Origin of the sequence: Serratia sp. KG1D (genome assembly GCF_037150675.1) — a bacterium.
Classification (GTDB): domain Bacteria; phylum Pseudomonadota; class Gammaproteobacteria; order Enterobacterales; family Enterobacteriaceae; genus Serratia; species Serratia nematodiphila.
This window is the reverse complement of the sequence record NZ_JBAGIH010000003.1, coordinates 1-57,671: the sequence shown is the minus strand read 5'-3', so window position 1 is coordinate 57,671 and position 57,671 is coordinate 1. Positions and strand designations below refer to the sequence as shown.

The 57,671-nt window shown below is 61.9% G+C and carries 41 protein-coding genes, 1 tRNA gene, 1 rRNA gene and 1 riboswitch (1 of these 44 running past the window's edge); of the genes, 19 read left to right on the top strand and 24 right to left on the bottom strand.

Annotated features, from left to right (window positions below; translation table 11 throughout):
- The 3 genes from dinF to WFM45_RS15340 all read right to left on the bottom strand — a co-directional run.
- Window positions 1-787, bottom strand: partial view of an MATE family efflux transporter DinF gene (gene dinF / locus WFM45_RS15350; protein ID WP_033631971.1) — the 5' portion only. Its footprint begins 551 nt before the window's first position; the window shows 787 of its 1,338 coding nt (coding positions 1-787); the start codon lies at window positions 785-787; its stop codon lies beyond the left edge, outside the window.
- 103 nt (window positions 788-890) lie between these two features.
- Complete coding sequence (lexA, locus tag WFM45_RS15345) at window positions 891-1,499, bottom strand: transcriptional repressor LexA (protein WP_004936736.1); 609 nt, start codon at window positions 1,497-1,499, stop codon at window positions 891-893.
- A 102-nt stretch (window positions 1,500-1,601) separates the two neighbouring features.
- Window positions 1,602-1,970, bottom strand: coding sequence for a diacylglycerol kinase (locus tag WFM45_RS15340; protein WP_015379225.1), 369 nt, complete (start codon window positions 1,968-1,970; stop codon window positions 1,602-1,604).
- A gap of 148 nt (window positions 1,971-2,118) precedes the next feature.
- Between WFM45_RS15340 and plsB the strand changes: the two genes are divergently transcribed.
- Complete coding sequence (gene plsB / locus WFM45_RS15335; protein ID WP_033631970.1) at window positions 2,119-4,584, top strand: glycerol-3-phosphate 1-O-acyltransferase PlsB; 2,466 nt, start codon at window positions 2,119-2,121, stop codon at window positions 4,582-4,584.
- Between the two features lie 66 nt (window positions 4,585-4,650).
- Here the strand turns inward: plsB and ubiA are convergent, their stop codons facing one another.
- A complete protein-coding gene (gene ubiA, locus WFM45_RS15330; RefSeq protein WP_004936728.1) occupies window positions 4,651-5,523 on the bottom strand; it encodes a 4-hydroxybenzoate octaprenyltransferase in 873 nt (290 codons plus the stop codon).
- A gap of 17 nt (window positions 5,524-5,540) precedes the next feature.
- The gene (ubiC, locus tag WFM45_RS15325) at window positions 5,541-6,056 is read right to left on the bottom strand and encodes a chorismate lyase (protein WP_015379228.1); all 516 of its coding nucleotides are present in this window, start codon (window positions 6,054-6,056) and stop codon (window positions 5,541-5,543) included.
- 392 nt (window positions 6,057-6,448) lie between these two features.
- Between ubiC and WFM45_RS15320 the strand changes: the two genes are divergently transcribed.
- Genes WFM45_RS15320 through WFM45_RS15310 form a run of 3 tightly spaced genes read left to right on the top strand, consistent with a single transcriptional unit; the run spans window position 6,449 to window position 9,863 of the window.
- Window positions 6,449-7,831, top strand: a complete 1,383-nt coding sequence (locus tag WFM45_RS15320) for an MFS transporter (RefSeq protein WP_166730393.1) — start codon at window positions 6,449-6,451, stop codon at window positions 7,829-7,831.
- Window positions 7,832-7,855: 24 nt separating this feature from the next.
- On the top strand, window positions 7,856-8,857 hold the full coding sequence (locus WFM45_RS15315) for a LacI family DNA-binding transcriptional regulator (protein ID WP_048325669.1): 1,002 nt from the start codon (window positions 7,856-7,858) through the stop codon (window positions 8,855-8,857).
- A 22-nt stretch (window positions 8,858-8,879) separates the two neighbouring features.
- Window positions 8,880-9,863: a nucleoside hydrolase gene (locus WFM45_RS15310; RefSeq protein ID WP_336956321.1), complete on the top strand. Its 984-nt coding sequence runs from the start codon at window positions 8,880-8,882 to the stop codon at window positions 9,861-9,863.
- A gap of 55 nt (window positions 9,864-9,918) precedes the next feature.
- Here WFM45_RS15310 and malM read toward each other — a convergent pair whose 3' ends face one another.
- The 4 genes from malM to WFM45_RS15290 all read right to left on the bottom strand — a co-directional run bounded on the left by malM (window position 9,919) and on the right by WFM45_RS15290 (window position 14,314).
- Window positions 9,919-10,821, bottom strand: coding sequence for a maltose operon protein MalM (gene malM / locus WFM45_RS15305; RefSeq protein WP_103086073.1), 903 nt, complete (start codon window positions 10,819-10,821; stop codon window positions 9,919-9,921).
- Window positions 10,822-10,918: 97 nt separating this feature from the next.
- Window positions 10,919-12,208 carry a maltoporin gene (locus WFM45_RS15300; RefSeq protein ID WP_015379233.1) on the bottom strand — a complete coding sequence of 430 codons (1,290 nt, stop codon included), beginning with the start codon at window positions 12,206-12,208 and terminating at the stop codon, window positions 10,919-10,921.
- Between the two features lie 32 nt (window positions 12,209-12,240).
- Complete coding sequence (malK, locus tag WFM45_RS15295) at window positions 12,241-13,350, bottom strand: maltose/maltodextrin ABC transporter ATP-binding protein MalK (RefSeq protein WP_016930284.1); 1,110 nt, start codon at window positions 13,348-13,350, stop codon at window positions 12,241-12,243.
- On the bottom strand, window positions 13,343-14,314 hold the full coding sequence (locus tag WFM45_RS15290) for an alpha-amylase family glycosyl hydrolase (protein ID WP_336956318.1): 972 nt from the start codon (window positions 14,312-14,314) through the stop codon (window positions 13,343-13,345). The genes malK and WFM45_RS15290 overlap by 8 nt, the downstream gene beginning before the upstream one ends.
- A gap of 358 nt (window positions 14,315-14,672) precedes the next feature.
- Here WFM45_RS15290 and malE point away from each other — a divergent pair, with 358 nt between their 5' ends.
- Genes malE through malG form a run of 3 tightly spaced genes read left to right on the top strand, consistent with a single transcriptional unit; the run spans window position 14,673 to window position 18,403 of the window.
- Entirely contained in the window at window positions 14,673-15,866 is a 1,194-nt protein-coding gene (gene malE, locus WFM45_RS15285; RefSeq protein ID WP_033631965.1) for a maltose/maltodextrin ABC transporter substrate-binding protein MalE, read from the top strand.
- 57 nt (window positions 15,867-15,923) lie between these two features.
- Window positions 15,924-17,501, top strand: coding sequence for a maltose ABC transporter permease MalF (malF, locus tag WFM45_RS15280; protein ID WP_033631964.1), 1,578 nt, complete (start codon window positions 15,924-15,926; stop codon window positions 17,499-17,501).
- An 11-nt stretch (window positions 17,502-17,512) separates the two neighbouring features.
- Window positions 17,513-18,403: a maltose ABC transporter permease MalG gene (gene malG / locus WFM45_RS15275; RefSeq protein ID WP_015379237.1), complete on the top strand. Its 891-nt coding sequence runs from the start codon at window positions 17,513-17,515 to the stop codon at window positions 18,401-18,403.
- A gap of 211 nt (window positions 18,404-18,614) precedes the next feature.
- Here the strand turns inward: malG and psiE are convergent, their stop codons facing one another.
- A complete protein-coding gene (gene psiE, locus WFM45_RS15270) occupies window positions 18,615-19,022 on the bottom strand; it encodes a phosphate-starvation-inducible protein PsiE (RefSeq protein ID WP_015379238.1) in 408 nt (135 codons plus the stop codon).
- 224 nt (window positions 19,023-19,246) lie between these two features.
- On the opposite strand from psiE, the gene WFM45_RS15265 reads away from it, so the two are divergent.
- Window positions 19,247-20,680, top strand: a complete 1,434-nt coding sequence (locus WFM45_RS15265; RefSeq protein WP_336956314.1) for a capsule assembly Wzi family protein — start codon at window positions 19,247-19,249, stop codon at window positions 20,678-20,680.
- A 61-nt stretch (window positions 20,681-20,741) separates the two neighbouring features.
- Here the strand turns inward: WFM45_RS15265 and pgi are convergent, their stop codons facing one another.
- Window positions 20,742-22,388: a glucose-6-phosphate isomerase gene (pgi, locus tag WFM45_RS15260; protein WP_033631962.1), complete on the bottom strand. Its 1,647-nt coding sequence runs from the start codon at window positions 22,386-22,388 to the stop codon at window positions 20,742-20,744.
- A gap of 229 nt (window positions 22,389-22,617) precedes the next feature.
- Here pgi and WFM45_RS15255 point away from each other — a divergent pair, with 229 nt between their 5' ends.
- From WFM45_RS15255 to WFM45_RS15235, 5 genes are all read left to right on the top strand, one after another.
- Entirely contained in the window at window positions 22,618-24,426 is a 1,809-nt protein-coding gene (locus WFM45_RS15255; RefSeq protein WP_033631961.1) for a cation:proton antiporter, read from the top strand.
- Between the two features lie 52 nt (window positions 24,427-24,478).
- Window positions 24,479-24,673, top strand: a riboswitch (Lysine riboswitch).
- Window positions 24,674-24,780: 107 nt separating this feature from the next.
- Entirely contained in the window at window positions 24,781-26,148 is a 1,368-nt protein-coding gene (lysC, locus tag WFM45_RS15250; protein WP_004936686.1) for a lysine-sensitive aspartokinase 3, read from the top strand.
- 144 nt (window positions 26,149-26,292) lie between these two features.
- Window positions 26,293-27,210 carry a ketopantoate/pantoate/pantothenate transporter PanS gene (gene panS / locus WFM45_RS15245; RefSeq protein WP_033631960.1) on the top strand — a complete coding sequence of 306 codons (918 nt, stop codon included), beginning with the start codon at window positions 26,293-26,295 and terminating at the stop codon, window positions 27,208-27,210.
- Window positions 27,211-27,595: 385 nt separating this feature from the next.
- A complete protein-coding gene (locus WFM45_RS15240; RefSeq protein WP_033631958.1) occupies window positions 27,596-29,275 on the top strand; it encodes a ShlB/FhaC/HecB family hemolysin secretion/activation protein in 1,680 nt (559 codons plus the stop codon).
- Window positions 29,276-29,320: 45 nt separating this feature from the next.
- Entirely contained in the window at window positions 29,321-34,144 is a 4,824-nt protein-coding gene (locus WFM45_RS15235; RefSeq protein WP_336956313.1) for a hemagglutinin repeat-containing protein, read from the top strand.
- A gap of 47 nt (window positions 34,145-34,191) precedes the next feature.
- Here the strand turns inward: WFM45_RS15235 and WFM45_RS15230 are convergent, their stop codons facing one another.
- The 6 genes from WFM45_RS15230 to WFM45_RS15205 form a co-directional block, all read right to left on the bottom strand.
- Window positions 34,192-35,841: a Na/Pi cotransporter family protein gene (locus tag WFM45_RS15230; protein ID WP_004936675.1), complete on the bottom strand. Its 1,650-nt coding sequence runs from the start codon at window positions 35,839-35,841 to the stop codon at window positions 34,192-34,194.
- Between the two features lie 207 nt (window positions 35,842-36,048).
- Complete coding sequence (locus WFM45_RS15225) at window positions 36,049-37,041, bottom strand: ABC transporter ATP-binding protein (RefSeq protein ID WP_033631956.1); 993 nt, start codon at window positions 37,039-37,041, stop codon at window positions 36,049-36,051.
- Between the two features lie 4 nt (window positions 37,042-37,045).
- On the bottom strand, window positions 37,046-37,831 hold the full coding sequence (locus WFM45_RS15220; protein ID WP_336956309.1) for an ABC transporter permease: 786 nt from the start codon (window positions 37,829-37,831) through the stop codon (window positions 37,046-37,048).
- A gap of 17 nt (window positions 37,832-37,848) precedes the next feature.
- The gene (locus WFM45_RS15215) at window positions 37,849-38,694 is read right to left on the bottom strand and encodes an ABC transporter permease (protein ID WP_033631955.1); all 846 of its coding nucleotides are present in this window, start codon (window positions 38,692-38,694) and stop codon (window positions 37,849-37,851) included.
- The gene (locus WFM45_RS15210; protein ID WP_021505156.1) at window positions 38,691-39,500 is read right to left on the bottom strand and encodes an alkaline phosphatase family protein; all 810 of its coding nucleotides are present in this window, start codon (window positions 39,498-39,500) and stop codon (window positions 38,691-38,693) included. Before WFM45_RS15210 ends, WFM45_RS15215 begins: the two co-directional genes overlap by 4 nt.
- A gap of 11 nt (window positions 39,501-39,511) precedes the next feature.
- Window positions 39,512-40,573 (bottom strand): ABC transporter substrate-binding protein, encoded by a 1,062-nt coding sequence (locus WFM45_RS15205; protein WP_033631954.1) that lies wholly within the window; start codon window positions 40,571-40,573, stop codon window positions 39,512-39,514.
- 190 nt (window positions 40,574-40,763) lie between these two features.
- On the opposite strand from WFM45_RS15205, the gene WFM45_RS15200 reads away from it, so the two are divergent.
- Window positions 40,764-41,474 (top strand): UTRA domain-containing protein, encoded by a 711-nt coding sequence (locus tag WFM45_RS15200; protein WP_048325688.1) that lies wholly within the window; start codon window positions 40,764-40,766, stop codon window positions 41,472-41,474.
- Window positions 41,475-41,512: 38 nt separating this feature from the next.
- Here the strand turns inward: WFM45_RS15200 and metH are convergent, their stop codons facing one another.
- On the bottom strand, window positions 41,513-45,208 hold the full coding sequence (metH, locus tag WFM45_RS15195) for a methionine synthase (protein ID WP_206189159.1): 3,696 nt from the start codon (window positions 45,206-45,208) through the stop codon (window positions 41,513-41,515).
- A 196-nt stretch (window positions 45,209-45,404) separates the two neighbouring features.
- Here metH and iclR point away from each other — a divergent pair, with 196 nt between their 5' ends.
- The 5 genes from iclR (at window position 45,405) to WFM45_RS15170 (ending at window position 50,969) form a co-directional block, all read left to right on the top strand.
- On the top strand, window positions 45,405-46,235 hold the full coding sequence (iclR, locus tag WFM45_RS15190; RefSeq protein WP_004936648.1) for a glyoxylate bypass operon transcriptional repressor IclR: 831 nt from the start codon (window positions 45,405-45,407) through the stop codon (window positions 46,233-46,235).
- A 251-nt stretch (window positions 46,236-46,486) separates the two neighbouring features.
- Window positions 46,487-47,026, top strand: coding sequence for a gluconokinase (gene gntK, locus WFM45_RS15185; protein ID WP_004936645.1), 540 nt, complete (start codon window positions 46,487-46,489; stop codon window positions 47,024-47,026).
- Window positions 47,023-48,360 (top strand): gluconate transporter, encoded by a 1,338-nt coding sequence (gntU, locus tag WFM45_RS15180; RefSeq protein WP_015379253.1) that lies wholly within the window; start codon window positions 47,023-47,025, stop codon window positions 48,358-48,360. Before gntK ends, gntU begins: the two co-directional genes overlap by 4 nt.
- A gap of 98 nt (window positions 48,361-48,458) precedes the next feature.
- Entirely contained in the window at window positions 48,459-50,273 is a 1,815-nt protein-coding gene (gene edd, locus WFM45_RS15175; RefSeq protein WP_336956299.1) for a phosphogluconate dehydratase, read from the top strand.
- Between the two features lie 54 nt (window positions 50,274-50,327).
- Window positions 50,328-50,969, top strand: coding sequence for a bifunctional 4-hydroxy-2-oxoglutarate aldolase/2-dehydro-3-deoxy-phosphogluconate aldolase (locus WFM45_RS15170; protein ID WP_004936635.1), 642 nt, complete (start codon window positions 50,328-50,330; stop codon window positions 50,967-50,969).
- A gap of 1 nt (window position 50,970) precedes the next feature.
- On the opposite strand, the gene aceK is transcribed toward WFM45_RS15170, so the two are convergent.
- From aceK to WFM45_RS15140, 6 genes are all read right to left on the bottom strand, one after another.
- Complete coding sequence (gene aceK / locus WFM45_RS15165) at window positions 50,971-52,725, bottom strand: bifunctional isocitrate dehydrogenase kinase/phosphatase (protein ID WP_033631950.1); 1,755 nt, start codon at window positions 52,723-52,725, stop codon at window positions 50,971-50,973.
- A gap of 69 nt (window positions 52,726-52,794) precedes the next feature.
- The gene (gene aceA / locus WFM45_RS15160) at window positions 52,795-54,102 is read right to left on the bottom strand and encodes an isocitrate lyase (RefSeq protein ID WP_004936630.1); all 1,308 of its coding nucleotides are present in this window, start codon (window positions 54,100-54,102) and stop codon (window positions 52,795-52,797) included.
- A 41-nt stretch (window positions 54,103-54,143) separates the two neighbouring features.
- The gene (aceB, locus tag WFM45_RS15155) at window positions 54,144-55,742 is read right to left on the bottom strand and encodes a malate synthase A (RefSeq protein ID WP_336956297.1); all 1,599 of its coding nucleotides are present in this window, start codon (window positions 55,740-55,742) and stop codon (window positions 54,144-54,146) included.
- Window positions 55,743-56,116: 374 nt separating this feature from the next.
- Window positions 56,117-57,046: a homoserine O-acetyltransferase MetA gene (gene metA / locus WFM45_RS15150; protein ID WP_004936623.1), complete on the bottom strand. Its 930-nt coding sequence runs from the start codon at window positions 57,044-57,046 to the stop codon at window positions 56,117-56,119.
- Window positions 57,047-57,426: 380 nt separating this feature from the next.
- Window positions 57,427-57,542 (bottom strand): 5S ribosomal RNA (gene rrf, locus WFM45_RS15145).
- Between the two features lie 45 nt (window positions 57,543-57,587).
- Window positions 57,588-57,663: transfer RNA gene (locus tag WFM45_RS15140), tRNA-Thr, on the bottom strand.
- Between the last annotated feature and the right edge of the window lie 8 nt (window positions 57,664-57,671).

The window sequence follows — 57,671 nt, the reverse complement described above, 5'->3', positions numbered from 1 at the left end:
CGAAAATGGTCAACGACGCAAAGCACAGTTGCAGCAACAGTGAGCGCAGCATGATGTCGCGGTTGAGCGCCAGCAGGCGACGCAGATCGCCACGCCAGGCCTGGCGCAGCATCTGCAGGGTAATACCGCGCAGGCGCATCACCCGCCACGCCAACCACAGGCCGAGCAGCAGCGTAGCGTATTCGGCGATGGCGGTTGCCGCCGCCGCCCCCCGCACGTTCCAGCCCAGGCCCATCACCAGCCAGATATCCAGCACGATGTTCAGCAGGTTGCCGACGATCAGCAGGATCACCGGCGCCCGCACGTACTGTACGCCAAGCAGCCAGCCCAGCAGCACCAGGTTGGCCAGCGCCGCCGGAGCGCTTAACCAGCGGATCTCAAGAAAACGCCGCGCCTGTTCCAGCACCTCGCCATCGCCACCGACGATCCGCAGCGCCAGTTCGATCAGCGGATAACGCAGCAGGACGATCGCCGCGCCGCCCAACAGCGCCAGCAGCAACGGTTGCATAAAGGCGCGCGCCAGCGCCTGCGGGTTCTGTGCCCCCAGCGCTTGCGCCGCCAGGCCGGTGGTGCTCATGCGCAGGAATAACAGCAGCATGAACAGGAAGCTGGTCGCCACCGCGCCGATCGCGACGCCCCCCAGGTAGATCGGGCTGTCGAGGTGGCCGATCACCGCGGTGTCCACCAGCCCGAGCAGCGGCACGGTAATATTGGAGAAGATCATCGGCAGGGCGAGGCGCCACAGGGCTTTATCGGTGTCGCTGGTGAAAGCGGAAATCAGGCGCATGATGGGATGTTCCTGTGACTGAGTGACAAAGGGCGAAGTCAGAAACAAAAACGCCCCAAAACAGGGGCGATTGATACAGGGAGCGGCGGTGATGGCGCGGCGATTAAATCCAGTCGCCGTTGCGGATCACGCCGACCGCCAGCCCTTCGATAGTGAAATTCTGCTGACGCAGATCGACCACGATCGGTTGGAATTCGTTGTTCTCCGGCAGCAGTTCAACCACGTTGCCGTGCTTTTTCAAGCGCTTGACCGTCACTTCGTCTTCGATCCGCGCGACCACGACCTGGCCGTTGCGCACGTCTTGCGTTTTGTGTACCGCCAGCAGATCGCCGTCCAGAATGCCGATGTCGCGCATCGACATGCCGTTCACCCGCAGCAGGAAATCGGCGCTCGGTTTAAACAGGGAAGGATCCACCTGGTAGTGCCCTTCGATGTGCTGCTGCGCCAGCAGCGGCTCGCCGGCGGCGACGCGGCCGATCAGCGGCAGCCCTTCTTCTTCTTCCATCAGCAGACGGATACCGCGCGAGGCACCGGAGACGATTTCGATCACGCCTTTGCGTGCCAGCGCCTTCAGGTGCTCTTCGGCGGCGTTAGGCGAACGGAACCCCAGACGCATCGCGATCTCGGCACGCGTTGGCGGCATGCCCGTTTGCGAAATGTGCTCGCGAATCAGATCGTAGACCTCTTGCTGTCTGGTAGTTAGTGCTTTCATTCCGCCCCCTGTTTGTTTATACAGTCTTGCTGTGAGTATATACAGGTAAGCGCGGATTGGGAACCGAAGAATAAATAAAAATCAGTCAGTAGGCGCTTTTCGTCAGCCGAAATGCTGCCATAAGACCGTGCCCCAAACGAACAGCGCCAGCACGATCGCCAGCGACACCGCCGCCGATCCCATGTCCTTGGCCCGCCCGGACAGCTCGTGATGTTCGCTGCCGATGCGATCCACCACCGCCTCGATCGCGCTGTTCAGGATCTCGACGATCATCACCAGCGCTACCGATCCGATCAATAAAATGCGCGCTATCGCACCCACATCCAGCCAGACAGCCAGTATGATAGCCAGAAGGGTGACCACCAGTTCCTGGCGGAAAGCCGCTTCGTGCTGCCAGGCGGCGGATAGCCCTTTATAGGAATAGCCGGCGGCCTTGATGATGCGGGTCAGCCCGGTTGCTTGGTTTGCCATGTTTTCGTGCCTTTCTCAGAGGTCGGTCATAATAAAAAGAGTCTAGAACAGTCCGCGCTGACGGCTCTCGGTTTTCGAACACCACAGATCTGCTACCCGGTTTCTGGTATGCTTGCGGCGCATTGCTAACAAGAGGCTTCACGTTGTTATGTCAGGTTGGCGTAAAATTTATTATAAAATATTGAATTTACCACTTAAATTGTTGGTAAGAAGTAAGGTCATCCCTTCAGATCCGGTTACCGAGCTAGGGTTGGATCCCTCACGGCCGATTTTGTATGTTTTACCTTACAATTCCAAGGCGGATTTGCTGACGCTGCGCACCCAGTGCCTGGCGCAGGATCTGCCCGATCCGCTCAACGCGCTGGAGATCGACGGCACCGTGCTGCCGAGCTACGTGTTCATTCACGACGGCCCGCGCGTATTCCGCTATTACACCCCGAAAGAAGAGTCGGTAAAGCTGTTCCACGACTATCTGGATCTGCACCGCAGCAACCCGGATCTCGACATTCAGATGCTGCCGGTTTCGGTGATGTTCGGCCGTTCGCCGGGCCGCGAAGGCCACGGCACGCCGCACCTGCGTCTGTTGAACGGCGTGCAGAAATTCTTCGCGGTGCTGTGGCTCGGCCGCGACAGCTTCGTGCGTTTCTCCAACACCGTGTCGCTGCGCCGCATGGCTACCGAACACGGCACGGATAAAACCATCGCGCAGAAACTGGCGCGCGTGGCGCGCATGCACTTCTCGCGTCAGCGCCTGGCCGCGGTGGGCCCGAGTCTGCCGGCCCGTCAGGATCTGTTCAACAAGCTGTTGGCGTCCAAAGCGATCGAAAAAGCGGTCGAGGACGAAGCGCGCAGCAAGAAGATCTCGCACGAGAAGGCCCAGCAGAACGCCATCGCGCTGATGGAAGAGATCGCCGCCGACTTCTCCTACGAAACCGTGCGCCTGTCCGACCGCGTGCTGAGCTGGACCTGGAACCGGCTGTATCAGGGCATCAACGTCACCAACGCCGAGCGCGTGCGCCAGCTGGCGCAGGACGGCCACGAGATCGTCTACGTGCCCTGCCACCGCAGCCACATGGACTATCTGCTGCTGTCGTACGTGCTGTATCACCAGGGCCTGGTGCCGCCGCACATCGCTGCGGGCATCAACCTCAACTTCTGGCCGGCGGGCCCGATCTTCCGTCGCCTGGGCGCGTTCTTCATCCGCCGCACCTTTAAAGGCAACAAGCTGTACTCGACGGTGTTCCGCGAATACCTCGGCGAGCTGTTCACCCGCGGTTACTCGGTGGAATATTTCGTGGAAGGCGGCCGTTCCCGCACCGGGCGCTTGCTGGAGCCGAAGACCGGCACCCTGTCGATGACCATCCAGGCGATGCTGCGCGGCGGCACCCGTCCGATCACGCTGGTGCCGATTTACATCGGTTACGAACACGTGATGGAAGTGGGTACCTACGCCAAAGAGCTGCGCGGCGCCACCAAGGAAAAAGAGAGCCTGCCGCAGATGCTGCGCGGCCTGCGCAAGCTGCGCAACCTGGGCCAGGGATACGTCAACTTCGGCGAGCCGCTGCCATTGACGGCTTACCTCAACCAGAACGTGCCGCAGTGGCGCGAGTCGATCGATCCGATCGAAGCTCAGCGTCCAAGCTGGCTGACGCCGACGGTCAACGATCTGGCCGGCCAGATCATGGTGCGCATCAACAATGCCGCCGCAGCCAACGCCATGAACCTGTGTTCCACCGCGCTGCTGGCCTCGCGTCAGCGTTCGCTGACCCGCGAGCAGCTGGTCGAGCAGCTCGAGTGCTACCTGCAGCTGATGCGCAACGCGCCTTACGCGCGTGACGTCACCGTGCCGACGCAAACGCCGGATGAGCTGCTGGATCACGCGCTGAACATGAACAAGTTCGAGGTGGAGAAGGACAGCATCGGCGACATCATCATCCTGCCGCGCGAGCAGGCGGTGCTGATGACCTATTACCGCAACAACATCCACCATCTGCTGGTGTTGCCGTCGCTGATCGCCAGCATCGTGATGCATCATCGCCGGGTGTCGCGCGCCGAGCTGCTGCGCCAGATCGGCATGATCTACCCGATGCTGAAAGCCGAGCTGTTCCTGCATAACGACAAGGAACAGCTGCCGGAGGTGCTGCGGCCGATGATCGACGAGCTGATCCGTCAACAGCTGATCTGCGACAAAGGCGACGATCTGGTGCTCAACCCGGCGCGCATTCGCCCGCTGCAGCTACTGGCCGCCGGGGTGCGCGAAACCCTGCAACGCTACGCCATCACCATGTCGATCCTCAGCGCCAACCCGAGCATCAACCGCGGCGCGCTGGAGAAAGAGAGCCGCATCATGGCGCAGCGTCTGTCGGTGCTGCACGGCATCAATGCGCCGGAGTTCTTCGACAAGGCGGTGTTCTCCACCCTGGTGGCGACGCTGCGTGAAGAAGGCTACATCAACGACAGCGGCGATGCGATCCGCGAGCACACCCTCGAGGTGTACAGCATGCTGAGCGATCTGATCACGCCGGAAATCAAGCTGACCATCGAAAGCGTCAACATGCCGGAAGAGACCAACGCTCTGCCGCAAACCGACGCGGAAGAAGAGAAAGACGAGTGATTTCGCCCGGCGCGGAAACACAAAAGGCACCCCAAGGGGTGCCTTTTTTCTTGCTGCAGGGAACCGTTACGCCGGCAGATAGCTGAGCGCGATGCCGATAAACACCACCAGCCCGACATAGTTGTTCTGCAGAAAGGCCTTGAAGCAGGCGTCGCGCTCGCGCCCGGCGATCTGCTTCTGCTGGTGAATGAACAGCGCGCCCGCCAGCAGCAGCGACCAGTAAAACGCGCCGCCGAGCTGCGCCAGATAACCGACCCACACCAGCAGCAGCAACGTCGCGAACTGCAACAGCCCGACGATCAGCTTGTCATAACGCCCGAACAGGATAGCGGTGGACTTGATGCCGATTTTCAGATCATCGTCGCGATCGACCATCGCATACAGCGTGTCATAGGCCACCGTCCAGCAGATGTTCGCCAGCAGCAGCAGCCAGCAGCTGAGCGGCAGCGATTCGCTGACCGCCGCATAGCCCATCGGAATGCCCCAGCCGAACGCGGCGCCCAGCACGAACTGCGGCAGGTTGGTCACCCGCTTCATAAACGGATACACCCAGGCCAGCGCCAGCGCCGCCAGCGACAGCCAGATGGTCATCGCATTCAGCGTCAACACCAGGCAGAACGAGATCAGCACCAGCACCACGAACAGCACCTTGGCCTCTTTCGCGCTCACCCGGCCGCTCGGCATCGGCCGCCCGGCGGTGCGTTTCACGTAGCCGTCCACCGCGCGATCGGCATAGTCATTCACCACGCAGCCGGCGGCGCGCATCAGGAACACGCCGAGCACGAACACCAGCAAAATCGACAGCGGCGGCACGCCTTTTCCGGCCAGCCACAGTGCCCACAGCGTCGGCCACAACAGCAACAGCGTGCCAATCGGTTTATCAATGCGCATCAAATGGCTGTAAGCCCGCCATTTACTTTGAGTCACGCTTCCCTCCAACGTCTTGCTCTCCTCTCTTATGCGGGGACCGCTGAATACAGCGGCGAAGCCGGTAAAAACAGTTCGGTCAGCAGCAGCGGCTTGCCCGCCAGCCGCAACCGTGAACGACGCGCCCACAGCGCATCCTGTCGGCCGATATGGATATAGTCGCGGGTCAGATCGCCGCTGCTGAACAAATAGCGCCCCAGCGGCAGCGTCCCCAGATCCACCAGCGCCTGGTCGGGGCCGGTCAGCGTATGTTCCGGGATCACCGTGCGCCCCAGCAGCCAGGGCTGGCCGTCGCCCAGCAGCACCACTTCGCGCAGCCAGTAGCGCGGGCTATCGGGCAGGTGGTTCGCCTCGTCGCCCAGCGCCTCGCGCGTGACGAAGCATTCGCGCTGCGGTTCAACGCGCACCTGGGCGCAATGGCGTTCAAATCGTCGGGTCATGGAGCCTAACTCCATCAGCCAGTCGCTGACGGCGGCGGGCGCCGGAGGATCCTGTTCGGATAACCACTCCAGCGGCGGCAGGATGGAATCCCTGATGCCAGACATTGCTTTACTCCTCGCCTGAACCGCAGCCGGTACGGCGCGCCAGACGATACAAACTGTTAACAGGCCCCCATTGTAGCGCAGAAATGCGAAAGCGGCAGGCTGATTCGTGGCGAAAACGGCAGGTCTGTCGGCCGGAAAAACCGGGGTTCTGTCATCTTTTTGCCATCCGCATTCTCTATCTTCATTTCCCGGCGCGCTGACGATTCTGTGATCGCCCGCAAAGTTTCAGCTTCCTCGCGTTGTGTTATCTACGCGCGTAGATACCCTGATACGGCAGCGTTGAATCGCCATGCGTCCGACATGATTTGTCGGCACACCTTTGTTGCCGGCACCAGGGAAACCATCTTTAACCGCGCCCCTCCAGGCGCAGAATAAAAGAGGATAGCACTGCCATGAGCGAAACAACGCTTGCCCCTTCACAGACCGCCGACGCCGCGCTGGCGGCCGATGAACGCCTGGCAACCAAAGAGGGGCGCAGCCAATTTTGGCGCGCCACCTTCTCCTGCTGGCTCGGCACCGCCATGGAATACGTCGACTTCGCGCTGTACGGCCTGGCGGCCGGCATGGTGTTCGGCGACGTGTTCTTCCCCGAAGCCACGCCGCTGGTGGCGTTGCTGGCCAGCTTCGCCACCTACTCCGTCGGCTTCGTCGCGCGGCCGATCGGCGCGCTGGTGTTCGGCTGGATCGGCGATCGCAAAGGCCGCCGCGTGGTGCTGATCACCACCGTGGCGCTGATGGGCCTCTCCACCACATTGATCGGCCTGATCCCGCCCTATGCGCAAATCGGCGTCTGGGCGCCCGCCTGCCTGGTGATCCTGCGCTTCGCGCAGGGGTTCGGCGCCGGTGCGGAGCTGTCCGGCGGGGCGGTGATGCTGGCGGAATACGCGCCGGCCAAGCGGCGCGGGCTGGTGGCGTCGATCATCGCCATAGGCTCCAACAGTGGCACCCTGCTGGCGTCGCTGGTGTGGCTGCTGGTATTGCAGCTCGACAAGGAAGACCTGATGAGCTGGGGCTGGCGCATTCCGTTCCTCGCCAGCATTCTGATCGCCGGCGCGGCGCTGTACCTGCGCCGCCACGTGCGGGAAACGCCAGTGTTCGAACGCGAGCTGCAGCAAAACCACCAGCGCATGCTCGACGCCGCCCAGGCCGCGCCGGACTCACGCAGCTACCTGCAACGCACCAAGGCGTTCTGGGTGATGCTCGGCCTGCGCATCGGCGAAAACGGCCCCTCCTACCTGTGCCAGGGCTTTATCGTCGGCTATGTCGCCAAAGTGCTGATGGTCGATAAATCAGTGCCAGCGCTGGCGGTGCTGATCGCCTCACTGTGCGGTTTTCTGGTGATCCCGCTGGCCGGCTGGCTCTCCGATCGCTTCGGCCGCCGCATCACCTACCGGTGGTTCTGCCTGCTGCTGGTGCTGTACGCTTTCCCGGCGTTCTGGCTGCTCGACAGCCGTGAGCCGGCGATCGTCATCTCGGTGATCGTGGTCGGCATGTGCATCGCATCGCTGGGGATCTTCGGCGTGCAGGCGGCCTATGGCGTCGAACTGTTCGGCGTGAAGAACCGCTACTCCAAAATGGCGTTCGCCAAGGAGCTTGGGTCGATCCTCTCCGGCGGCACCGCGCCGCTGATCGCCACCGCGCTGCTGTCCGGTTTCGGTCACTGGTGGCCTGTCGCCTGCTATTTTGTTGTAATGGCGGCCATCGGCTTAATCACCACCTTCTTTGCTCCCGAAACCCGCGGCCGCGATCTCAACCTGCCGCAGGATGCCGCGTAGCGGGAAGGCGAACAGGACCTCAATTTGGATAATCACTCCGCGCGCCGCGTTACCCGCGCCGACGTGGCTCGCATAGCGGGCACCTCCGTCGCCGTGGTCAGCTACGTGATCAACAACGGCCCGCGCCCGGTGGCGGAAGCCACCCGGCTGCGCGTGCTGGCGGCGATCGAGCAGACCGGCTACCGGCCGAACGACATCGCGCGAGCGCTGGCCTCCGGCAGCACGCAAACCTACGGGCTGGTGGTGCCGGATATTTCCAACCCGTTCTTCGCCACGCTGGCGCGGGCGCTGCAGCAGGAAGCCTTCAGCCGTGGCCGCGTGCTGCTGCTGGGCGACGCCGGCGACGACCGGCAGCGCGAATATGAGCTGATCAACAACCTGCTGCGCCGCCAGGTCGACGGCCTGCTGTACACCAGCGTCGATCGCCATCCGTGGTTCGATCTGATCCGCGCCTCCGGCACGCCCTGCGTGATGATAGATACCATCGACAGCCAGGCCGGCGTCTGCGCCATTCGCGTCGACGAGCGCGACGCCGCCTGCCAGGCGACCCGCCATCTGCTGCAGCACGGCTATCGCGACATCGGCATTTTTATCGGCCCGCTGACCATGCTCAACGCGCAGGATCGCCTGAACGGCTGGCGCGATGCGCTGCTGGAAGCGGGCATCGCGCCGCGCGACGAATGGATTTTCGAGGTGCCCTACACCCGCCAGGGCGGTTACCAGGCCACCCAGCGCCTGGTGCAAGGCCCGCGCCCACGCGCCGTTTTCACCTCCAACGAGCAGCAGGCGCTCGGCTGCCTGTCGGCGCTGGCGGAACATGGGCTGCGCGCGCCGGACGATCTGGCGCTGATCTGTTTTAACGGCACGCAGCAATCCGAATTCAGCGTGCCGCCGCTCAGCGCGGTCGAGCAGCCGATCGACGCCATGGCCAAGCGGGCCATCGCCATGCTGGCCGCCGGCGCCGCGCCCGCCGAGCTGCATGAATTCGCTTTTCAACTGCGCATCCGCCACTCGTGCGGCTGTTAGCGGTTTTTCAGGACATCTTACTATGCGTTTAATCATTGATTGCGATCCCGGCAACGGCGTTCCCGGCGCCAACGTCGATGACGGTCTGGCGCTGGCTCTGGCGCTGGCGGCCAAACCGCAGCTGCAACTGGAGCTGATCAGCATCGTGGCCGGCAATACCCCGCGTGAAGTGGGCTTCGCCGTCGCCTCCGCTCTGCTGGCGCAGAGCGGCTACCGGGTACCGGTCGCCCTCGGCGCGGCGCGCGCCCTGAGCGAGCCGCCAGAGCCATGGCGCGCGCATCTGGACCGCCCAATCGCCGATCCCAAGCTGGCAGCGCTGTGGCGCGACTTGCCCGCCCCCTCGCTGGCCAACGCGCCCGCACCGGACGCCGCCATCGCCATCGGCGAACTGATCTGCCGGCATCCCGGCGAGATCACGCTGGCGGCGATCGGCCCACTGACCAACGTTGCGCACGCCATGCAGCTGTACCCGCAGATGGCGCAGGCGGTGAAAGAGATCGTGATCATGGGCGGCGTGTTCAACGTCGAAGGATACATCAAGGACACCAATTTTGGTTTGGATCCGGAAGCGGCGCGGCTGGTGTTAAACAGCGGCTCCAATATCACGCTGGCGCCGCTGGACGTCACCACCCAGACCATGCTGACCCAGGCGGATCTGGCCGCGCTGACCCAGCCGGATACCCCGCTGTGCCGTTATTTGCGCGCCACCACGCAGCCGTGGATCGACTATTCGCGCCATACGCGGCGCCTGCCGGGCTGCTGGATCCATGATGCGCTGGTGATCGCCTGGCTGCTGGAACCGCAGTTGGTCACGACCGAAATGTTCCATGTGGATGTGGCGCTGGAAGGGGCGTTGACGCGCGGCAGCTCACGCCGTTGGCGGCCGGGCGGCCTGCGCCTGACGGTCGGTATGCCGCCGCCGCAGGGCAAGCCGGTGCGCATCATGCAGCAGGTGGACAACGCCCGTCTGCTGGCGTTGATCGGCGCAACGCTGGCGCGCGGATGAAAAAAGGTGCGCCAAGGCGCACCAATCATCGAGCCAGCATCGGCAGCGCCGGGTGTTACCCCTTGCCTTTAACGCTGCTGATAAACGTTTTACGCGCAGTGGTAGAGCCCAACTTCTCGGCCTCATTCATCAGCTTCAGCGCCTTGTCGATATCGCCCGCCTTCACCGCCTGCTTGATGCCGTTATTGAAGTAGCTTTCGGTGTCGTTGAGCATCGGCTCCGCCGGTTTCTCCGGCGTCGGCATCGGCGCCGCCGCGGCCGGTGCGCTTGATCCCACCACCACCGGCGCCACGGTCGGCGCAGGCTGCAGCATGCCGATCATCACGTTGCCGGTGCCCTGTTCCGCGGTCACCTTGAGCTTCAGCGTGCCGGTCGTCGCGTGGCCGGCGATCGGATCCGGGATATCCGGCACCGCATTACCCACGCCCTGCGCGTAGGCCTTGGCCGGGTTAGTCAGCTGCGTGGTTTTCGCCAAATCCTGACGGGTGGTGTACACCAGCAGGTAAATCTGTTTTTGACCGAGCGCCGGCGTCAGTTTCAGCGTGCCTTCGAGGCGATCGGAGGACATCGCTCCCGGCGGCTGGTAAGGGAAATAGCTGCTCGGGTAATACGCCGCCGGGCGCAGATGCTCGTCCAGCACCAACACGCTCGGCGCGTACAGCGAATTGTGTTTGGCGAGGCTGCTCAGCGTCACTTCCAGCGAACCGCGATCGGCCGGCAGCGTATAGGCGGCGATCGCCCCCTGGATCTCGCCCTGATTGAGCTGCGGGCTGACGGCGTCGAGCTTCACCTCTTGCGACACCGGCGGCTGCAACGGCTGCCACGGCAGGCTTTGCAGCGTGGCGGCGCTGATGGCCGGCGCGACGGAAACGTTGGCCGGCGTATCGGCATTGGCCGCCAAAGGCGCGCCAACGGTCAGCGCCAGCGACAGGCAGAGTGACAGCAGATTCTTTTTCATCGTTATATCCTCTTTCAGCGCCGCGATGGATCAGGCAAGAGATCCGGCCGCGGCGAATGCGATTGGGGGAGAGCCTGCGGCCCTCCCCGTCCTGTCGTTACCACCAAATTTCCATCTGGGCGCCGAAGGTGACTTCGTCATCCTTGCCGCGGCTGAAGGTATGCATGCTGGTGTCGTTGTATGCGGTGCCGGCGTTATACCCGGTATCATCGCCGGTGGCGTAGCCCCACTTCTCATCCCACTTGGCGTAGGTGGCGAACAGGCGGATGGCCGGACGCGACCAGATGCTGTTGCCCGCCTGCCATTGCTGCGCCAGGGTCACTTTATACTGGCCGTTGCGATCGCCGGTGCGCTGGGATTTGACGTTGTCATAGCCGGCTTCCAGCAAGGTGCTCATGATCGGCGTCCATTTGTACATCGGCCGTACGCCCACGGTGTACCAGGTGGTGCCGTTGTTGTTGTCGCGGTCGATGTCCTGGAACATGGCGACGTACATCAGCGCCCATTGATCGTTGAAGTCGATGGCGCCGTGATCCAGCACGCGGATCATCTTGCCGTTGTTATCGATGGTGGCGCCTTCGTTGCGGCCGTTGTTCTGCGAGGTCATCGAGTCGGTGGCGTACTGCAGCACGAACTTGTTGTAACCGTTCAGGATGCTCTGCGTGTGTTCCGCGGTGAACATCCAGCCGTCTTTGCTGGCGCCGTCCGCCAGGCGGTAGTTATCCTGCGCATTGGCGCGGCCGTAGTCCACGCCCAGCTCCAGGGTGCCGCCCGGGTTCAGCTCCAGGCCGGCCAGACGCAGGTCGAAAGTGTCGTTGACGGTCGGACGCTGTTTCCATTCGTTATCCAGATAGCCGTAAGAGCCGCCGGATTCGGAGTTGCGGGTCACGGCGGCGGACAGCTTGCCGAAGCCCAGATCGATGTTTTCCAGACCGGCGCCCGGGCCGGAGATATCCCAGTAGTAGAAGTCGATCATGTGAACGTCATGACGCTGATAGAAACGCTTACCGGCCCACAGCGTGGAGCCCGGCAGCCAGTCGATCAGGTTTTTACCCTGCACGTTCACTTCGCGGAAGCCCGGCGTCACGTCTTCCCAGTCGGAACGCTGCGAGACCGAATAGGCCAGGTTGGTGTCGAAATAGAAGCTCTTGTCGCCTTCTTTCCACACTTCCTGCCCCAGTTTCAGTTCGGCGTAGGTTTCGCATTCGTTGCCGAGACGGTATTTGCTCGCGGCGCCGGTGGCCTTGAAGCACTGTTGCTCACCGCCGCTGCCGGTCCAGCCGATGCCGGAACGGGCGTAACCGTGGAAATCCACGGCCAGCGCCTGAGTAGAGAGAACACCGGCGGCGACAGCCAGTGCCAGAGGAAGTTTGCGCAGAGTAGTCATCATTATTCTCCTGTTATACCGACTTTGATGCTTTAAACGCCCGGCTCCTGGTGCAGCCGTTTACATGCCGTACCGTCTTCACGGAACAGATGGCAGCGGTGAGGCGGCAGGCCGATGGCGAATGTGGCACCTTCTTCTACCAGCACCACGTCGTTCTGGCGGTACACCAGGTTTTGACGGATGGCCGGGATTTGGATGTGGATTTGCGTCTCGTTGCCGAGCTGCTCCACCACCTGTACGTCGCCGGTAAGCCGCACTTCAGAGGCTTCGCCGGGCAGCAGATGTTCGGGGCGAATGCCCAGTGACAGGTTGGCGCCGGGCTGAACGCCCGCGCCTTCCACCGGCAGCCAGACCAGTTGGCGGTTGGGCAGTTCGACCTGCACCTGTCGCGGCTCCGCCGCGGTGACCTTGACCGGCAGGAAGTTCATCTTCGGCGAACCGATGAACCCGGCGACGAAGCGGTTGGCCGGGTAGTGGTACAGTTCCAGCGGCTTGCCGACCTGCGCCACGCGACCGGCGTCGAGCACCACGATCTTGTCGGCCAGCGTCATCGCTTCGACCTGATCGTGAGTGACGTAAATCATGGTGCGCTGCAGGCGCTTGTGCAGACGGGAGATCTCGATGCGCATCTGCACCCGCAGCGCGGCATCGAGGTTGGACAGCGGTTCGTCGAGCAGGAATACGTCCGGCTCGGCCACCAGCGTGCGGCCGATCGCCACACGCTGACGCTGCCCGCCGGACAGCGCCTTCGGCCGCCGATCGAGCAGGTGCGCCAGCTGCAGCACCTCGGAGACCTGGTTCACCCGTTGATTGATTTCCGCTTTCTTGGCGCCGGCCAGCTTCAGGCCGAACGACATGTTGTCCGCCACCGACAGGTGCGGATACAGCGCGTAGGACTGGAACACCATGCCGATGCCGCGCTCGGAAGGCGGCACCTCATTCATACGTTTCTCGCCGATCAGCAGGTCGCCGGAGGTGATGTCCTCAAGCCCGGCGATCATGCGCAGCAGCGTCGATTTGCCGCAGCCCGACGGCCCGACAAACACCACAAACTCGCCGTCTTCGATGGTCAGATTGACGTCTTTGGAAATCACGGCCTCACCGAAGGCCTTATAAACGCTGCGCAGTGTCACGCTAGCCATGCGTTACTCCCCTGCTTTCGCAGTTAACATGTCGTGTGAAAATGGCGGAGGCAAAGCCCGCCAAAACCCATTGATGACCCTCTTGCTGCGCGCCGTGCTGCCATGCCAACGGCAAGGTCGCCTCAGACGGCGCGGCCGCCTGAGTATAAGGCTGCAGGTTTATCAGCGCTTCAAGGCATTGATCCTGATGGGTAATAAGTAAGCGCACCACGCCGTCCCGCTGGCTGACCGCGTTCAGCTCGCCGCGCTGGATGAGCGGCGAACGGCGCAGGGCCAACAGCGCCTGGCAGTAACGTAAGGTGGAGTGGCTGTCGTGCTGTTGGCGGCTGATGGCCAATGCGCGGTGTTCGATCGCCACCTGCTGATACCAGCTGATCTCCCCGGCGGTGACCTGTTCGGGGGCTTCATGCCACGGCATCGGCGTTCGCGCGCCGCGCGGATCCTGCAGGCCGGCGGCATGCGGCAGCCCCAGCTCTTCGCCCTGATACAGGCAGATCGGCGCCGGCAACGTCGCCAACAGCGTCAAAAAGGCGGCGGCGGAACGCAAATCGCCTTGCCCCCAGCGGCTGACCACTCTTGGCTGCTCGGCGTCCCCGGTGCTCCACAGGCTGTCCGCCAACGTGGCGCGGCGGGCGTGCAACACCGCCGCCAGCTTCTCCGCGCTGAACGGCATCACGTCCAGCGCCAGCGCGCCGTGGGCGAACCGCTGCGGCGCGACGGCATTGCGAACGCGGTTGGCTTCATCGCCGTACCACAGCGTCAGCCCTTCGCCCGTCACCGTCGCCTCGGCCTCCGGCGCCAGCGTCTGCGGCAGCAGCAGGCCGTCGATCGACAGCGCTTTCAGGTACGGCAGCGCCGCCAGCATGCCGTGTGCGTCGCCCACGCCGTCCCCGTTTCCGTCACGGAAACTGGCCGGATGGATCCGGTACAGGGTGGGCTGAGTGGCGATAGGCATTGACGACATAAATCCGGTATCCCTGCTGCGCGTGGCGTTAAAAATCGATGTGCCGATAGTGCGGGAGTCACCGGAAAGGGTAATCATCCGTAACAGGATTTTTCATGGGGGAGGAGGCGGGAGGATGAGAGAACGACCGCGGCGATGAGAAGTTCCGCGCTTAAGGCAAATCTGTGATCCGGCTGGCAAAAATCGCCCCCCTATTGTGTGCCTGACGCCACAGAATAGAGCACAACGTTAACTGGATCACACTCCTCATCTTAGGGGCGTAGAGGGGGGGAGGATGAGAATATGTCGCGTTGTGACCCACTATTACCGCGAAACGTCTCTCCTTGATTTATGTGCCCACAAAAAGAAGGACTGGATTATGACTCGCAGCATTACCCTCGCCCGCACGCTGGCGCTCTCGGCACTGGCCACCCTGGTGCTCTCTTCTTCCGCCTTCGCCAAGATTGAGGAAGGCAAACTGGTTATCTGGATCAACGGCGACAAGGGCTATAACGGCCTGGCGGAAGTCGGCAAGAAATTCGAAAAAGACACCGGCATCAAGGTTACCGTCGAGCACCCGGACAAACTGGAAGAAAAATACCCGCAGGTGGCCGCCACCGGCGACGGTCCTGACATCATTTTCTGGGCCCACGACCGCTTCGGCGGCTATGCGCAGTCCGGCCTGTTGGCCGAAATTCACCCGTCCAAAGCCTTCCAGGACAAGCTGTTCCCGTTCACCTGGGACGCCGTGCGCTATGACGGCAAGCTGATCGGCTACCCGATCGCCGTCGAAGCGCTGTCGCTGATTTACAACAAGGACTTGGTCAAACAGCCGCCGAAAACCTGGGAAGAGATCCCGGCGCTGGACAAACAGCTGCGCGCCGCCGGCAAGAGCGCCATCATGTGGAACCTGCAGGAACCCTACTTCACCTGGCCTATCATCGCCGCCGACGGCGGTTATGCCTTCAAGTATGAAAACGGCAAATACAACATCAAGGATGTCGGCGTCGCCAACGCCGGTTCACAGGCAGGCCTGCAGTTCATCGTCGATCTGGTGAAAAACAAACACATCAACGCCGATACCGATTACTCGATCGCCGAGGCCGCGTTCAACAAAGGCCAGACCGCGATGACCATCAACGGGCCATGGGCCTGGAACAACATCGAGCAGAGTAAAATCAACTACGGCGTGACGCTGCTGCCGACCTTCAAAGGCAAACCGTCCAAGCCGTTCGTCGGCGTGCTGACCGCCGGCATCAACGCCGCCAGCCCGAATAAGGAGCTGGCGACCGAGTTCCTCGAAAACTACCTGCTGACCAACGAAGGGCTGGCGGACGTCAACAAAGACAAACCGCTGGGCGCGGTGGCGCTGAAATCCTACCAGGAGGCGCTGGCCAAAGATCCGAAGATCGCCGCCACCATGCAGAACTCGCAAAACGGGGAAATCATGCCGAACATCCCGCAGATGAGCGCCTTCTGGTACGCCGAACGCAGTGCAGTGATCAACGCCGTCAGCGGCCGTCAGACGGTGAAAGCCGCGCTGGACGACGTGCAGACCCGCATCACCAAGTAACGACGTCGTGCGGGGCGCCGTGGCGCCCCGCCATTGCTTCACAGAAAGGAACGCCCTATGCAATTCGCTCACGCGGGGACGCCTGCGCGTAAAAAATCGAAGTGGTGGCAAAGCGACGCGCTGAAATGGCTGGTGGTCGGCCTGTTCAGCCTGGTGACCTGCTACCTGATTGTGTTGATGTATGCACAGGGTGAATACCTGTTCGCCATCCTGACGCTGATCCTGGTCAGCGCCGGACTTTACGTCTTCGCCAACCGCCGCGCCTACGCCTGGCGCTATGTGTATCCCGGCGTCGCCGGCATGGGACTGTTCGTCCTGTTCCCGCTGATCTGCACCATCGCCATCGCCTTTACCAACTACAGCAGCACCAACCAGCTGACCTTTGAGCGCGCGCAATCGGTGCTGATGCAACGCCAGTTCCAGAGCGGCAAAACCTTCACCTTCGGCCTCTACCCGGCGGAAAATCAGCAATGGCGCCTGCAATTAACCTCGCCGGACAGTGAACAGCCGTTGATTTCCGAGCCTTTCCGCCTCGACGCCGCTGCGCCGCAAACCCTGACATTGACCACGCAGAGCGCCGCGCCGCAGGGCGAACGCGCCACGCTGCGGGTGATCACCCAGAACCGGCAAGCGCTGAGCCAGCTGGTGGCGCAACTGCCCGACGGCGGTGAATTGCGCATGAGCTCTCTTCGCCAATTCTCCGGCACCCGTCCGCTGTATGCGCTGGACAAAGACGGCAGCACGCTGACCAATAACCAGACCCAGGTACGCTATCGACCGAACGGCGACATCGGCTTCTATCAGGCGATCAACGCCGACGGCGGCTGGGCGCAGGAAACCCTGAGCCCCGGCTATACCGTCACCACCGGCTGGAAAAACTTCCTGCGGGTGCTGCAGGACGAAGGCATCAAGAAACCGTTCGTGTCGATCTTCATCTGGACCATCGTGTTCTCGGTAATGACGGTGATCCTCACCGTGGCGGTCGGCATGGTGTTGGCCTGCGTGGTGCAGTGGGAGGCGCTGAAAGGCAAGGCGATCTACCGCGTGCTGCTGATCCTGCCCTATGCGGTGCCGTCGTTCATCTCGATCCTGATCTTCAAAGGGTTGTTCAACCAGAGCTTCGGCGAAATCAACATGATGCTCAGCCATCTGTTCGGCATCAAACCCGCCTGGTTCAGCGATCCGCTCACCGCCAAGAGCATGATCCTGATCGTCAACACCTGGCTCGGCTACCCGTACATGATGATCTTGTGCATGGGGCTGCTGAAAGCGATCCCGGACGATCTGTACGAGGCCTCGGCGATGGATGGCGCCAACCCGTGGCAAAACTTCTTCCGCATCACCTTGCCGCTGCTGATCAAGCCGCTGACGCCGCTGATGATCGCCAGCTTCGCCTTCAACTTTAACAACTTCGTGCTGATCCAGCTGCTGACCAACGGCGGCCCGGACATGATCGGCACCACCACGCCGGCCGGCTATACCGATCTGCTGGTCAGCTACACCTACCGCATCGCCTTCGAAGGCGGCGGCGGGCAAGACTTCGGCCTGGCGGCCGCCATCGCCACGCTGATCTTCCTGCTGGTGGGCGCGCTGGCGATCCTGAATTTGAAAGCCAGCAAGATGAACTTCGATTAGGGAGAATAACGATGGCCATGGTTCAACCCAAATCCCAGCGCTTGCGCCTGTGGATCACCCATATCTTGATGCTGTGCTTTATCGCCCTGATCATGTTTCCGCTGCTGATGGTGGTCGCCATCTCGCTGCGCGCCGGCAACTTCGCCACCGGCAGCCTGATACCGGAAACCCTCTCTTGGGATCACTGGCGGCTGGCGCTCGGCTTCAGCGTCACCCACGCCGACGGCAGCGTGACGCCGCCGCCGTTCCCGGTGCTGTTGTGGCTGTGGAACTCAGTCAAGATCGCGGCGATCACCGCCATCGGTATCGTGACGCTGTCCACCACCTGCGCCTACGCCTTCGCCCGCATGCGTTTTCGCGGCAAGAGCACGCTGTTGAAAAGCATGCTGATCTTCCAGATGTTCCCGGCGGTGCTGTCGCTGGTGGCGCTGTACGCCCTGTTCGATCGCCTGGGCCAGTACATTCCGTTTATCGGCCTGAACACCCACGGCGGCGTGATTTTCGCCTACATGGGCGGCATTGCGCTGCACGTCTGGACTATCAAAGGCTATTTCGAAACCATCGACAATTCGCTGGAAGAAGCGGCGGCGCTGGATGGCGCCACGCCGTGGCAGGCGTTCCGTCTGGTGCTGTTGCCGCTGTCGGTGCCGATTCTGGCGGTGGTATTCATTCTGTCGTTTATTGCCGCCATCACCGAAGTGCCGGTGGCGTCGCTGCTGCTGCGCGATGTGAACAGCTACACGCTGGCGGTGGGGATGCAGCAATATCTCAACCCGCAGAACTATCTGTGGGGCGACTTCGCCGCCGCCGCGGTGCTATCGGCGATACCGATTACCGCCGTGTTCCTGCTGGCGCAGCGCTGGCTGGTGGGCGGCCTGACGGCCGGCGGCGTGAAGGGGTAATTTGTGCCACTGCAGTGCGTTTGATGTTTTTCCTTATCTTTTACCCTATGGATTTCAAGTTACAGCTAGGCGACCAGCTCGCTAAGCCCAGGCGCTTACTTCAGTAAGTAACTGGGGTTAGCGAGTGCAGTCAACAACGCTGTCGCTTGAAAGATGACGGGTAATTATATCCTGTGTCTTTGGCGGCCTTTGGCCGCCATTTTTATCTCAGCTACTCCCGTTTCAGCCGGTCGGTGTTGGCCAGATAGAGCGTCACCACCAGCACCAATATCGCCGCGGCGTAGATCAGGGTGTCGATGGGATTTTTGTGATCCACGATAATCAAACGAATAATCGCGGTAATGCCGATATAAATAAAATAGCGCAGCGGGAAATGATAACCCGACTCAAAATACTTGACGATCAAGGCGATAAATTCAAAGTACAGAAAATAAATCACGATGCCTTCAATCAACAGGTAAGAGGACGACTCTTCGCTGTTAATAAATAACACCTTCGCCAGATGGATGGTCTCCTTGACCAGAAACACCACCAGAATTGCCGCCAGCAGCAACAAGCCCACGTTCAGCACCCTCTGCAGCCCCTTCGCTATCATGATCGAACGCGACGTTTTTGCCATAAAACCTCTCCTGAATACCGCTTATATGATTCAACCGTGCCAATATAGGCATTGTCCTAAAAATTCCGCCCTTCGCGAAAGCACTTTAAACCCCATTTAATTCATCACGTTATAATAAGATGTTTCTGGCTTATAGATTTGTAGCAAATCGAAATGTCAACTATCATGGGTCACAGAGATCTTTACATAAAACCAATAACCTCGAATTAACAAGGGAATTCTTTATGCGCGCTAAACTTAACGGACTGGTCGCTGCAGGCCTGTTTACCTGTGCATTGTCCGGCCACGCCGCCGGCCTGGTAGCCCCTGACAACGATCTGCGTAACGATCTCGCCTGGTTGTCTGACCGCGGCGTCATCAACGTCAGCCTGTCCACCTGGCCGCTGAGTCAGGAAGAGATCAGTTCCGTTATCGCGCAGGCCAAACCGGTGACCAACACCGAGAAAAACGTCATCGACCGCGTGCAACGCCGCGTTGACGCCCTGAAAGCCAACATCCGCGTCAGCGGTTACGCCTCGACCGATAAACCCGGCACCCCGCAGGGCTTCGGCCAAAACGAGTACGCCGACGATCGCCTGACCATCGGCGCCGGCGCCAACGGCGAGTTCTGGGACGTGCGTCTGCAGGGCTCGGTGGAAGGCGATCAGCGTGTCAGCGACGGTTCCAAATTCAACATGAACGGCTCCTACGGCGCGGTGAAGATCTGGAACCAATGGCTCTCCTTCGGCGAGGTTTCCCAGTGGTGGGGCCCGGGTTACGACGGCAGCCTGATCCGCTCCGACGCCGCGCGCCCGGTCGCCGGCTTTATGCTGCAGCGCGCCGACCAATCGCCGTTTGAAACCCCGTGGCTGTCGTGGATCGGCCGCTGGCAATACCAGCTGTCCGCCGGCCAGCTGTCGCAGTACAGTTCTGTCCCACATACCAAATTGTTTGGCGGCCGTTTCACTATGATGCCGACCGACTTTCTGGAGTTGGGCGCTTCACGCGTCATGATGTGGGGTGGTGAAGGCCGCCCTCACTCCTGGAGTTCCTTCTGGGATGGCGTAACCGGCAACGATAACACCGGCGATCCGAAAAACGATCCGGGCAACCAACTGGGCGGCTTTGACTTCAAACTCAAGCTGCAGCCGCTCCTCGGTCTGCCGGTCAGCCTGTATGGCCAAATCACCGGCGAAGATGAAGCTGGTATGCTGCCTTCGCATAACGCCTACCTGTTGGGCCTGGAAGGGCACCCAGAGTGGGGTCCAACGACCATCAACTGGTATATCGAAGGGTCGGATACACGCTCCGATGGCCACGACAATAATGTGATGTATTACCACTACGTCTACAAGGGCGGCTACTACCAACAGGGCTACCCGCTGGGCCACGCGATGGGTGGCGACGGCCAGATGCTGTCCGGCCGCGTCGAGCTGGTGCTGGACGACAGTCAGCGCTGGAGCACCCGTCTGGTGTACGCCAAGGTGAACCCGAACAGCCAAACCATCAACCGGGCGTTCCCGAAATCCGATACGCTGAAGGGCGTCCAGGTCGGTTGGGGTTACACCTTCCCGTCCCAGGTTAAGTTCGATACCAGCCTGTGGTACACCGACAACGATCACAGCACCGCCGACGACGTGGGCGCTGGCGTCAGCTTCGAAGTGCCGATCAACCTGTAATTTTTTGCAGACGTAAAAAAACCCGCCGCGGCGGGTTTTTTATTGGCTTCAGCTCAGACGCTTAGCGCCATTCCTTGAAGCGGTTGATCAGCGCATTGGTCGAGCTGTCGTGACTGCTGATTTTCTCGCTGCCCGCCAGCTCCGGCAGGATGCGGTTAGCCAGCTGTTTGCCCAGCTCCACGCCCCACTGATCGAAGGTGAAGATGTTCAGGATCGCGCCCTGGGTGAAGATCTTGTGCTCGTACAGCGCGATCAGGCTGCCCAGGCTGAACGGGGTGATTTCACGCAGCAGGATTGAGTTGGTCGGCCGGTTGCCTTCAAACACCTTGAACGGCGCCACGTGCTTGACCTGCTCAGGGGTTTTGCCCTGCGCCGCGAACTCGGCTTCCACCACTTCCAGCGATTTGCCAAACGCCAGCGCTTCGGTCTGAGCGAAGAAGTTGGACAACAGTTTGGCGTGATGATCGCCCAGCGGGTTATGGCTGATGGCCGGCGCGATGAAATCGCACGGCACCAGCTTGGTGCCCTGGTGGATCAACTGATAGAAAGCATGCTGGCCGTTGGTGCCCGGCTCGCCCCAGATGATCGGGCCGGTCTGGTAATCCACCGGGTTGCCGTTGCGATCGACGTACTTGCCGTTGGATTCCATGTTGCCCTGCTGGAAGTAAGCGGCAAAACGGTGCATGTACTGATCGTACGGCAGAATGGCTTCGGTTTCGGCGCCGAAGAAGTTGTTGTACCAAATACCGATCAGCGCCAGCAGCACCGGCAGGTTTTTCTCCGCCGGCGTTTCGGCGAAGTGCTTGTCCATAGCGTGCGCGCCGCTCAACAGCTGCTCGAAGTTGTCATAACCGATGGACAGCGCGATCGACAGGCCGATCGCCGACCACAGGGAGTAACGGCCACCGACCCAGTCCCAGAATTCGAACATGTTGTCGGTATCGATGCCGAACTCGGCTACCGCTTTGCCGTTGGTGGACAGCGCGGCGAAGTGCTTGGCCACGTGCTGTTGATCGGCGGCGCTGCTCAGGAACCAGTCACGCGCGCTGTGGGCGTTGGTCATGGTTTCCTGAGTGGTGAAGGTTTTGGAGGCCACCAGGAACAGCGTGGTTTCCGGATTCAGCGGCTGCAGCGTTTCGGCGATGTGGGTGCCGTCGACGTTGGAGACGAAGTGCATGTTCAGGTGGTTTTTATAAGGGCGCAGCGCTTCGGTCACCATGTAAGGGCCGAGATCCGAACCGCCGATGCCGATGTTCACCACGTCGGTGATCGGCTTGCCGGTGTAGCCTTTCCACTCGCCGCCGATGACGCGCGCGCAGAACTGTTTGATCTTGGCCAATACCGCGTTCACTTCCGGCATCACGTCTTTGCCGTCGACCAGAATCGGGCTGTTGCTGCGGTTGCGCAGGGCAATATGCAGCACCGCGCGATCTTCGGTGCGGTTGATCTTCTCACCGGCGAACATCGATTTGATGGCGCCTTGCAGATCGGTTTCTTTCGCCAGCGCCTGCAGCTTCTCCAGAGTTTCCTGCGTGATGCGGTTCTTGGAATAGTCCACCAACATTTGGTCGTTGAAGGTCGCGGAGAACCTGGAGAAACGATCGCTGTCCTGGGCGAACAGGTCAGCGATCCGTACGTCTTTCATCTGTGCATAATGTTGCTGCAGGGATTGCCAAGCAGCGGTTTGACTAGGATTGATATTTTTCATAGCAACACTCTTAGGCTTGAGAATAAAAATGACGCGTTTGTCCGATTGTAGCCTGTTCGACTGTGATTATGATCTCTTTTCTTGCGATAGGCGCTAACTGTCAACGCATTGCCGCCTCGTTTCAGCTTTCACTCTATACTTTTGGCTAACGGCCTGTTATCGGGGTTGCCGAATTGTCATCAGGCTGTGTCATCGTCGTTTATTTCGTCATTTGAAAGGGATCTCGCTTATGGAATTATCCGCCCCGCTCATGTTGGTGCTTATCGGCCTGGCGTCGCTGCTGGCGCAGTGGCTAGCCTGGTTGCTGCGCCTGCCGGCCATCTTGCCGCTGCTGCTGTTCGGCATCGTGCTCGGCCCGACGGTGCATCTGGTACAGCCGGATCTGCTGTTCGGCGATCTGCTGTTTCCGCTGGTGTCGCTGTCGGTAGCGATCATCCTGTTCGAAGGGGCGCTGACGCTGCGCTTCGAGGAGATACGCGGCCTCGGCGGCGTGGTGCGCAACCTGGTCACCGTCGGCATGCTGGCCACCTTTCTGGTCATCAGCCTCGCCAGCTGGTGGCTGCTGGATTTCCCGCCGGAGCTGGCGGCGCTGATCGGCGCGGTGACGGTGGTGACCGGGCCGACGGTGATCGCCCCGCTGATGCGCGTGGTGCGGCCGAACGCCAACATTAACCAGGTGTTGCGCTGGGAAGGGATCGTCATCGATCCGGTCGGCGCCATCTTCACCCTGCTGGTGTTCGAGTTTATCGTGCTGAAGCAGAATGCGGAGTCCTATACCCACCTGTTTTGGACGCTGGGCGTGACCGCCGCCGTCGGTCTTATCGCCGGCGCGCTGTTCGGCTACCTGCTCGGCCTGGCGCTGCGCCGCGTTTGGCTGCCGCGCTACCTGCAGAACCTGGCGGTGCTGGCTATTATGCTGACCGCCTTCGGCGTGTCCAACGCCATCGCCGACGAATCCGGCCTGCTGACCGTCACGGTGATGGGCATCTGGCTGGCCAATATGCGCGACGTGGACACCAGCGATATTCTGGCGTTTAAAGAGGAGCTGTCGGCGATCCTGATCTCGGCGCTGTTCATCATTCTGGCGGCGCGGCTCGACATTCAGGCGCTGTGGAACATGGGCTGGCCGCTGCTCCTGCTGCTGCTGGCGGTGCAGTTCATCGCCCGGCCGCTGTGCATCGCGGTGTCGACCTGGCGCTCTTCCCTGCACTGGCGCGATCGGCTGCTGCTGTGCTGGATCGCCCCGCGCGGCATCGTGGCCGCGGCGGTCAGTTCGCTGTTCGCGCTGACGCTGCAGCGCAGCGGCTATCAGGGCGCCGACCGGCTGGTGACCGTGGTGTTCGCCATCATCATCGGCACCGTGGTGTTGCAAAGCCTGACCAGCGGCATGATGGCGCGCTGGCTGCGGGTGCAACAGCAGAAACCGCGCGGCGTGCTGATCGTCGGCGCCAACAGCGTGGCGCGCATGCTGGCGCAGGCGCTGATCAAGCTGAACGTGCCGGTGATCGTCACCGACAGCAGCTGGGAATACTACCGTCAGGCGCGCATGGACGGCATTCCGGCCTACTATGGCCACGCCTACTCCGAACACGCCGAGAACTACCTCGATCTGAGCAATATCGCCCAGGTGCTGGCGCTGTCGCCGAATCGCCACCAAAACGCGCTGGCGGTTTATCACTTCGGTCACCTCTTCGGCGAGGATCACGTGTTCGCCATCCGTTCGGGGGCGCCGCTGAAAGGGCGCGGCGCCAGCGCGGAAAGTTCGCGTTTCCGCCGGCATGAAATTTTATTTAATCAGGAAGCCACCTACGGCCGCCTGAGCAGCCTGCTCGCCAGAGGGGCCACCATCAAAGCGACCAAATTGAACGAAAATTTCGGTTGGCTGGAGTATTTGGAGAAACATCAGGGCGTTATTCCGCTATTCAGCCAAAAGGAAGACGGTTCTCTGCAACCGATTGGCGCCGGTTCCACGCCCGCGATGCCCTGTACGCTTATCGCGCTGGTGCAAGATGAAAATCCCTCACCGTCTGTACGTTGACAGAATGGCGATAACCGGCTATTCCTAACAGCCTACTTGCGCACCCGGTGCGCAAGCCAGAAGAGGCGCGTCGCCCAGGTAGAGTGTCAGAGGAGCCGTTTCTCCGTTGACGGCACCCGAGGGGGAGCGACGCCGAGGTAGGGTAATGGCCGGCCATTATCGTATCGACTACAGGGGCTGAATCCCCTGGGTTGTCACCAGGGGATCGCCCGCAGGGCGATCGACAAGGTGGGGCGCTTCTGGGTGTATCGTAGCCTGACCTCTACGCCTGCCCCCTGTTTACCGCTCTCCCCTTGTGCCAAGGCTATGGAATTACAGTGCCCCAAACGGGCATCCCTGACACGAGGTTTCTAGATGAACCAAGCAGCACCCCAGAATTCCACCGTGGTAGCCAAGTTCGGCGGCACCAGCGTCGCCGACTTTGAAGCCATGAACCGCAGCGCCGACGTCGTGCTGGCCAACCCGCAGGTCCGCCTGGTGGTGTTGTCCGCTTCGGCGGGCGTCACCAACCTGTTGGTCGCCCTGGCCGAGGGTTGCGAGGCCGACAAACGCAATTACCAGCTTGATGAAATCCGACGCATCCAGTACGCCATCCTCGATCGCCTCGCGGCGCCGGCGGTGATCCGCGACGAAATAGACCGCCTGCTGGAAAACATCGCCATGCTGTCGGAAGCCGCGTCGCTGGCCACCTCGACGGCGTTGACCGACGAACTGGTCAGCCATGGGGAGCTGATGTCCACCCTGTTGTTCGTTGAAATCCTGCGCGCCCGCAACGTGCAGGCCGAATGGTTCGACGTGCGCAAAGTGATGCGCACCGACGATCACTTCGGCCGCGCCGTGCCGGACAGCGCCGCGCTCAGCGAACTGGCCCGGGCGCAATTGCAGCCGCGCCTGCAGGAAGCGCTGGTGGTCACCCAGGGCTTTATCGGCAGCGAGCCGAAGGGCCGCACCACCACGCTCGGCCGCGGCGGCAGCGACTATACCGCCGCGCTGCTCGGCGAAGCGCTCGGCGTCGGCCGGGTGGATATCTGGACCGACGTGCCGGGCATCTACACCACCGATCCGCGCGTGGTGCCGGCGGCCAAGCGCATCGACAAAATCGGTTTCGAAGAGGCGGCGGAAATGGCCACCTTCGGCGCTAAAGTGCTGCATCCGGCCACCCTGTTGCCGGCGGTGCGCAGCGATATTCCAGTGTTCGTCGGCTCCAGCAAGGATCCGGCGGCCGGTGGCACGCTGGTGTGCAACACCACCGAGAACCCGCCGCTGTTCCGCGCGCTGGCGCTACGCCGCAAGCAAACGCTGCTGACGCTGCACAGCCTGAACATGCTGCACGCGCGCGGTTTCCTGGCCGAGGTGTTCAACATCCTGGCGCGCCATAATGTCTCCGTCGATCTGATCACCACTTCGGAAGTCAGCATCGCACTGACCATGGACACCACCGGCGCCACCTCCGTCGGCGGCAGCCTGCTGACCACCTCACTGCTGACCGAACTGTCGTCGCTGTGCCGGGTGGAAGTGGAAGAAAACCTGGCGCTGGTGGCGATCATCGGCAACCAGCTGTCGCGCGCCTGCGGCGTGGGCAAAGAGGTGTTCGGCGTGCTCGATCCGTTCAATATCCGCCTGATCTGCTACGGCGCCAGCAGCTATAACCTGTGCTTCCTGGTGCCGGGCGAAGAAGCCGAGCAGGTGGTGCGTACCCTGCATCACAACCTGTTCGAATAAGTCATTATCCCTGATTGCGGGCGCAGCATGCTGCGCCCCTGCGTCTAAAAAATCCGTTCAAAACCTGCAGGGGTTCAGCATGTTGAGCCCGCAATAAAAACACAACCACATCCACCGTTCTCAATCTGGCTAAGGAAAACCTGCATGCTGGCACTACTCACGCGCTTATTCCCCCTGTGGGCGATACTGCTGTCCGTCGCCGCTTATTACACGCCGACCACCTTTACCGCTATCGGCCCCTACGTCAGCCCGCTGCTGATGCTGATCATGTTCGCCATGGGCGTCACGCTGCGGCTCGACGACTTCAAACGCGTGCTGGCGCGCCCCGGCCCGGTGGCGGCAGGCATCTTCCTGCATTATCTGATCATGCCGCTGGCGGCCTGGATCCTGGCGATGCTGTTCCGCATGCCGCCGGATCTGTCCGCCGGCATGGTGCTGGTGGGCAGCGTGGCCAGCGGCACCGCCTCCAACGTGATGATCTATCTGGCCAAGGGTGACGTGGCGCTGTCGGTGACCATCTCGGCGGTCTCGACGCTGGTGGGCGTGTTCGCCACGCCGCTGCTGACCCGTCTGTACGTCGACGCCGAGATCAGCGTCGATATCATGGGCATGCTGTTGAGCATTCTGCAGATTGTGGTGATCCCGATCGGCCTGGGCCTGATCGTCCACCATACCCTGACCAAGGTGGTGAAGCGCATCGAGCCACTGTTGCCGGCGTTGTCGATGGTGTGCATTCTGGCGATCATCAGCGCGGTGGTGGCGGGCAGCCAAAGCCATATCGCTTCGGTCGGCCTGGTCGTTATCATCGCGGTGATCCTGCACAACGGCATCGGTCTGCTGAGCGGCTATTGGGGCGGCAAACTGTTCGGCTTCGACGAGTCCACCTGCCGCACGCTGGCGATCGAAGTGGGCATGCAGAACTCCGGGTTGGCGGCCACGCTGGGCAAAATTTACTTCTCGCCGCTGGCCGCGCTGCCAGGCGCGCTGTTCTCGGTCTGGCACAACCTCTCCGGTTCACTGCTGGCGGGTTATTGGTCCGGCCGCCCTATCAAGAAGAAATAAACCGCCTGTAGGGACGCAAACAATTGCGTCCCTTTTCTTTCCTGCGAAATTTCGTATTTCCCACTGGTCGGATTGTCATAATTCCCCTCATCCCCTATCATCCGTGAAAAATAAAAATTCAGATTCTTCCTATCCATGCCGATAATGTTGGCAAGAGGAAGAGACGCTCCACTTTTTTTAATTAATTAAGTCACCAGGGTTGCCCGCCATAAAAGAAGCAGCCTAATTATTATTTAGATATATACCCACCGTCTTATTTGCTGCGGCAAATCAAGATACCTCGCAATGTGCATGTCGCTCATTATTTCGGGCCGGCCGTCGGCCGCCCGTGGTTAACCTCATGGATTGGGCTGGCTGCCCCGGCGGCCTCTCAGAATGGATTACAATGATAAAAAAAATCACCGCCTTGACGCTGCTGGTCAGCACGGCCCTTTCCGCCGAAACCCTGCCGGACTCCCACATGATGCGGGATATGTCGATGGGGGAGTCGCGCCGCGCGTTGCAAGACAGCACGCGTGAAGTCAACCAGTTGATTGAGCAACGCCGCTACCAGCAGTTGAAGCAACAGCGCCTGCTGGCGGAACCGGAACCGGCCGCGCCCGCACTGCCGCAGTCCGCGCAGTGCCTGCCGATCGCCGGCGTTTATCTGCAGGGAGTCACCCTACTCTCGCCGGCCGATTTGTCGGCCCTGAGCGCGCTGCCGGAACAGTGCATCAGCAGCAACGATATCAATCGCCTGACCCGTGAATTAACGCGTCTTTATGTGCAAAAGGGCTATATCACCGCGCGCGTGCAAATTGTTCGCCCTAATTCACAAGGAGAATTGGGGTTAAGCGTGACGGAAGGATTTATCGAGAAAATAGAAGGCGGCGATCGCTGGGTCAACAGCCGTTTATTATTTCCGGGGCTGGAAGGCAAGCCGTTGAAATTAACCGAGCTCGATCAGGGATTGGATCAGGCCAATCGTTTGCAATCGAATACCACCAAGCTGGATATATTGCCCGGCCGCCAGGTTGGCGGTTCGGTTATTCGTTTGCGCAATCAGCATGCCAAGCCCTGGCTGATTACCGCCGGCACGGATAATTACGGCCAAAAAAGCACCGGCCGGTGGCTGGCGCGCGCCACTGCCACGTTGGACAGCCCGTTTGGCCTATCGGACTTTGTCAGCCTGAACGCCAACAGCACGCTGGAAAACCCGGCTCACCGCTATAATCGCGCCTATACCCTGCTCTATTCGCTGCCGTACGGCGCGTTCACCTTCAGCGGGTTCGCCAGCTTCTCGTCCTATGAAAACCACCAGCAGCTGCCGCACAACGTGGTCAAACTGCACGGCCAGACCCAACAGTACGGGCTGCGCAGCGACTACGTGTTTTATCGCGATCACGATCAGATAGACAGCCTGAGCGGCCAGCTGACCTACAAGCGCATCGACAACTACTTCGAAAGCGTGCGCCTTGAGGTCAGCAGCCCAACGCTGACCCTGGCCGAACTGAGCGCCAGCCACCTGCAAATTCTGCCCAATGGCGTGTTCAGCGCCAACCTCAGCGTCGAGCAGGGGATGCCGTGGCTGGGGGCCGGCCGCCACCCGAGTTCGGTGCACCTCGACAGCCAGTTCACCAAAGGCAAGCTGTTCGCCAACCTCAGCCAGCGCCTCCAACTGGGTGACGCCACCTATCAGCTCAACAATCTGTTCTATGGCCAGTACAGCCGCGACCCGCTGCCCGGCGTGGAGTGGCTGAGTCTCACCGATCGCAGCGCCGTGCGCGGCTTCAGCCGCAGCACCCAGTCCGGCGACAACGGCTGGTATCTGCAAAATACGCTGTCCCGCAGTTTCAATCTGGGTGCCACCACGCTGACGCCGCGCCTCGGCGCCGACGTCGGCCGCATTCTGCCGCGTCAGGACAACTCGGGCTGGCGCAGCAGCGCCGGTGTGAGCAGCGGCGCCACGTTACGTTACCGCCAGGCGCTGGTCGATCTCGAGGTCAGCCGCGGCTGGATTTTGTCTAACCACGCTACGCCGGAAGATCCCGTTCAGGTGCTGGCCCGCTTTTCTTACACCTTTTAATCAACAGTTTTGCAGGACCCCACGGCAATATACGGAGATACATGGATGAAAAATAATAACTTCAGACTTTCGGCGGCAGGCAAACTGGCCGCCGCGCTGGCGATTATTCTCGCCGCTTCCGCCGGCGCCTACGCCGCAGAGATCGTTGCGGCCAACGGCGCCAACGGCCCCGGCGTCTCCACCGCCGCCACCGGCGCGCAGGTGGTCGATATCGTCGCGCCGAACGGCAACGGGCTGTCGCACAACCAATATCAGGACTTCAACGTCAACCAGCCCGGCGCGGTGCTGAACAACTCCCGCGAGGCGGGACTGTCGCAGTTGGCCGGCCAACTGGGCGCCAACCCCAATCTGGGCGGACGCGAAGCCAGCGTGATCCTCAACGAAGTGATCGGCCGCAATCCGTCGCTGCTGCACGGCCAGCAAGAGATCTTCGGCATGGCGGCCGACTACGTGCTGGCCAACCCGAACGGCATCAGCTGTCAGGGCTGCGGATTCATCAATACCAGCCATTCCTCACTGGTGGTCGGCAACCCGCTGGTGGAAAACGGCGTGCTGCAGGGTTACAGCACCTTCGGCAACCGCAACACTCTGAGCCTCAATGGCACCCTGAACGCCGGTGGCGTACTGGATCTGATCGCGCCGAAGATCGACAGCCGCGGCGAAGTGATCGTGCAAGATTTCAAACATTCGAATGGTAAAGTGACCTCGGCGACGATCAACGCCATCAGCGGCCTTAACCGGGTAGCGCGCGACGGCACGGTGCAGGCCAGCCAACAGATACCGACCGCGCTGGACAGCTACTACCTCGGCAGCATGCAGGCCGGGCGCATCAACATCATCAACACCGCGCAGGGCAGCGGCGTGAAACTGGCCGGCTCGTTGAACGCCGGCGATGAACTCAAGGTGAAAGCCTATGATATCCGTAGCGAAAGCCGCGTCGACGACGCCAGCAGCAACAAAAACGGCGGCGATAACTATCAAAATTACCGTGGCGGCATCTACGTCAACGATCGCAGCAGCAGCCAGAAGCTGACCCGCACCGAGCTGAAAGGCAAGAACATCAGTCTGGTGGCGGATAATCACGCGCACCTCACCGCCACCGATATCCGCGGCGAAGACATTACGCTGCAGGGCGGTAAGCTGACGCTCGACGGCCAGCAGTTGAAACAGACCCAGGGCCACACCGACGACCGCTGGTTCTACTCCTGGCAATACGACGTCACCCGTGAGCGCGAGCAGTTGCAGCAGGCGGGCAGCACCGTCGCCGCCAGCGGCAACGCCAAACTCGTCAGCACCCAGGAAGACGTGAAGCTGCTGGGCGCCAATGTCAGCGCCGACCGCGCGCTGAGCGTCAAAGCGGCGCGCGACGTACACCTTGCCGGGCTGGTGGAGAAGGATAAATCCAGCGAGCGCGGCTACCAGCGCAACCACACCTCCAGTCTGCGTACCGGCAGCTGGAGCAGCAGCGACGAAAGCGAGAGCCTGAAGGCCAGCGAACTGCGCAGCCAGGGCGAACTGACGTTGAAAGCCGGCCGCAATGTCGCGACCCAGGGCGCCAGGGTACACGCCCAGCGCGATCTGACGATCGACGCGAACGAGCAGATTCAGATCGGGGTGCAGAAAACCGCCAACGCCAAAGCGGTGCGCGATGACAAAACCTCCTGGGGCGGCATCGGCGGCGGCGACAACAAGAACAACAGCAACCGCCGCGAGGTCAGTCACGCTTCCGAGCTGACCAGCGACGGCACGCTGCGCCTGAACGGTCAGCAAGGCGTCACCATCACCGGCAGCAAGGCGCGCGGCCAGAAAGGCGGCGAAGTCACCGCCACGCAAGGTGGCCTGCGCATCGACAACGCGCTGAGCACCACCGTGGACAAAATCGACGCGCGCACCGGCACCGTGTTCAACATCACCAGCAGTTCGCACAAGGCCGACAACAGCTACCAGAGCAGCACCGCCAGCGAGCTGAAGTCCGACACCAACCTGAAGCTGGTCAGCCACAAGGATGCCGACGTGATCGGCAGCCAGGTCGCCAGCGGCGGTGAACTGAGCGTCGAGTCGAAGACCGGCAACATCAACGTCAAGGCCGCCGAGCGGCAGCAGAACATCGACGAGCAGAAGACCGCGCTCACCGTTAACGGCTACGCCAAAGAAGCCGGTGACAAGCAGTACCGCGCCGGTGTGCGCATCGAGCACACCCGCGACAGCGAGAAAACCACCCGCACCGAGAATAGCGCCTCAAGCCTCAGCGGCGGCAGCGTGAAGCTCAAGGCGGAGAAGGACGTGACCTTCAGCGGTTCTCAATTGGTCGCCGACAAAGGCGGCGCCAGCGTCAGCGGCAACAAGGTTTCGTTCCTGGCGGCCGACGATAAAACGGCCTCAAACACCGAGCAAACCAAGATCGGCGGCGGTTTCTATTACACCGGCGGCATCGACAAACTCGGCAGCGGCGTGGAAGCCGGCTACGAGAACAGCAAAACCCAGACGCAAAGCAGCAAGGCGATCACCTCCGGCAGCGACGTCAAAGGCAATCTGACGATCAACGCCCGCGACAAGCTGACCCAGCAAGGCGCGCAGCACAGCGTCGGCGGCGCCTATCAAGAAAACGCCGCCGGCGTCGATCACCTTGCCGCCGCCGACACCGCCAGCACCACCACCACCAAAACCGACGTTGGGGTGAACATCGGCGCCAACGTCGATTACAGCGCCGTGACCCGTCCGGTCGAGCGCGCGGTCGGCAAGGCGGCCAAGCTGGACGCTACCGGCGTTATCAACGACATCGGCGGCATCGGCGCGCCTAACGTCGGCCTGGATATCGGCGCACAGGGCGGCAGCAGCGAAAAACACAGCAGCAGCTCGCAGGCGGTGGTCAGCTCGGTGAAAGCCGGCAGCATCGACATCAATGCCAAAGGCGAAGTGCGCGATCAGGGCACGCAGTACCAGGCGAGCAAAGGCGCGGTCAACCTGACGGCGGACAGCCACCGCAGCGAAGCCGCGGCAAACCGTCAGGACGAGCAGAGCCGCGACACCCGCGGCAGCGCCGGCGTGCGCGTCTACACCACCACCGGCAGCGATCTGACCGTGGACGCCAAGGGCGAAGGCGGCACCCAGCGCAGCAACAGCAGCGCCAGCCAGGCGGTGACCGGCTCGATCGACGCGGCCAACGGCATCAACGTCAACGTGAAAAAAGACGCGGTCTATCAGGGTACCGCGCTGAACGGCGGCAGCGGTAAAACCGCCGTCAACGCCGGCGGCGATATCCGCTTCGATCAGGCCAGCGACAAACAGAGCGAGAACCACAGCGGCTTTAACGTCAAAGCGTCCGCCAAAGGCGGCTTCACCGCCGACAGCAAAAACTTCGGCGCCGGTTTCGGCGGCGGCACCCACAACGGTGAAAGCAGCAGCAGCACCGCGCAGGTCGGTAACGTCAACGGCCAGGGTGTGGAGCTGAAGGCGGGCCGCGATCTGACGCTGCAGGGCACCAACGTCAAGAGCCAGGGCGACGTCAGCCTGAACGCGGGCAACAAGGTCGCGCTGCAGGCGGCGGAATCGACCCAAACGCGTAAGGAAAGCAAGCTGTCCGGCAATATCGATCTGGGCGCCGGCAGCAGCGACAGCAAGGAAAAAACCGGCGGCAGCCTCTCCGCCGGCGGCGCCTTCGACATCGCCAAGGTCAATGAGTCCACGACCGAGCGCCAGGGCGCCACTATCGCCTCAGACGGCAAGGTCACCCTGTCCGCCAACGGCAAAGGCGATGACGCGCTGCATCTGCAGGGGGCCAAAGTCAGCGGCGGCAGCGCCGCGCTCGAAGCGAAAAACGGCGGCATCCTGCTGGAATCCGCCAAGAACGAGCAGCATAAGGACAACTGGAATCTGGGCATCAAAGCCAACGCCAGAGGCGGTCAAACCTTCAACAAGGACGCCGGCGGCAAGGTCGATCCGAACACCGGCAAAGACACCCACACGCTGGGCGCAGGTCTGAAAGTCGGCGTGGAGCAGCAGGATAAAACCACCCACGCCAACACCGGCATCACCGCGGGCGACGTGGCGCTCAACAGCGGCAAAGACACCCGCCTTGCCGGCGCGCGCGTCGATGCCGACAGCGTGCAGGGCAAGGTGGGCGGCGATCTGCGCGTTGAAAGCCGCAAAGACGCTGAGAAAGGCGTGAAAGTGGATGTGGATGCCGGTCTGAGCCACAGCAACGATCCGGGCAGCAGCGTCACCTCCAAGCTGTCGAAGGTCGGCACGCCGCGTTACGCCGGTAAGGTGAAAGAGAAACTGGAGGCCGGAGTGAACAAAGTGGCCGACGCCACCACCGACAAGTACAACAGCGTGGCGCGTCGCCTTGATCCGCAGCAGGACACCACCGGCGCGGTCAGCTTCAGCAAGGCCGACGGCAAAGTCACGCTGCCGGCAACGCCGGCCGGCGAAAAACCGCAGGGCCCGCTGTGGGATCGCGGCGCACGCACCGTCGGCGGCGCGGTGAAAGACAGCATCACCGGTCCGGCCGGTCGCCAGGGGCACCTCAAGCTCAATGCCGACGTGGTGAACAACAACGCGGTTGGCGTGCAGTCGGCGATTGCCGGTAAGCACGGCGTGGCGCTGCAGGTCGGCGGCCAAACCCAACTGACCGGCGGCGAGATCCGCAGCCAGCAGGGCAAGGTGGAACTGGGCGGTAGCCAGGTCAGCCAGCAGGACGTCAGCGGCCAGCGCTATCAGGGCGGCGGCCGCGTCGATGCGGCGGCCACGGTAGGTGGACTGTTAGGCGGCGCGGCGAAGCAAAGCGTCGACGGCAACGTGCCGTTCGCCAGCGGCCATGCCTCAACTCAGCAGGCGGACGCCAAAGCCGGCGTGTTCAGCGGCAAATAACGCGCCCCCCAACGCAACGCCCCCGGTTAAAACCGGGGGCGTTTTTTTTACAGCGTGCTTGGGGTGTCTTCCCAGTCGCGATCGTCGTCTTTCGCATCCTGATCCAACACGTTGTAGGCCACGGCGCAAAACAGCGAGTTCAGGCGCTTCATGTCTCCCAACAATCCCAAATGCAGCGAACTGGTCTCGATGCTCTGCACGTTTTGCTGATGCAAACGATCGACGTGCGCATGCGCGTAGCGGCGATCCAGAATGCGGAAGCGGTGCTTGGAACGACGCAGGCGTTTGGCGCTGGTGACGTCGCCGGACAGGAACACCGACAGCCCCAGACGCAGGTTGCCGATCAGCCGTTCGTGCAGCCCGTCCAGTTCCGCCAATCCTTCCGCCGAGAAGGCGCGGCGCGCGGCGTGCGATTTGGCGCCCACGTCGCCGGCCATGCGCTCGATGATGTCGCCCGCCTGTTCCAGGTTGAGCGCCATTTCGATGATTTCCGCCCAGCGGCGCGAATCTTCCTCGCCCAGATCTTCCTTCTGGATCTGCGCCAGATACAGCTTGATGGCGGTGTACAGCACGTCGACGTCATCGTCGAGTCGCCGCACCTCTTTATCCACGCCTTGCTTACCGTGCAGCACTTCGCGCTGCAGGATCATCATGTGTTCCACCACGTCGCCCATGCGCAGCGTTTCGCGCGCCGCGTTGGCCAGCGCCAGCGTCGGCGTATCCAGCGCGCTGGCATCCAGATGACGCGGCCGCATGCGCGGGTCGTCGGCCGCCACGTCGACGATCAGCCGTTCGCACAGCGTCGCCATCGGCCCGGCCAACGGGATCATCACCAGACAACGGATCAGGTTGTAGAACACGTGGAAATAGATCACCAGCTCTTCGCTGCCGCCCGGCAGCTGAGCCATCACATCCGCCAGATAGGAGACGAACGGCAACACCAGGATGCAGCCCACCAATTTGAACAGCAGGCTGCCTAGCGCCACGCGCCGCCCGGCGGCGTTCTGGCCGCTGGCGTTGATCATCGCCAGCAGGCCGCTGCCGAGGTTGGCGCCGATCACCAGACAGAGCGCTACCTTCAGCGAAATCACGCCGGTGGCGGTCAGGGTGGCGGTCAGCAGCACCGCGGCCAGGCTGGAATAGCTGACGATGGCGAACAGCGCGCCGGTCAGGGCGTCCAGCATCACATCGCCGGTCAGCGACGAGAACAGCACTTTCACCCCGGCCGCCTGGGTGATCGGCGTGGCGGCGGCGACGATCAGTTCCAGCGCCAGCACGATCAGCCCAAGGCCGATCAAGACGCGTCCGATCTGGCCGATCCGCATCTGTTTGCGGCTGAGGAACAGGAAGACGCCGACCAAGATCAGCAGCGGCGACAGCCAGGAAAGATCGAAGGTCAACACGCGCGCCATCAGCGCGGTGCCGACGTCGGCGCCCAGCATGATCACCAGCGCAGGCGCCAGCCCCACCAGCCCCTGCGCGACGAAAGAGGTCACCAGCAGCGCGGTGGCGTTGCTGCTTTGCACCAGCGCGGTCACGCCGATGCCGGAAACGAACGCCAGCGGTTTTTTCTCAACGCTGTCGCTCAACACGCGCCGCAGATTGGCGCCGTAAACCCGCATGATCCCGGTGCGCACGATGTGGGTGCCCCACACCAACAGCGCCACGGACGAAAGCAGGTGAAGAAGGGTCAGCACGGAAGATACGCTCCATTAACGCCCGGCCAAAGGAGGCTGATACCCGACGCCTGTCACGCGACGCAGAGAGGCGAGCCAAAGGATGACGGGTACAGCGCGCGGTCCCGCCTGCCGGGCGTGGGTCTGGCAGGACAGCGGGCGGGCGGCAGACCGCAGAAGAGAAGGGTTAAGGCGGCGGTGGGAGAGCCCCGGCGCCGCGCTGCGAAGTCATGCAACTTCCCGCAATACAACTGGTTCCAAGTGTAGCCCAATTTCCGCGCCGTCGGGCCGCAGATCGGCCACCGAACGGTTGAGCACGTCAACCAGCAACTCTACCTCGCGAACCTGAATCCGATAGCGTACCACATTCCCGAGCAAACTGTGACCAAGGATCACCCCGCCGATCCCCTGTCCGGCCGGCAACAGGCCGATAGACTCTGGGCGGATCGCCACCTTGCCGGCATAGCTGCGCCCGGTCAGCCGGCCGGCCTGTTCGGCGCTCAGCAGGTTATAGTTGCCGATAAAACCGGCGGCGAAGGCGTCCGCCGGCTGGGTATACAGGGTTTCCGCATCACCGCTCTGCACGATCTGCCCCTTGTTCATCAGGACGATGCGATCCGACAGGGTCAGCGCCTCTTCCTGATCGTGGGTGACGAAGATCGCCGTCAGGTTCAGCTCGCGTTGAATGCGCCGGATCTGCTCGCGCAGATGTTTGCGAATGCGCGCATCCAGCGCCGACAGCGGTTCGTCGAGCAACAGCAGACGCGGGCGCGTGACCAGCGATCGCGCCAGCGCCACGCGCTGACACTGGCCGCCCGACAGCTGGTGCGGATAGCGCTTCGCCAGATCGCTCAGCTCCACCAGCGCCAGCACCTCCTGCACCCGCTGGCCGATCTGCCCGGCCGCCAGCTTCTGCATTTTCAGGCCGAAGGCCACGTTGCCTTCCACCGTCATATTGGGAAACAGCGCATAGCTTTGGAACACCATGCCGATGCCGCGCTTTTGCGGCGCCAGCGGCACCAGATCCTGGCCCTGCAGTAAAATTTGCCCGCTGTCGACCGGAGTCAGGCCGGCCAGACAGCGCAACAGCGTCGACTTGCCGCAGCCGCTCGGCCCCAGCAGGGTGACGAACTCCCCCTCTTCGGCGGTGAAATCGATATCCTGAAACACCTGGGTCTGGCCATAGTGTTTGTTCAGGCGAGTGACGTTGAGATAAGCCATCGGGTTAACCCTTGTTTTTATTCAGCAGGTTCGCCAGCCAGGTGACGAACAGCACCACGGCGAAATAGGAGATGACCAGCGCGCTGGTGAAATGCCCGCTGCCGTTGCGCATATTGAACAGATAGACCTGCAGCGTTTCATACTGGCTGCCCACCAGCAGGTTGGCGAACACGAACTCGCCGATCAGGAACGAGAACGACAGCAGCACGGCGATCGTTCCGCCCTTGCGCAGATTCGGCAGCACCACCCACAGCGCCGCCCGCCAGGTACTGGCGCCGAGCAAGTGCGCGGCGTCCATCAGATCGCGCAGGTTGATCGCCTGCATGTTGTTGCTGATAGCGCGGTAGATAAACGGCAGCGCGATGGTGAAATAGCAACCCACCAAAATCCAGGGGGTGCCGAGCAGCGGCAGCGGATCGGCGGCGAACAGTTGCATCAGCCCCACCGCCGACACCACCGGCGGCACGGCGAACGGCAGCAGAATCAGCACGTTCATCACCGCGTCCAGCTTGGGGAAGTAGTAAGCGATCACAAACATCGCCGGCAGGATCACCACCACCGACAGCAGCAGCGTGCCGAAGCAGATCAGCAGCGAGTGCCACAGCGCCTGCAAAAAGCGCGGATCGCTCCACAGCGCCGTCAGCCACTTCAGGGTAAAACCGTCCGGCAAAATGGTGGCGCCCCACTGGGTAGCCAGCGCGTAAATCAGCGTCGCCGCCAGCGGCAGCAGCAGGATCAACAGCAGCAGGCCGGTCACCGTGCGGTGGTACAAGCGTTCAACACGCGACATGAGCATTCTCCAGCCGGTTATGAGCGCGCATTGAGGTAACTCCTGCGCAGCATCCATTGGTGGATCACCGTGATAAACGCCATCATCACCACCAGCAGCATCGCCAGCGCGCTGGCCAGATTCGGATCGAGGGAGATGTCCCCCGCCACCAGCGCCGAGATGCGGATCGGGATCACGTTGAAGTTGCCGGTGGTCAGCGCGTACACCGTGGCGTAGGCGCCCAGCGCATTGGCCAGCAGGATGACGAAGGTGCCCATCAGCGCCGGCGCCAGCACCGGCAGGCCGATATGCCGCCAGTAGCGCCAGGGGCCGGCGCCGAGCAGCGCCGCCGACTCACGCCAATCGGCGCGCAGCGCGTCGAACGCCGGATACAGCAGCAGCACCCCGAGCGGGATCTGGAAGTAGGTATACAGCACGATCAGGCCGCTCTTCGAATAGAGGTTGAAGCTCTCCATCAGGCCGTATTTGCGCAGCAGCAGCGTCAGGCAGCCGTTCAACCCCAGCAGAATGACGAAGGCGAACGCCAGCGGCACCCCGGCGAAGTTGCTGGTCATGTTGGTGAACGACATCACGAAGTCATGAAAGCGGGTCTGGCCGAGCTGGCGAAGTGAGTAACTGCCCACTAATGCAATCAGCAAGCCGTAGACGCTCGACCACAGCGAGATCTCCAGCGAGAACTGAAAGGCCTGCAGGTAGAACGGCGAGGTGAGGATATCGACATAGTTGCCCCATCCCCAGCCGCCGGTCTCGCTGAAAAAGCTGTGAACGGCGATCCACACCAGCGGGGCGATCTGAAACGCGCCGAACAGCACGATAAACGGCAGCAGGCACAGCGCGGCGATCCATTTGGTTTTGCTGTTCATCGCGCATCCTGCGCCAGCAGCGCCCGGCAGCGCGGCTTGTCGTGCGGCGCCTGCAGCAGATCGCAGATCGTGCCGCACAGCTCGGTTTGCTGCGGATCGGCGTCGTCCAGGCTGAAGCCCGCGCCGAACACGAACAGCGGCACCTGGCGCTCTTCCGGCAACACCCCGCCGTGGCTGCGATCGTCGTTCATGCCGTGGTCGGCGGTGACCAGCACCTGATAACCGGCCGCCAGCCACTCGGGCAGGTAGCGCGACAGCGAGCCGTCGGCGCGCCGCGCCGCGTTGCGGTACTGCGGCGAAGAGAGGCCGAAGCGGTGGCCGGCGTCGTCGATGTTCATCGGGTGGATCAGCAGGAAATCCGGCTGATGACGCAGACGCAGGCTTTCGGCGTCGTCGAACAGATGGCTGTCGGGATAGCCGTCGTCGTAATAGAAATGCCCGTGCTGAATCGGCAGCTCGGGGGCGTCGGTATGGCGGTCGCGCGCGGCGTCGAACGGCGTGCGGTTATACAATTCGCTGAACCAATGATACGCGGCGGCGGCGGTGGTCAGCCCGGCGGCGCGCGCGTAATGAAACACGCTTTGTTGATGAGAAAGGCGCGAGACGTGGTTGTGCACCACGCCGCTCTCCACCGGCGTGACGCCGGTGAGGATGCATTCATACAGCGGCCGGGAGAGCGAGGGCAACTCGCTCTCCAGCAGGTACAACCGCCCGCGTCCCGCCGCGCATTCGGCCTGCAGATACCCCATGGCGTCGTGCGCCACCCGGTAGTTGAGGCCGTCCAGCAGCACGAGGATCGTTTTCATGGTGCGTTAACTCACTGCTGCATAAACATAATGACGTTTTCCTGCCACAGGCGCGGCAACGCTTTGGCGCTCTGTTCCCAGGCCGCCGGATCGGCGATCGGGTGCGCATTCTTGTACTGCTCGGCCGGCAGCAGCTTGGCCTTGACGTCGTCCGGCAGCGTCAGATGTTCGGCGCGGATCGGGCGGGCATAGCCGCGCGCCAGGTTGATCTGACCGGCGTCGGAGAAGATGTATTCGCGCGCCAGCTTGGCGGCGTTCGGGTGCTTGGCGTATTTGTTGATGATGGTGGTGTAGCCGGAAGTGATCGAGCCGTCCGACGGGATCAGCACTTCAAAGCGGGTTTTGTCGATCTGATCGCGGTAGTTCAGACCGTTGAAGTCCCATACCACGCCGACCTGCACTTCCCCTTTCTCCAGCGATGCGATCACCGGGTTACTCAGGCTCAGGCGGCCGGCCTTGGCCAGCTTGCCGAAGAATTCCAGGCCCGGCTTGAGGTTTTTCTCGTTGCCGCCCATCGCATAAGTGGCCGCCAGCACGCCGCTGGCCGCCTGCGACGCGGTGCCGACGTCGCCGATGGTGACCTGATAGCTGCCCTTGAGCAGATCGGCCCAGCTGTGCGGGATGTCTTTCACCTGTTGCTTGTTAATGATGAAGGCGATGGTGCCGGTGTAAGCCAGCGCCCAGTGGCCGTCTTTGTCTTTCGCCCACTCCGGCACCTGATCCCAGGTGGAGGGTTTGTACGGCTGCGTTACGCCCTTCTGCACCGCCACCGGGCCGAAGGCCGCGCCGACGTCACCGATGTCCGCCGTGGCGTTGTTCTTTTCCGCATCAAATTTGGCGATCTCCTGCGCGGAGCTCATGTCGGTATCGACATGCTTCAGGCCGTATTTGCTCAACAGATCTTGCCAGGTGCCTTTCCAGTTGGCCCAGCTGTCCGGCATGCCGACGCTGTTGACTTCGCCTTCTTTCTTCGCGGCCTGCTCCAGCGCCGCCAGATCGGTATCCGCGGCCCAGCTCATCTGGCTGGATAACACGATGGCACTGGTTAACACAGAAGCGCACAAACGTTTCATAACTGATGCTCCAGGTGGTAGTGTGGGGATGGCTGGACTAGTCCAGCAAGGACCAAACCAATCTAACGGACGAATGTGATAATTATATGTCAGCTTAAAAAAGCGACAGTTTTATCACCCATTGCAACGGCGAAAACGCGACGCTGGTCTACCTTAAAGGCCAAACGCACTGAAACGGGACACCCGCTGTATGAGTGAAGCACCGACGACCGTCGCCACCATCTGCCAAACGCTGCACGCCCGCATCACCGCCGGCGAGTTCGCCGCGGGCGGCAAGCTGCCCTCCGAGCGCGCCCTGAGCGAACAGTTCGCCACCACCCGAATTACCCTGCAGGAGGCGCTCGGCCAGCTGGAGGCGCAGGGCGTCATCTACCGCCAGATGCGGCGCGGCTGGTTTATCTCGCCGCCACGTCTGATCTATAACCCGCTGCAGCGCAGCCATTTTCACGCCATGGCGCAGCAACAGGGGCGCGCCGCGCATACCGAAGCGATCGACAGCGCGGTCGTCACGCTCGACGCGCCGCTGGCCGGCCGCCTGGCGCTTCCCCCCGGCGCCGAGGCCTATCGCATTCGCCGGCTGCGCTACATCGACGGGCGCGCGGTGCTGTACTGCGAGCACTACCTCAATCCGGCCTATTTCCCCGGCATTCTGGACGAAGATCTGACCCAGTCGCTGACCGCGCTGTACGCCGCACGCTACGGCATTCACTACGGCCGGGTACGTTTCGACATGCTGCCCACCCTGCTGCCGCAGCAGGCCGCCGCCATGCTGAAGGTGACCTACGGCAGCCCGGCGCTGTTCATTACGCGGGTGAATCGCGATCAACATGACCGGGTGATCGATTGCGACCTGGAGTATTGGCGGTACGACGCGCTGCACATCGATGTGGAAGCGCTGTAAATGACAAGGGCGCATCGCTGCGCCCTTAAAGAGGAAGGTCAGTCGGCGTCGTAGCCGAGGTTTGGCGCCAGCCAGCGTTCGACCTCGCTCACGCTCATCCCTTTACGCGCCGCATAGTCTTCCACCTGATCGCGCTGGATCTGCGCCACCGCGAAGTACTTGCTCTCAGGATGGCTGAAGTACCAGCCGGACACCGCCGCCCCCGGCCACATGGCGAAGGACTCCGTCAGTTCCATGCCGGTGTGGCGGTTGACGTCCAGCAGCTGCCAGATGGTTGCTTTTTCGGTGTGCTCCGGGCAGGCCGGGTAGCCCGGCGCCGGCCGGATGCCCTGATAGTTTTCGCGGATCAGCTCTTCGTTGCTCAGGTTCTCGTCGGCGGCATAACCCCAGTGCAACTTGCGCACCTGTTCGTGCAGGTATTCAGCGAAAGCCTCCGCCAGACGATCCGCCAACGCCTTGACCATGATTTTGTTGTAATCGTCGTGCTGTGCGTCGTACGCCGCGGCCAGTGCGTCCTCCTCCAGCCCGCCGGTCACCGCGAAGGCACCGAAGTAGTCGGCCTTACCGCTGCTTTTCGGCGCCACAAAGTCCGCCAGACAATAGTTCGGGAAGTCGGTTTTTTCCGTCTGCTGGCGCAGATGGCGGCTCACCGCCAGCACCTCGCCGCGCTGTTCGTCGCGGTACACTTCCACGTCGTCGCCGACGCGGTTGGCCGGGAACAGGCCGTAAACGCCGCGCGGGTTGAGGCTGCGCTCGGCGGCCAGCCGATCCAGCATCTGATTGGCGTCGTGGAACAGACGCTTGGCCTCTTCCCCCACCACCTCGTCTTCCAGGATGCGCGGGTATTTGCCCGCCAGCGACCAGGTCATGAAGAACGGCGTCCAGTCGATATAATGGCGCAGCGTCTCGATGCCTGCCGACACCGGGAAGACGCCAAGCTGCCGTGGCGCCGGCGGCTGATAGTCGGCCCAGTCCAGCGCCATGGCGTTGGCGCGCGCCTTGTGCAAATCGACCGGCGGCGTGCGCGGTTTTTTGCGCGCGTGCTGAATGCGCACCGTTTCATACTCTTTGCGGGTGCGCGCCACAAACTCATCGCGCTGGGTGGCGGACAGCAGCGCCGCCACCACGCCCACGGTGCGCGAGGCGTTTTGCACGTAGGTGGTCGGGCCGCTGTAGTTCTGCTCGATTTTCACCGCGGTGTGCGCCTTGGAGGTGGTGGCGCCGCCGATCAGCAGCGGCAGCGTAAAGCCCTGGCGCTCCATCTCTTTGGCCACGTTGACCATCTCGTCGAGCGACGGCGTGATCAGCCCCGACAGGCCGATGATGTCGACATTCTCCTCGCGCGCGGTGCGCAGGATTTTCTCCGTCGGCACCATCACGCCCAGATCGACGATTTCATAGTTGTTGCACTGCAGCACCACGCCGACGATGTTCTTGCCGATGTCGTGCACGTCGCCCTTCACCGTCGCCAACAGGATTTTCCCCGCGGAGGTGCCCTGCTGCTTGCTGGCCTCGATGTACGGTTCCAGGTAGGCCACCGCCTGCTTCATCACGCGGGCGGATTTCACCACCTGCGGCAGGAACATCTTGCCCTCGCCGAACAGATCGCCGACCACGTTCATCCCCGCCATCAGCGGCCCTTCGATCACTTCGATCGGGCGTTCGGCCTGCTGCCGCGCTTCTTCGGTGTCCAGTTCGATAAACTCGGTGATGCCCTTCACCAGCGAATACTCCAGCCGCTTTTCCACCGGCCAACCGCGCCACTCCGCCTGCTGCACCGCCGCTTCGCCGTCTTTGCTGCCGCGGTACTTTTCCGCCAGCTCCAGCAGGCGTTCGGTGCCGTCCTCGCGACGGTTGAGGATCACGTCCTCTACCGCCTCGCGCAGCTCGCCAGGCAGATCGTCGTAAATCGCCAGCTGCCCGGCGTTGACGATGCCCATGTCCATGCCGTTGCGAATGGCGTGATACAGGAACACCGCGTGGATCGCCTCGCGCACCGGATCGTTGCCGCGGAACGAGAACGACACGTTAGACACGCCGCCGGAGATCATCGCGTGCGGCAGGTGGGTTTTGATGTCGGCGCAGGCTTCGATAAAGTCGACGGCGTAGTTGTTGTGCTCTTCGATGCCGGTGGCGACGGCGAAGATGTTCGGGTCGAAAATGATGTCTTCCGGCGGGAAACCGACGCGTTCGGTCAAAATTTTATAGGCGCGGCGACAGATCTCGAACTTGCGCTCGCGCGTGTCCGCCTGGCCCACTTCGTCGAACGCCATCACCACCACCGCGGCGCCATAGCGGCGCACCAGCCGGGCGTGGTGGATAAAGGCCTCTTCGCCCTCCTTCATCGAGATCGAGTTGACGATGCCCTTGCCCTGAATGCACTTCAGGCCTTTCTCGATAACGGACCACTTGGAGGAGTCGATCATGATCGGCACCCGGGCGATATCCGGCTCGCCGGCGATCAGGTTGAGGAAGCGCACCATCGCCGCTTCGGCGTCGAGCATCCCCTCGTCCATGTTGATATCGATGATCTGCGCGCCACTCTCGACCTGCTGGCGCGCCACGTCGAGCGCCTCGTTGTATTTCTCTTCTTTGATCAAACGCTTGAAACGTGCCGAACCGGTGACGTTGGTGCGCTCGCCGACGTTGACGAACAGCGTGTTGGCGTCGATGGTCAGCGGTTCCAGACCGGCCAGGCGGCAGGCGACCGGGAGCTCCGGCAGCCGGCGCGGCGGCACGCCCTCGACCGCCTTGGCCATCGCGGCGATATGTTCCGGCGTGGTGCCGCAGCAGCCGCCGATGATATTGAGGAAGCCGGCCTGCGCCCACTCCCCGACCTGGCGCGCCATCTCGGCCGCATCCAGATCGTACTCGCCGAAGGCGTTCGGCAAACCGGCGTTCGGGTGCGCGGTGACGTAGGTCTCCGAGATGCGCGCCAGCTCGGCGACGTACTGACGCAGCTCATCCGGCCCCAGGGCGCAGTTCAGGCCGAAGGTCAGCGGCTTGACGTGGCGCAGCGAATTGTAAAACGCTTCGGTGGTCTGGCCGGACAGGGTGCGGCCGGAGGCGTCGGTGATGGTGCCGGAAATCATGATCGGCAGTTCCACCCCCAGCGCTTCGAATTCGGTTTCCACCGCAAAAGCGGCGGCCTTGGCGTTCAGGGTGTCGAAGATGGTTTCGATCATGATCAGATCGACGCCGCCCTCCACCAGCGCGCGGGTCGATTCGCGGTACGCCGCCACCAGTTCATCGAACGAAATGTTGCGAAATGCCGGATCGTTGACGTTCGGCGAGATGGACGCGGTGCGGTTGGTCGGCCCCAGCACCCCGGCGACGTAGCGCGGTTTTTCCGGCGTGCGCGCCGTCCATTCGTCGGCGCAGGCGCGCGCCAGGCAGGCGGCCTGATAGTTAATCTCGGCGGACAGCGACTCCATGTGGTAGTCAGCCATGGCGATGGAGGTGGAGTTGAAGGTATTGGTCTCAAGGATATCGGCGCCCGCCTCAAGATAGGCGTAATGAATGGCGGTGATCACTTCCGGCTTGGTCAGCACCAGCAGATCGTTATTGCCTTTCAGATCGCTGCGCCAATCGGCGAAACGCTCACCGCGGAAATCGCGCTCGTCCAGGCGATAGCTCTGGATCATGGTGCCCATGCCGCCGTCCAACACCAAAATGCGCTGCGCTAACTGGCGGCGCAGTTGTTCTACTCGATTCGTCACTGTAACCCCTTCCATTGCCATCCAGCCCATTGCTCAACTGCCGCAAAAACCAACGAGTCATCCTAGCACAGCTTGTAAGGACAAAGGGCCAGGCGGCAATTGAGAGTTTTTCAGGTTGTGCGCCAACACCTCCGATGAGCTGACGGCGGCTTGCAATTTATCGACAAAAAACGAAAATGAATTCCATCATACGGAAAAAGGAATCTCACCCATGGCCACCCCTGCTCCCGCCAAGCGCGGCAAGAAGCCCCGCGCAGCAGCCCCCGCCGCCAGTGCGGCGACCGGTCAGGTACAATCGTTGACCCGTGGCCTGAAACTGTTGGAATACATTTCGGAAGCCCAGGGCAACGTGGCCCTGACCGATCTGGCCCAGCAGGCCGGCCTGCCGAACTCCACCACTCACCGCCTGCTCACCACCATGCAGCAGCAGGGATTCGTGCGCCAGGTCGGCGATCTCGGCCTGTGGACCATCGGCTCGCACGCCTTTGTGGTCGGCAGCAGCTTCCTGCAAAGCCGCAACCTGCTGGCGATGGTGCATCCGACGCTGCGCCGCCTGATGGAAGAGTCCGGCGAGACCGTCAACCTGGCGGTACTGGATACCAGCGAGTACCAGGCGATCATCATCGATCAGGTGCAGTGCACAGCGCTGATGCGCATGTCGGCGCCGATCGGCGGCAAACTGCCGATGCACGCCTCCGGCGCCGGTAAAGCGTTCCTCGCCACCCTGCCGGACGATCAGGTGACCAAACTGCTGCACAAGAAAGGCATGCACACCTACACGCCGCATACCCTGACGCCACACAACCTGAAAGAGGGGCTGGCGCAGATCCGCAAGCAGGGCTTCTCCTTTGACGACGAAGAGCACGCGCTCGGGCTGCGCTGCGTGGCGGCCTGCATCTTCGACGAGCACCGCGAAGCCTTCGCCGCCATTTCCATCTCCGGCCCGGTGTCGCGCATCACCGACGATCGCGTGATCGAGCTGGGCGCGCTGGTGATCCACGCGGCGAAAGAGATCAGCCTGGCCTACGGCGGCGTGCGCTAATCCCGCTCATCCGAGGGGCGCCCAGTGCGCCCCTGCTCCCCTGCCATGCTCTGTTGTCAGCATGTAACAGGCTGTCGGCATCCTGTTTAGCGCACAGGAAAAAAGCTTGAAGCCGATCACAGTTAACGATCCTCACGGCGAAAGCCCATTGCAACCGCTCAAACTTCCTTCGACAATGTTACCGATAACATGTTACCGGTAACAAACAAACTGAACGAAGGTAACGTCACCCGGTGTTTTGGAGCCAAGCCATGACCAACAATCAAAATCGCATTTACGTCGTTATGGGCGTTTCCGGCAGCGGCAAGTCCGCCGTCGCCGCCGCTGCGGCCCGCCAACTCTCCGCCGGCTTCCTCGACGGCGACTTCCTGCACCCACGCAGCAACATCCTGAAGATGGCCGCCGGCGAGGCGTTGAACGACGACGATCGCGCGCCGTGGCTGGCCGCGCTCAACGACGCCGCCTTCGCCATGCAGCGCACCAACAACGTGTCGATCATCGTCTGCTCGGCGTTGAAAAAGCAGTATCGCGACCGCCTGCGCGCCGGCAACGGCAACCTGTCATTCATCTATCTGCACGGTGAGTTCCCGGTGATCGAATCCCGCCTGGCGGCGCGCAACGGCCACTTCTTCAAGCCGCAGATGCTGGTCACCCAGTTCGCCGCGCTGGAGCAACCGGGCGCCGACGAGAACGACGTGATGGCGATCGACATCAATCAGCCGCTGGATGCGGTGATCGCCGATACCGTGCGCCATATCCAAAGCTTCCTGCCGCAGGACGTGTGCGCGTGAGTACCGTAACGCTGGTCGGTACCGCAGTCGGCTCGGTTTTACTGCTGTTATTCCTGGTGATGAAGGCGCGCATGCACGCCTTCGTCGCGCTGATGCTGGTGTCCATCGCCGCCGGCATTTTCTCCGGCATGCCGCTGGAACACATCGCCGACACCATGCAAAAAGGCATGGGCGACACGCTGGGCTTCCTGGCGATCGTGGTGGCGCTCGGGGCGATGTTCGGCAAGATCCTGCATGAGGTCGGCGCGCTCGATCAAATTGCGGCGCAATTGCTGAAACGATTCGGACAAAGCAAGGCGCACTACGCGCTCGGCATCGCCGGGCTGATCTGCGCGCTGCCGCTGTTCTTCGACGTGGCGGTGGTGCTGCTGATCGGCATCGTATTCGCCGTGGCGCGCCGCACCGACGGCAATATCGTCAAGCTGGCTATTCCGCTGTTCGCCGGCGTGGCCGCCGCCGCCTCCTTCCTGCTGCCGGGGCCGGTGCCGATGCTGCTGGCGTCGCAGATGAAGGCCGATTTCGGCTGGATGATCGCCATCGGCCTGGTGGCGGCGGTGATCGGCATGCTGATCGCCGGCCCGCTGTACGGCAGCTTTATCAGCCGCTTCGTCAACTGGCCGATGCCGCCGGAAGAGAATGAGCCGACGCTGACCAAGGGCAATCTGCCGTCGTTCGGCTTCAGCCTGGCGCTAGTGCTGTGCCCGCTGGTGCTGGTCGGCATGAAAACCATCGGCGCGCGGCTGGTCACCCCCGGTTCGCAGCTGCAGCAGTGGCTGGAGTTTATCGGCCACCCGTTCACCGCCATCCTGCTGGCCTGCCTGATCGTGATTTACGGCCTGGCGAAACCGCGCGGCATGAGCAACGAACAGACCCTGGCCATCTGCTCCGCCGCGGTGCAGCCGGCCGGGATCATCCTGCTGATGACCGGCGCCGGCGGAGTGTTCAAGCAGATCCTGGTGGATTCCGGCGTCGGGCCGGCGCTGGGTGACGCCATGATCGGCGCCGGCCTGCCGATCGCCGTAGCCGCATTCGCGTTGTCCGCCATGGTGCGGGTGATCCAGGGCTCGGCCACCGTCGCCTGCCTGACCACCGTCGGCCTGGTGCTGCCGGTCACCAGCCAGCTTGGGCTCAGCGGCGGGCAACTGGCCGCGCTGGCCATCTGCATTGCCGGCGGCTCCATCGTGCTGAGCCACGTCAACGACGCCGGCTTCTGGCTGTTCGGCAAATTCACCGGCGCCAACGAACTGCAAACGCTGAAAACCTGGACGGTGATGGAAACCATTCTGGGCAGCGTCGGCGGCGCCATCGGCATGATTGCATTCACGATGTTTTAAATCCTAAATCGCCCCCGGCCTTGCACACCAGGGCTGCAAATCACCCCCGGGGGCACCGCCACAGGCGGCGACTATAACAACAGCAATGTGAGGAAGGCATGATTAATCCAACCTTGTCCCGTGTCACACAGCGCATCATCGACCGTTCCCAGGCCAGCCGCGCCGCCTATCTGGCGCGTATCGAGGCGGCCCGCTCCCAAACCGTCCACCGCGCGCAGCTCGCCTGCGGCAACCTGGCCCACGGTTTCGCCGCCTGTCAGCCCGATGACAAGGCGTCGCTGAAAAACATGGTGCGCAGCGATATCGCCATCATCACCGCCTACAACGACATGCTGTCGGCCCACCAGCCGTACGAACATTACCCACAGCGGCTGAAACAGGCGCTGAAGGCGGTGGGCGCCGTGGGCCAGGTGGCCGGCGGCGTGCCGGCGATGTGCGACGGCGTGACGCAGGGGCAGGACGGCATGGAGCTGTCGCTGATGAGCCGTGACGTGATCGCCATGTCGGCCGCCGTCGGCCTGTCGCACAATATGTTCGACGGCGCGCTGTTCCTCGGCATCTGCGACAAGATCGTGCCGGGGCTGGTGATGGCCGCCCTCTCCTTCGGCCACCTGCCCGCGCTGTTCGTGCCGGCCGGCCCGATGAGCAGCGGCCTGCCGAACAAGGAAAAAGTGCGCGTGCGCCAGCTGTACGCCGAGGGCAAAGCCGACCGTTTGGCGTTGCTGGAAGCCGAGGCTGCCTCTTATCACGGCATCGGCACCTGCACCTTCTACGGCACCGCCAACACCAACCAGATGGTGATGGAAGTGATGGGTTTGCATCTGCCGGGCGCCTCCTTCGTCCATCCTGACACGCCGCTGCGCGATGCGCTGAACGACGCCGCCGCGCGCCAGGTGACCCGACTGACCGACACCGCCGGCAACTACCTGCCGATCGGCCGCCTGGTGGACGAGAAAGTGGTGGTGAACGGCATCGTCTCGCTGCTGGCGACCGGCGGCTCAACCAACCTGACCATGCATCTGGTGGCGATGGCACGCGCGGCGGGCATCATCATCACCTGGGATGATTTCTCGGAGCTGTCGGAGGCGGTGCCGCTGCTGTGCCGCATCTACCCGAACGGCCCGGCCGACATCAACCAATTCCAGGCCGCCGGCGGCGTGCCGCTGGTGGTGCGTGAGCTGCTGCAACACGGCCTGCTGCACGAAGACGTGCATACCGTGGCCGGTTTCGGCCTGCGCCGCTACACCCAGGAACCGTGGCTGGACAACGGCCAATTGGTATGGCGCGAAGGCGTGGCCGGCTCGCTCGACGCCAGCGTGATCGCCAGCGTGGCCCAGCCGTTTGAACATCACGGCGGCACCAAAGTGATGGCCGGCAATCTGGGCCGCGCGGTGATGAAAACCTCGGCGGTGCCCGCCGACAACCAGATCATCGAAGCGCCGGCGGTGGTGTTCGACAGCCAGCACGATATCGTGTCGGCGTTCGAAGCCGGCAAGCTGGATCGCGATTGCGTGGTGGTGGTGCGCTTCCAGGGGCCGCAGGCCAACGGCATGCCGGAGCTGCACAAGCTGATGCCGCCGCTGGGCGTGTTGATGGATCGCGGCTTCAAAGTGGCGCTGGTGACCGACGGCCGCCTGTCCGGCGCCTCCGGCAAGGTGCCTTCCGCCATTCACGTCACCCCGGAAGCCTATACCGGCGGCCTGCTGGCGAAAGTGCGCGACGGCGATCCGATCCGCGTCAACGGCCGCAGCGGCGAACTGCAGGTGCTGGTCGACGCCGACGAGTTGGCGCGGCGCACGCCATGCCAACCCGATCTGAGCGCGGAACACATCGGCTGCGGCCGCGAGCTGTTCGGCGCGCTGCGCAGCCAGCTGTCAGGCGCCGAGCAGGGCGCCTGCTGCATCAAATTTTAATCGATAGCCTGGCCGCATCGCCGCCTGGCGGCGGCCACAGAGGAGAACGTCAGCATGAACAAGTGGACAACAAGCGCCGAGCAGATCCTGACGGCGGGGCCGGTGGTGCCGGTCATCGTGATCAACAAGCTGGAACATGCGGTGCCGTTGGCGAAAGCGTTGGTCGCCGGCGGTGTGCGGGTGCTGGAGGTGACGCTGCGCACCGCCTGCGCCATGGACGCCATTCGCGCCATCGCCCAAGAGGTGCCGGAAGCGATCATCGGCGCCGGTACGGTGATCAATCCGCAGCAGCTGCGGGAAGTGACCGAAGCCGGTGCGCAGTTCGCCATCAGCCCAGGTCTGACCGACGAGCTGCTCAAAGCCGCCACCGCCGGTTCCATTCCCTTGATCCCGGGCATCAGCACCGTTTCCGAACTGATGCAGGGCATGGATTACGGCCTGCGCGAGTTTAAATTCTTCCCGGCGGAAGCCAACGGCGGCGTAAAAGCGCTGCAGGCGATCGGCGGCCCGTTCCCGCAGGTGCGTTTTTGCCCGACCGGCGGCATCTCGCCGGACAACTACCGCAGCTATCTGGCGCTGAAAAGCGTGCTGTGCATCGGCGGCTCCTGGCTGGTGCCGGCGGACGCGCTCGAAAGCGGCGACTACGCGCGCATCACTGAACTGGCGCGCGCCGCCGTCGCGGGCGCCGAGGCCTGATTTACATCGCAGCGGTGGCGGCCGGCAGCGCCGCCCCGCTGCGCTGGCTGAACCGCTGCTTCTTGCGATAAGCAAATACGTCTTCCACATGCCCTTCGCGGATGCGCTGCTGCAACCCGCGCCAATACTCCGCGGTAAACAGATCGCTGTGCAGCTCTTCAAACACCTGCCGAATGCGCCGATCGCCGCACAGAAAGTGGCGGAACTCTTCCGGGAACACGTCGTTGGGCGCGATGCTGTACCACGGCTCGCTGGCCAACTCATCTTCCGGATAACGCGGCGGCGGGATATCGCGGAAGTTGACCTCGGTCATGTAGCAAATCTCGTCGTAGTCATAGAACACCACCCGCCCGTGGCGCGTCACGCCAAAGTTCTTGAACAGCATGTCGCCGGGGAAGATATTGGCGGCGGCTAACTGCTTGATCGCGTTGCCGTACTCTTCAATCGCATCGCGCATCTGCTGGTCGTTGGCCTGCTCCAGATACAGATTCAGCGGCGTCATGCGCCGTTCCATATACAGGTGCTTAATCACAATGCGATCGCCGAGATCTTCCAGTTTGCCCGGCACTTCGCGCCGCAGCTCCGCCAACAGTTCCGGGCTGAGGCGCGCCTTGTCGACGACGAAATTTTCGTACTCCTGGGTATCCGCCATACGCCCGACGCGATCGTGCTCTTTCACCAGCTGATAGCAAGCCATCACCTGCGCCTGCGTCACCTCTTTTTGCGGGGCGAATTCGTCCTTGATCACTTTAAACACCCGATCGAAGGACGGCAGAGTAAACACCAGCATCACCATGCCCTTCACCCCCGGCGCGATGATGAACTGCTCCTGCGACTGCGCCATAAAGGTCAGGTATTCGCGGTAGCATTCAGTTTTGCCGTGCTTCTGGCAGCCGATCGCCATGTACAGCTCGGCGGTGGTCTTGCCCGGCAGGATCTCGCGCAGCCACTCGACCATCGCCGCCGGCAGCGGCGCGTAGACCATGAAATAAGAACGGGCGAAGCCGAAGACGATGCTGGCCTCAGCCTTACCGGTCAGGCAGGCATCGATAAACAGCGCGCCCGACTCGCTGTGGTGGATCGGCAGCAAGAACGGATAAACGCCGTCAGCCAGGCGCAGCTTGCCGACCAGCCAGGCGGCTTTGTTGCGATAGAACAGTTCGTTGGCGATCTGAAAGGTGGCCCCCGCCAGTTGCTGCGGACTGAAGGCGCGCTGCAGCGCCTGGGTGATATAGCGAATATCGCGCGTCAAATCTTCCCACGGCAACCGCAGCGGCAGATCGCTCAGCACGCTGCGCAGCATCGCCGGCAGATCGCCATTGGAGGTGAAATCGCGCGCCAGCGGACGCGGAATGTCGCGAAAGCGCCGTTCCGGTTGCGAACTGAACACGAACAGCTTGTCCGGCGTCAGATCGCGATGCTTGAACAGCCGGCAGTAGACCGAGTTAAAAAAGCTTTCGGCTATCTCGAAACGCGGGTAGTCCGGCAGCAGATCGATATAAACCGCTTTGACCCGGCTGGGGAAGTCGGCGTCGAAATATTTCTGCCCGGTGATGCATTTGAGCTGCTCCACCACCAGGCCGACGTGATGGTCATACAGATGGATGCGCTTTTTCATCGCCTGCTGCACCGCCGGCCAGTCCGCCTGCTCGAAGCGCTGCTGCGCGCCGGCGGTCACCTCCAGAAAGCGGCCATACTGCGCATCGAAGCCCTGCAGGATCGTCTGTGCGATCAACAACTCCAGTTTTGCCGCCATCCTTACCCCCGCCAGAAAAAGAAGCCTGCGCATGCAGGCTCCGGGTGAAACGTCTTCAAGCTTGCCGCATCAGAACTGCTGTTCTTCCGTCGAACCGGTCAGCGCGGTGACCGAAGAGGCGCCGCCCTGAATGATGGTGGTGACCTTGTCGAAGTAGCCGGTGCCCACCTCCTGCTGGTGCGACGCAAAGGTGTAACCGCGATCCACCGCGGCGAACTCCGCCTGCTGCACCTTCTCTACGTAGTGTTTCATGCCCTCGCCCTGCGCATAGGCGTGCGCCAGGTCGAACATGTTGAACCACATGCTGTGGATGCCCGCCAGCGTGATGAACTGATACTTGTAGCCCATGTCCGACAGCGCCTGCTGGAAGCGCGCGATGGTCTGATCGTCGAGGTTCTTCTTCCAGTTGAACGACGGCGAGCAGTTGTAGGCCAGCAGCTTGCCCGGGTATTTGGCGTGAATGGCGTCGGCGAAGCGCTGAGCGGCATCCAGATCCGGCGTTGAGGTTTCGCACCACACCATATCGGCGTAAGGGGCATAGGCCAGGCCGCGGCTGATCGCCTGCTCGACGCCTGCATGGGTGCGGAAGAAGCCTTCCGCCGTGCGCTCGCCGGTGACGAAGGCGCTGTCATACGGATCGCAATCGGACGTCAGCAGGTCGGCCGCATCGGCGTCGGTACGGGCGATCACCAGCGTCGGCACGCCGAGCACGTCGGCCGCCAGGCGAGCGGCGACCAGCTTCTGGATCGCTTCCTGTGTCGGCACCAGTACTTTGCCGCCCATATGACCGCATTTCTTCACCGCCGCCAACTGGTCTTCGAAGTGCACCCCGGCGGCGCCGGCGGTGATCATCGCTTTCATCAGCTCGAAGGCGTTCAGCACGCCGCCGAAGCCGGCTTCCGCATCGGCGACAATCGGCAGGAAGTAATCGGTGTAGCCTTTGCTGCCCGGCTCAATCTGGTTCGCCCACTGGATCTGATCGGCGCGGCGGAAGGTGTTGTTGATGCGCTCGACCACCTTCGGCACCGAGTCCACCGGATACAACGACTGGTCAGGGTACATGGCCGCCGCGCTGTTGGCGTCGGCCGCCACCTGCCAGCCGGACAGGTAGATAGCCTCGACGCCGGCTTTAGCCTGCTGCAGCGCCTGGCCGCCGGTCAGCGCGCCCAGGCAGTTCACGTAGCCTTTGCGCGCCTTGCCGTTCAGCAACGCCCACAGTTTGGCGGCGCCGTTTTGCGCCAGGGTGCATTCCGGGTTGACCGAACCGCGCAGGTTGATCACGTCTTCGGCGCTGTAAGGGCGGGTGATGCCTTCCCAACGGGCCGATTTCCATTCCTGTTCCAGCTGCTGGATCTGTTGAGAGCGAGAGGTAGACATAATTTTTATCCTTTCATTCATGTAGGGTTGATTGGGAAAGTTCAGGCCAGCAGCTCATAGCCGGGCAACGTCAGGAAATCGATTAATTCATCTTGCGTGGTGATGCGCTCCATCAGGCCCGCCGCCTCTTCGAACCGGCCGGCGTTAAAGCGCGCTTCCCCTACTTCTTCACGCACCACCAACATCTCTTCTTGCAACATCTGGCGGAACAGCGCCTTGGTGACCGGGCGCCCGTCGTTCAGGCTCTTCTCGTGGTGGATCCACTGCCAGATAGAGGTACGGGAGATCTCCGCCGTCGCGGCATCTTCCATCAACCCATAGATAGGCACGCAGCCGTTGCCGGAGATCCAGGCTTCGATGTACTGCACCGCCACGCGGATATTGGCGCGCATCCCCGCTTCGGTGCGTTCGCCGTCGCATGGTTCCAACAGCTGCGCGGCGCTGATTGGCGCATCCTGCTCACGCATCACGTCCAGCTGATTCTGGCGATCGCCCAATGCCTTGCCGAACACATCCATCACCGTGTCCGCCAGCCCCGGGTGCGCCACCCAGGTGCCGTCGTGGCCATTGTTGGCCTCCAGCTCTTTGTCCGCCCGCACCTTGTTCAGCACCCAGGCGTTTTTCTCAGCGTCTTTGCTCGGGATAAACGCCGCCATGCCGCCCATGGCGAAGGCGCCGCGCTTATGACAGGTTTTGATCAACAGACGTGAATAGGCGCTGAGGAAAGGTTTCTCCATGGTCACCGACTGACGATCAGGCAGCACGCGATCGCCGTGGTTCTTCAGCGTTTTGATGTAGCTGAAGATGTAATCCCAGCGGCCGCAGTTCAGGCCGACGATGTGATCGCGCAGGTGATAGAGGATCTCGTCCATCTGGAACACCGCCGGCAGGGTTTCGATCAGCACGGTCGCCTTGATGGTGCCGCGTGGCAGATCGAAACGATCCTCGGTAAAGCTGAAGACATCGCTCCACCAGGCCGCTTCTTCCCAGGACTGGGTTTTCGGCAGGTAGAAATACGGGCCGCTGCCCTTGGCCAACAGCTGGCGATAGTTGTGATAAAAATACAGCGCGAAATCGAACAGGCCGCCGGGAATGGCTTCATCACGCCACAGCACGTGTTTTTCCGGCAAATGCAGGCCGCGGACACGAGCGATCAACACCGCCGGATTCGGTTTCAGCTGGTAGATCTTGCCGGCTTCGTTGGTGTAGGAGATGGTGCCGTTAACCGCATCGTGCAGGTTGATTTGACCGTCGATGACTTTGTCCCAGCTTGGCGCCAGGGAGTCTTCGAAGTCCGCCATAAATACTTTTACGTTGGCGTTCAACGCATTGATCACCATCTTGCGTTCTACCGGCCCGGTGATCTCGACCCGGCGATCGCGCAAGTCTTGCGGGATGCCGCGGATCTGCCAGTCGCCTTCACGAATGGAATTGGTTTCCGAAATAAATCCAGGCAGCTCGCCGCGATCGATATTTTGCTGCCAGCGGGCACGCGCCGCCAGCAGCTCATTGCGCCGCGGCGTGAATTTCCTCACCAGTTCCGCCAGGAATTCAACCGCTTCATCCGTTAATACCTGGCGCTCCGCAGCGGCGAAACCCTGGGTAAACCTTAACTCCGTGCCTGCTATCTGTTGCGTCATGACCTTGCTCCTTCCCATCATTGCGCCCGAGCGACCGGCGCATTTTCATCAGAAATCACTGTGGATCAGGGCGGATGAAACGATCCTAAACTGGTCAGATCTCATCCCGATAGCTCTAAGAATACTCAACAAAAAATAAAAATCAAAAACCATTTCCATTTTATTATTAAATATTTTATTAACACTTTATTATCAATTGGTTAGAACAAATAACATAACCAGCAGGTAAGGAAACCGGTTCCAATAGAATCGCGAAGACAGGCTAACGCGCTGTTGGCCAATGGTTTTTTAGGAAAAGTGGCGGGTAAAAAGAGGATCGTACAGAGGATCAACAGCGCGGCGGCCTCGATTCAGCCGCCGGCAGGCAGAAAAGATCAGTCGAGAGTCGGATTCATATGGCGCAGATCGTAAGGCGTGATCTGGTAGACGTAATAGTTGAGCCAATTGGAAAACAGCAGGTGGCCATGGCTGCGCCAGGTGGCTTTCGGTGTCAGTGCGGGGTTGTCATCGGGGAAGTAGTTGAGCGGTACGGCAGGATCGAGGCCAGCTTCGTTGTCGCGACAATACTCCCCGGCCAGGGTCAGTGCATCATACTCAGGATGGCCGGTGACAAACGCCAGGCGCTTATCCCTGCTGGCGAACAGATAGGCACCGGCCTGCTCGGATTCGGCCAGAATATCCAGGTCGGTATATTGGCGAATCACCTCGGTCGGGAAATCGGCATAACGTGAATGCGGCGCCAGGAAGCTTTCGTCGAAGCCGCGCGTCAGCAACGCATGCTGCTGCAGCGTTTGGTGCGGATAAACGCCGGAGAGCTTCACTTCGCGCGTCATCTTGGGAATGCCGTACAGGATGTTCAACGCCGCTTGTACTGCCCAGCACACGAACAGCGTAGAGGTGACATGGTTTTTGGCCCAGTCAATGACCCGTTCGATCTGCGGCCAGTAGGCAACATCGCAGAAATCAACCAGCCCCAGCGGCGCACCGGTGACGATCAGGCCATCGAAGTTCTCATTCTGGATATCCTCGAAGTCGCAGTAGAAGTTGTTCAGATGCTCGGCCGGCGTGTTCTTCGATTCGCGGCTGTCGATGCGCAACAGCTGGATATCAATCTGCAGCGGCGAGTTGGACAACAGACGCAGAAACTGGTTTTCCGTTTCGATCTTCTTTGGCATCAGGTTGAGGATCAGCACTTTCAGTGGCCTGATTTCCTGTGTTTTTGCCCGCGAGGATGTCATCACGAAGACATTCTCACCGCGCAAGAAATTGACCGCAGGTAACTCATCAGGAACACGAATCGGCATTGCTTAACCCTCACACATCCATTTATACGTTTAGACTTCTAGATGCCCGAAGATAGCGTTTTTTTTCGTCTCTGTCGAGCATTCAACGGAAAGGTGAAAATGTTTCATTGCGCGAGGATCGCCAGGATATCGGCGCGGGAGATGAGAAGCTCTAAAGCAAAAAGGCCATCCTTTCGGATGGCCTCTTGGCTTATTTGATGCTTGGCAGTGTCCTACAGTATTCGTCTCATCCTGAGACTCTCCCCTGCGGGGCCGCCGCAAGCGGCGTTAAGGCCCGTTCCCGACGGGCCTTTCGCATGCCCATGCTCGAGCAGAACACCAAATAACAGACAAAACAAAAAGCCCCATGCTTTCGCATGAGGCTTGTTGTTTTATTTGATGCTTGGCAGTGTCCTACTCTCGCATGGGGAGACCCCACACTACCATCGGCGCTACGGCGTTTCACTTCTGAGTTCGGCATGGGGTCAGGTGGGACCACCGCGCTATTGCCGCCAAGCAAATTCTTTTTTCTGCCGAACTTCTAAACCCACTTTAAATAAAGTGGTGCTGATACCCAGAGTCGAACTGGGGACCTCACCCTTACCAAGGGTGCGCTCTACCAACTGAGCCATATCAGCACGCTTAA

What these genes read in the sequence shown, in the direction of transcription:
- lexA (WP_004936736.1), bottom strand. Translation starts at nt 1,499, where the DNA reads ATGAAAGCACTAACTACCAGACAGCAAGAGGTCTACGATCTGATTCGC.
- WFM45_RS15340 (WP_015379225.1), bottom strand. Translation starts at nt 1,970, where the DNA reads ATGGCAAACCAAGCAACCGGGCTGACCCGCATCATCAAGGCCGCCGGC.
- plsB (WP_033631970.1), top strand. Translation starts at nt 2,119, where the DNA reads ATGTCAGGTTGGCGTAAAATTTATTATAAAATATTGAATTTACCACTT.
- ubiC (WP_015379228.1), bottom strand. Translation starts at nt 6,056, where the DNA reads ATGTCTGGCATCAGGGATTCCATCCTGCCGCCGCTGGAGTGGTTATCC.
- WFM45_RS15320 (WP_166730393.1), top strand. Translation starts at nt 6,449, where the DNA reads ATGAGCGAAACAACGCTTGCCCCTTCACAGACCGCCGACGCCGCGCTG.
- WFM45_RS15310 (WP_336956321.1), top strand. Translation starts at nt 8,880, where the DNA reads ATGCGTTTAATCATTGATTGCGATCCCGGCAACGGCGTTCCCGGCGCC.
- malM (WP_103086073.1), bottom strand. Translation starts at nt 10,821, where the DNA reads ATGAAAAAGAATCTGCTGTCACTCTGCCTGTCGCTGGCGCTGACCGTT.
- WFM45_RS15300 (WP_015379233.1), bottom strand. Translation starts at nt 12,208, where the DNA reads ATGACTACTCTGCGCAAACTTCCTCTGGCACTGGCTGTCGCCGCCGGT.
- malK (WP_016930284.1), bottom strand. Translation starts at nt 13,350, where the DNA reads ATGGCTAGCGTGACACTGCGCAGCGTTTATAAGGCCTTCGGTGAGGCC.
- WFM45_RS15290 (WP_336956318.1), bottom strand. Translation starts at nt 14,314, where the DNA reads ATGTCGTCAATGCCTATCGCCACTCAGCCCACCCTGTACCGGATCCAT.
- malE (WP_033631965.1), top strand. Translation starts at nt 14,673, where the DNA reads ATGACTCGCAGCATTACCCTCGCCCGCACGCTGGCGCTCTCGGCACTG.
- malF (WP_033631964.1), top strand. Translation starts at nt 15,924, where the DNA reads ATGCAATTCGCTCACGCGGGGACGCCTGCGCGTAAAAAATCGAAGTGG.
- malG (WP_015379237.1), top strand. Translation starts at nt 17,513, where the DNA reads ATGGCCATGGTTCAACCCAAATCCCAGCGCTTGCGCCTGTGGATCACC.
- psiE (WP_015379238.1), bottom strand. Translation starts at nt 19,022, where the DNA reads ATGGCAAAAACGTCGCGTTCGATCATGATAGCGAAGGGGCTGCAGAGG.
- WFM45_RS15265 (WP_336956314.1), top strand. Translation starts at nt 19,247, where the DNA reads ATGCGCGCTAAACTTAACGGACTGGTCGCTGCAGGCCTGTTTACCTGT.
- pgi (WP_033631962.1), bottom strand. Translation starts at nt 22,388, where the DNA reads ATGAAAAATATCAATCCTAGTCAAACCGCTGCTTGGCAATCCCTGCAG.
- WFM45_RS15255 (WP_033631961.1), top strand. Translation starts at nt 22,618, where the DNA reads ATGGAATTATCCGCCCCGCTCATGTTGGTGCTTATCGGCCTGGCGTCG.
- lysC (WP_004936686.1), top strand. Translation starts at nt 24,781, where the DNA reads ATGAACCAAGCAGCACCCCAGAATTCCACCGTGGTAGCCAAGTTCGGC.
- panS (WP_033631960.1), top strand. Translation starts at nt 26,293, where the DNA reads ATGCTGGCACTACTCACGCGCTTATTCCCCCTGTGGGCGATACTGCTG.
- WFM45_RS15240 (WP_033631958.1), top strand. Translation starts at nt 27,596, where the DNA reads ATGATAAAAAAAATCACCGCCTTGACGCTGCTGGTCAGCACGGCCCTT.
- WFM45_RS15235 (WP_336956313.1), top strand. Translation starts at nt 29,321, where the DNA reads ATGAAAAATAATAACTTCAGACTTTCGGCGGCAGGCAAACTGGCCGCC.
- WFM45_RS15225 (WP_033631956.1), bottom strand. Translation starts at nt 37,041, where the DNA reads ATGGCTTATCTCAACGTCACTCGCCTGAACAAACACTATGGCCAGACC.
- WFM45_RS15220 (WP_336956309.1), bottom strand. Translation starts at nt 37,831, where the DNA reads ATGTCGCGTGTTGAACGCTTGTACCACCGCACGGTGACCGGCCTGCTG.
- WFM45_RS15215 (WP_033631955.1), bottom strand. Translation starts at nt 38,694, where the DNA reads ATGAACAGCAAAACCAAATGGATCGCCGCGCTGTGCCTGCTGCCGTTT.
- WFM45_RS15210 (WP_021505156.1), bottom strand. Translation starts at nt 39,500, where the DNA reads ATGAAAACGATCCTCGTGCTGCTGGACGGCCTCAACTACCGGGTGGCG.
- WFM45_RS15205 (WP_033631954.1), bottom strand. Translation starts at nt 40,573, where the DNA reads ATGAAACGTTTGTGCGCTTCTGTGTTAACCAGTGCCATCGTGTTATCC.
- WFM45_RS15200 (WP_048325688.1), top strand. Translation starts at nt 40,764, where the DNA reads ATGAGTGAAGCACCGACGACCGTCGCCACCATCTGCCAAACGCTGCAC.
- metH (WP_206189159.1), bottom strand. Translation starts at nt 45,208, where the DNA reads ATGGAAGGGGTTACAGTGACGAATCGAGTAGAACAACTGCGCCGCCAG.
- iclR (WP_004936648.1), top strand. Translation starts at nt 45,405, where the DNA reads ATGGCCACCCCTGCTCCCGCCAAGCGCGGCAAGAAGCCCCGCGCAGCA.
- gntK (WP_004936645.1), top strand. Translation starts at nt 46,487, where the DNA reads ATGACCAACAATCAAAATCGCATTTACGTCGTTATGGGCGTTTCCGGC.
- edd (WP_336956299.1), top strand. Translation starts at nt 48,459, where the DNA reads ATGATTAATCCAACCTTGTCCCGTGTCACACAGCGCATCATCGACCGT.
- WFM45_RS15170 (WP_004936635.1), top strand. Translation starts at nt 50,328, where the DNA reads ATGAACAAGTGGACAACAAGCGCCGAGCAGATCCTGACGGCGGGGCCG.
- aceK (WP_033631950.1), bottom strand. Translation starts at nt 52,725, where the DNA reads ATGGCGGCAAAACTGGAGTTGTTGATCGCACAGACGATCCTGCAGGGC.
- aceA (WP_004936630.1), bottom strand. Translation starts at nt 54,102, where the DNA reads ATGTCTACCTCTCGCTCTCAACAGATCCAGCAGCTGGAACAGGAATGG.
- aceB (WP_336956297.1), bottom strand. Translation starts at nt 55,742, where the DNA reads ATGACGCAACAGATAGCAGGCACGGAGTTAAGGTTTACCCAGGGTTTC.
- metA (WP_004936623.1), bottom strand. Translation starts at nt 57,046, where the DNA reads ATGCCGATTCGTGTTCCTGATGAGTTACCTGCGGTCAATTTCTTGCGC.